Origin of the sequence: Priestia koreensis (assembly GCF_001274935.1) — a bacterium.
GTDB classification, from domain to species: Bacteria; Bacillota; Bacilli; order Bacillales; family Bacillaceae_H; genus Bacillus_AG; species Bacillus_AG koreensis.
Map to the genome: position 1 here is coordinate 1 of NZ_LILC01000016.1, position 55,545 is coordinate 55,545.

The 55,545-nt window shown below is 41.2% G+C and carries 68 protein-coding genes, 1 pseudogene and 1 other annotated feature; of the genes and pseudogenes, 20 read left to right on the top strand and 49 right to left on the bottom strand.

What is annotated here, in order from left to right:
- The 6 genes from AMD01_RS12975 to AMD01_RS13000 all read right to left on the bottom strand — a co-directional run.
- Positions 1-275 (bottom strand): helix-turn-helix domain-containing protein (locus tag AMD01_RS12975; protein WP_169775963.1); only part of this gene is annotated, 275 nt, incomplete at its 3' end.
- 172 nt (positions 276-447) lie between these two features.
- Entirely contained in the window at positions 448-735 is a 288-nt protein-coding gene (locus AMD01_RS12980) for a hypothetical protein (RefSeq protein ID WP_157052726.1), read from the bottom strand.
- Between the two features lie 61 nt (positions 736-796).
- A complete protein-coding gene (locus tag AMD01_RS12985) occupies positions 797-1,669 on the bottom strand; it encodes a LysR family transcriptional regulator (RefSeq protein ID WP_053401858.1) in 873 nt (290 codons plus the stop codon).
- 61 nt (positions 1,670-1,730) lie between these two features.
- Entirely contained in the window at positions 1,731-2,018 is a 288-nt protein-coding gene (locus AMD01_RS12990) for a putative quinol monooxygenase (RefSeq protein WP_053401859.1), read from the bottom strand.
- A gap of 110 nt (positions 2,019-2,128) precedes the next feature.
- Positions 2,129-2,791, bottom strand: coding sequence for a type 1 glutamine amidotransferase domain-containing protein (locus tag AMD01_RS12995; protein ID WP_053401860.1), 663 nt, complete (start codon positions 2,789-2,791; stop codon positions 2,129-2,131).
- A gap of 161 nt (positions 2,792-2,952) precedes the next feature.
- Positions 2,953-3,372 (bottom strand): organic hydroperoxide resistance protein, encoded by a 420-nt coding sequence (locus AMD01_RS13000; RefSeq protein WP_053401861.1) that lies wholly within the window; start codon positions 3,370-3,372, stop codon positions 2,953-2,955.
- A gap of 261 nt (positions 3,373-3,633) precedes the next feature.
- On the opposite strand from AMD01_RS13000, the gene AMD01_RS13005 reads away from it, so the two are divergent.
- On the top strand, positions 3,634-4,044 hold the full coding sequence (locus AMD01_RS13005) for a YjdF family protein (RefSeq protein WP_053401862.1): 411 nt from the start codon (positions 3,634-3,636) through the stop codon (positions 4,042-4,044).
- A 123-nt stretch (positions 4,045-4,167) separates the two neighbouring features.
- On the opposite strand, the gene pdxR is transcribed toward AMD01_RS13005, so the two are convergent.
- Positions 4,168-5,595, bottom strand: a complete 1,428-nt coding sequence (gene pdxR / locus AMD01_RS13010; RefSeq protein WP_053401863.1) for a MocR-like pyridoxine biosynthesis transcription factor PdxR — start codon at positions 5,593-5,595, stop codon at positions 4,168-4,170.
- Positions 5,596-5,736: 141 nt separating this feature from the next.
- Between pdxR and AMD01_RS13015 the strand changes: the two genes are divergently transcribed.
- Positions 5,737-6,651 (top strand): DMT family transporter, encoded by a 915-nt coding sequence (locus AMD01_RS13015; protein ID WP_053401864.1) that lies wholly within the window; start codon positions 5,737-5,739, stop codon positions 6,649-6,651.
- A 60-nt stretch (positions 6,652-6,711) separates the two neighbouring features.
- Positions 6,712-6,909: a hypothetical protein gene (locus AMD01_RS13020; RefSeq protein WP_053401865.1), complete on the top strand. Its 198-nt coding sequence runs from the start codon at positions 6,712-6,714 to the stop codon at positions 6,907-6,909.
- A 46-nt stretch (positions 6,910-6,955) separates the two neighbouring features.
- On the opposite strand, the gene AMD01_RS13025 is transcribed toward AMD01_RS13020, so the two are convergent.
- A complete protein-coding gene (locus tag AMD01_RS13025; protein ID WP_053401866.1) occupies positions 6,956-7,684 on the bottom strand; it encodes a DsbA family oxidoreductase in 729 nt (242 codons plus the stop codon).
- Between the two features lie 191 nt (positions 7,685-7,875).
- Here AMD01_RS13025 and AMD01_RS13030 point away from each other — a divergent pair, with 191 nt between their 5' ends.
- Positions 7,876-8,433: a sugar O-acetyltransferase gene (locus AMD01_RS13030; protein WP_053401867.1), complete on the top strand. Its 558-nt coding sequence runs from the start codon at positions 7,876-7,878 to the stop codon at positions 8,431-8,433.
- Positions 8,434-8,464: 31 nt separating this feature from the next.
- Positions 8,465-9,007 (top strand): GNAT family N-acetyltransferase, encoded by a 543-nt coding sequence (locus AMD01_RS13035; protein WP_053401868.1) that lies wholly within the window; start codon positions 8,465-8,467, stop codon positions 9,005-9,007.
- 39 nt (positions 9,008-9,046) lie between these two features.
- On the opposite strand, the gene AMD01_RS13040 is transcribed toward AMD01_RS13035, so the two are convergent.
- Positions 9,047-9,868, bottom strand: coding sequence for an SDR family oxidoreductase (locus AMD01_RS13040; protein WP_053401869.1), 822 nt, complete (start codon positions 9,866-9,868; stop codon positions 9,047-9,049).
- Positions 9,869-9,999: 131 nt separating this feature from the next.
- On the opposite strand from AMD01_RS13040, the gene AMD01_RS13045 reads away from it, so the two are divergent.
- The gene (locus AMD01_RS13045) at positions 10,000-10,566 is read left to right on the top strand and encodes an SGNH/GDSL hydrolase family protein (protein WP_053401870.1); all 567 of its coding nucleotides are present in this window, start codon (positions 10,000-10,002) and stop codon (positions 10,564-10,566) included.
- 34 nt (positions 10,567-10,600) lie between these two features.
- On the opposite strand, the gene AMD01_RS13050 is transcribed toward AMD01_RS13045, so the two are convergent.
- From AMD01_RS13050 to AMD01_RS13060, 3 genes are all read right to left on the bottom strand, one after another.
- The gene (locus AMD01_RS13050; protein WP_053401871.1) at positions 10,601-11,158 is read right to left on the bottom strand and encodes a GNAT family N-acetyltransferase; all 558 of its coding nucleotides are present in this window, start codon (positions 11,156-11,158) and stop codon (positions 10,601-10,603) included.
- A gap of 190 nt (positions 11,159-11,348) precedes the next feature.
- Positions 11,349-11,816 carry a hypothetical protein gene (locus AMD01_RS13055; protein ID WP_053401872.1) on the bottom strand — a complete coding sequence of 156 codons (468 nt, stop codon included), beginning with the start codon at positions 11,814-11,816 and terminating at the stop codon, positions 11,349-11,351.
- Positions 11,817-11,881: 65 nt separating this feature from the next.
- On the bottom strand, positions 11,882-12,106 hold the full coding sequence (locus tag AMD01_RS13060; protein WP_053401873.1) for a YczF family membrane protein: 225 nt from the start codon (positions 12,104-12,106) through the stop codon (positions 11,882-11,884).
- A 137-nt stretch (positions 12,107-12,243) separates the two neighbouring features.
- Between AMD01_RS13060 and AMD01_RS13065 the strand changes: the two genes are divergently transcribed.
- The 3 genes from AMD01_RS13065 to AMD01_RS13075 are packed head-to-tail and all read left to right on the top strand — an operon-like array spanning position 12,244 to position 16,220.
- Positions 12,244-13,872 (top strand): spore germination protein, encoded by a 1,629-nt coding sequence (locus AMD01_RS13065; protein WP_053401874.1) that lies wholly within the window; start codon positions 12,244-12,246, stop codon positions 13,870-13,872.
- Positions 13,862-15,073 carry a Ger(x)C family spore germination protein gene (locus AMD01_RS13070; RefSeq protein ID WP_053402013.1) on the top strand — a complete coding sequence of 404 codons (1,212 nt, stop codon included), beginning with the start codon at positions 13,862-13,864 and terminating at the stop codon, positions 15,071-15,073. The genes AMD01_RS13065 and AMD01_RS13070 overlap by 11 nt, the downstream gene beginning before the upstream one ends.
- 49 nt (positions 15,074-15,122) lie before the next feature.
- Entirely contained in the window at positions 15,123-16,220 is a 1,098-nt protein-coding gene (locus AMD01_RS13075) for a GerAB/ArcD/ProY family transporter (RefSeq protein WP_053401875.1), read from the top strand.
- Positions 16,221-16,403: 183 nt separating this feature from the next.
- On the opposite strand, the gene AMD01_RS24945 is transcribed toward AMD01_RS13075, so the two are convergent.
- The 13 genes from AMD01_RS24945 to AMD01_RS13135 all read right to left on the bottom strand — a co-directional run bounded on the left by AMD01_RS24945 (position 16,404) and on the right by AMD01_RS13135 (position 26,546).
- On the bottom strand, positions 16,404-16,529 hold the full coding sequence (locus AMD01_RS24945) for a hypothetical protein (RefSeq protein WP_281176878.1): 126 nt from the start codon (positions 16,527-16,529) through the stop codon (positions 16,404-16,406).
- Between the two features lie 70 nt (positions 16,530-16,599).
- Positions 16,600-16,893 (bottom strand): hypothetical protein, encoded by a 294-nt coding sequence (locus tag AMD01_RS13080; RefSeq protein WP_157052728.1) that lies wholly within the window; start codon positions 16,891-16,893, stop codon positions 16,600-16,602.
- A gap of 8 nt (positions 16,894-16,901) precedes the next feature.
- Positions 16,902-17,282: an SHOCT-like domain-containing protein gene (locus tag AMD01_RS13085; RefSeq protein WP_053401877.1), complete on the bottom strand. Its 381-nt coding sequence runs from the start codon at positions 17,280-17,282 to the stop codon at positions 16,902-16,904.
- 14 nt (positions 17,283-17,296) lie between these two features.
- Positions 17,297-17,665, bottom strand: coding sequence for a DUF2089 domain-containing protein (locus AMD01_RS13090; RefSeq protein WP_053401878.1), 369 nt, complete (start codon positions 17,663-17,665; stop codon positions 17,297-17,299).
- 177 nt (positions 17,666-17,842) lie between these two features.
- Positions 17,843-18,382 carry a chromate efflux transporter ChrA gene (chrA, locus tag AMD01_RS13095; protein ID WP_053401879.1) on the bottom strand — a complete coding sequence of 180 codons (540 nt, stop codon included), beginning with the start codon at positions 18,380-18,382 and terminating at the stop codon, positions 17,843-17,845.
- The gene (gene chrB / locus AMD01_RS13100) at positions 18,379-18,981 is read right to left on the bottom strand and encodes a chromate efflux transporter ChrB (protein ID WP_053401880.1); all 603 of its coding nucleotides are present in this window, start codon (positions 18,979-18,981) and stop codon (positions 18,379-18,381) included. Before chrB ends, chrA begins: the two co-directional genes overlap by 4 nt.
- Before the next feature lie 20 nt (positions 18,982-19,001).
- Positions 19,002-19,478, bottom strand: coding sequence for a chromate efflux transcriptional regulator ChrS (chrS, locus tag AMD01_RS13105; protein WP_053401881.1), 477 nt, complete (start codon positions 19,476-19,478; stop codon positions 19,002-19,004).
- Between the two features lie 141 nt (positions 19,479-19,619).
- Positions 19,620-20,963, bottom strand: coding sequence for a 5'-deoxyadenosine deaminase (locus tag AMD01_RS13110; protein WP_053401882.1), 1,344 nt, complete (start codon positions 20,961-20,963; stop codon positions 19,620-19,622).
- A 158-nt stretch (positions 20,964-21,121) separates the two neighbouring features.
- Complete coding sequence (locus AMD01_RS13115; protein WP_053401883.1) at positions 21,122-22,012, bottom strand: HAD family hydrolase; 891 nt, start codon at positions 22,010-22,012, stop codon at positions 21,122-21,124.
- A 212-nt stretch (positions 22,013-22,224) separates the two neighbouring features.
- Positions 22,225-23,112: a UTP--glucose-1-phosphate uridylyltransferase GalU gene (gene galU / locus AMD01_RS13120; RefSeq protein ID WP_053401884.1), complete on the bottom strand. Its 888-nt coding sequence runs from the start codon at positions 23,110-23,112 to the stop codon at positions 22,225-22,227.
- On the bottom strand, positions 23,109-23,510 hold the full coding sequence (locus AMD01_RS13125; RefSeq protein WP_053401885.1) for a GtrA family protein: 402 nt from the start codon (positions 23,508-23,510) through the stop codon (positions 23,109-23,111). Before AMD01_RS13125 ends, galU begins: the two co-directional genes overlap by 4 nt.
- The gene (locus tag AMD01_RS13130) at positions 23,503-24,480 is read right to left on the bottom strand and encodes a glycosyltransferase family 2 protein (RefSeq protein WP_053401886.1); all 978 of its coding nucleotides are present in this window, start codon (positions 24,478-24,480) and stop codon (positions 23,503-23,505) included. Before AMD01_RS13130 ends, AMD01_RS13125 begins: the two co-directional genes overlap by 8 nt.
- Positions 24,481-24,497: 17 nt before the next feature.
- A complete protein-coding gene (locus AMD01_RS13135; RefSeq protein ID WP_053401887.1) occupies positions 24,498-26,546 on the bottom strand; it encodes a glycosyltransferase family 39 protein in 2,049 nt (682 codons plus the stop codon).
- Between the two features lie 807 nt (positions 26,547-27,353).
- Between AMD01_RS13135 and AMD01_RS13140 the strand changes: the two genes are divergently transcribed.
- A complete protein-coding gene (locus tag AMD01_RS13140) occupies positions 27,354-27,824 on the top strand; it encodes a hypothetical protein (RefSeq protein WP_053401888.1) in 471 nt (156 codons plus the stop codon).
- A 69-nt stretch (positions 27,825-27,893) separates the two neighbouring features.
- On the opposite strand, the gene AMD01_RS13145 is transcribed toward AMD01_RS13140, so the two are convergent.
- Positions 27,894-29,210, bottom strand: a complete 1,317-nt coding sequence (locus AMD01_RS13145; RefSeq protein ID WP_053401889.1) for a hemolysin family protein — start codon at positions 29,208-29,210, stop codon at positions 27,894-27,896.
- A 346-nt stretch (positions 29,211-29,556) separates the two neighbouring features.
- Here AMD01_RS13145 and AMD01_RS13150 point away from each other — a divergent pair, with 346 nt between their 5' ends.
- Positions 29,557-29,745 carry a hypothetical protein gene (locus AMD01_RS13150; RefSeq protein WP_053401890.1) on the top strand — a complete coding sequence of 63 codons (189 nt, stop codon included), beginning with the start codon at positions 29,557-29,559 and terminating at the stop codon, positions 29,743-29,745.
- Between the two features lie 230 nt (positions 29,746-29,975).
- Here the strand turns inward: AMD01_RS13150 and AMD01_RS13155 are convergent.
- From AMD01_RS13155 to AMD01_RS13170, 5 genes and pseudogenes are all read right to left on the bottom strand, one after another.
- Positions 29,976-30,464 (bottom strand): annotated as a pseudogene (locus AMD01_RS13155) (GyrI-like domain-containing protein); the annotation flags it as partial.
- Positions 30,465-30,467: 3 nt separating this feature from the next.
- Positions 30,468-30,614, bottom strand: a complete 147-nt coding sequence (locus AMD01_RS24150) for a hypothetical protein (protein ID WP_157052729.1) — start codon at positions 30,612-30,614, stop codon at positions 30,468-30,470.
- 59 nt (positions 30,615-30,673) lie between these two features.
- Positions 30,674-32,299, bottom strand: a complete 1,626-nt coding sequence (gene metG, locus AMD01_RS13160) for a methionine--tRNA ligase (RefSeq protein WP_053401892.1) — start codon at positions 32,297-32,299, stop codon at positions 30,674-30,676.
- A gap of 58 nt (positions 32,300-32,357) precedes the next feature.
- Positions 32,358-32,623: a binding site (T-box leader), on the bottom strand.
- Positions 32,624-32,741: 118 nt separating this feature from the next.
- On the bottom strand, positions 32,742-33,299 hold the full coding sequence (locus AMD01_RS13165) for a GNAT family N-acetyltransferase (protein ID WP_053401893.1): 558 nt from the start codon (positions 33,297-33,299) through the stop codon (positions 32,742-32,744).
- Positions 33,300-33,301: 2 nt separating this feature from the next.
- Positions 33,302-34,069 carry a Nif3-like dinuclear metal center hexameric protein gene (locus AMD01_RS13170; protein ID WP_053401894.1) on the bottom strand — a complete coding sequence of 256 codons (768 nt, stop codon included), beginning with the start codon at positions 34,067-34,069 and terminating at the stop codon, positions 33,302-33,304.
- A 202-nt stretch (positions 34,070-34,271) separates the two neighbouring features.
- Here AMD01_RS13170 and AMD01_RS13175 point away from each other — a divergent pair, with 202 nt between their 5' ends.
- Together AMD01_RS13175 and AMD01_RS13180 are read left to right on the top strand one after the other, a co-directional pair.
- Positions 34,272-34,595 carry a PadR family transcriptional regulator gene (locus AMD01_RS13175; protein WP_053401895.1) on the top strand — a complete coding sequence of 108 codons (324 nt, stop codon included), beginning with the start codon at positions 34,272-34,274 and terminating at the stop codon, positions 34,593-34,595.
- Positions 34,596-34,608: 13 nt separating this feature from the next.
- Positions 34,609-35,370 carry an HAAS domain-containing protein gene (locus AMD01_RS13180; protein ID WP_053401896.1) on the top strand — a complete coding sequence of 254 codons (762 nt, stop codon included), beginning with the start codon at positions 34,609-34,611 and terminating at the stop codon, positions 35,368-35,370.
- Positions 35,371-35,401: 31 nt separating this feature from the next.
- On the opposite strand, the gene AMD01_RS13185 is transcribed toward AMD01_RS13180, so the two are convergent.
- Positions 35,402-35,995 carry a hypothetical protein gene (locus tag AMD01_RS13185; protein ID WP_053401897.1) on the bottom strand — a complete coding sequence of 198 codons (594 nt, stop codon included), beginning with the start codon at positions 35,993-35,995 and terminating at the stop codon, positions 35,402-35,404.
- Positions 35,996-36,230: 235 nt separating this feature from the next.
- On the bottom strand, positions 36,231-37,016 hold the full coding sequence (locus tag AMD01_RS13190) for a GNAT family N-acetyltransferase (protein ID WP_053402014.1): 786 nt from the start codon (positions 37,014-37,016) through the stop codon (positions 36,231-36,233).
- A 240-nt stretch (positions 37,017-37,256) separates the two neighbouring features.
- Here AMD01_RS13190 and AMD01_RS13195 point away from each other — a divergent pair, with 240 nt between their 5' ends.
- Positions 37,257-38,465: an MFS transporter gene (locus tag AMD01_RS13195; protein WP_053401898.1), complete on the top strand. Its 1,209-nt coding sequence runs from the start codon at positions 37,257-37,259 to the stop codon at positions 38,463-38,465.
- Between the two features lie 151 nt (positions 38,466-38,616).
- Here AMD01_RS13195 and AMD01_RS13200 read toward each other — a convergent pair whose 3' ends face one another.
- The 6 genes from AMD01_RS13200 to AMD01_RS13220 all read right to left on the bottom strand — a co-directional run bounded on the left by AMD01_RS13200 (position 38,617) and on the right by AMD01_RS13220 (position 42,133).
- A complete protein-coding gene (locus AMD01_RS13200; RefSeq protein ID WP_053401899.1) occupies positions 38,617-39,063 on the bottom strand; it encodes a hypothetical protein in 447 nt (148 codons plus the stop codon).
- Between the two features lie 11 nt (positions 39,064-39,074).
- The gene (locus tag AMD01_RS13205; RefSeq protein WP_053401900.1) at positions 39,075-39,959 is read right to left on the bottom strand and encodes a phosphotransferase enzyme family protein; all 885 of its coding nucleotides are present in this window, start codon (positions 39,957-39,959) and stop codon (positions 39,075-39,077) included.
- Positions 39,960-40,193: 234 nt separating this feature from the next.
- Positions 40,194-40,364, bottom strand: a complete 171-nt coding sequence (locus tag AMD01_RS24500; protein ID WP_169775964.1) for a DUF8096 family protein — start codon at positions 40,362-40,364, stop codon at positions 40,194-40,196.
- A 69-nt stretch (positions 40,365-40,433) separates the two neighbouring features.
- On the bottom strand, positions 40,434-41,267 hold the full coding sequence (locus tag AMD01_RS13210; RefSeq protein ID WP_053401901.1) for a GH25 family lysozyme: 834 nt from the start codon (positions 41,265-41,267) through the stop codon (positions 40,434-40,436).
- A gap of 126 nt (positions 41,268-41,393) precedes the next feature.
- On the bottom strand, positions 41,394-41,915 hold the full coding sequence (locus AMD01_RS13215) for a cysteine hydrolase family protein (protein WP_053401902.1): 522 nt from the start codon (positions 41,913-41,915) through the stop codon (positions 41,394-41,396).
- Positions 41,916-41,938: 23 nt separating this feature from the next.
- Positions 41,939-42,133 carry a hypothetical protein gene (locus AMD01_RS13220; protein WP_053401903.1) on the bottom strand — a complete coding sequence of 65 codons (195 nt, stop codon included), beginning with the start codon at positions 42,131-42,133 and terminating at the stop codon, positions 41,939-41,941.
- Positions 42,134-42,306: 173 nt separating this feature from the next.
- Here AMD01_RS13220 and AMD01_RS13225 point away from each other — a divergent pair, with 173 nt between their 5' ends.
- Complete coding sequence (locus AMD01_RS13225) at positions 42,307-43,254, top strand: alpha/beta hydrolase (RefSeq protein ID WP_053401904.1); 948 nt, start codon at positions 42,307-42,309, stop codon at positions 43,252-43,254.
- A 59-nt stretch (positions 43,255-43,313) separates the two neighbouring features.
- Here AMD01_RS13225 and AMD01_RS13230 read toward each other — a convergent pair whose 3' ends face one another.
- Complete coding sequence (locus tag AMD01_RS13230) at positions 43,314-44,696, bottom strand: HD domain-containing protein (RefSeq protein WP_169775965.1); 1,383 nt, start codon at positions 44,694-44,696, stop codon at positions 43,314-43,316.
- Positions 44,697-44,859: 163 nt separating this feature from the next.
- Between AMD01_RS13230 and AMD01_RS13235 the strand changes: the two genes are divergently transcribed.
- The 5 genes from AMD01_RS13235 (at position 44,860) to AMD01_RS13255 (ending at position 47,593) form a co-directional block, all read left to right on the top strand.
- The gene (locus tag AMD01_RS13235; protein WP_053401906.1) at positions 44,860-45,174 is read left to right on the top strand and encodes an ArsR/SmtB family transcription factor; all 315 of its coding nucleotides are present in this window, start codon (positions 44,860-44,862) and stop codon (positions 45,172-45,174) included.
- A gap of 78 nt (positions 45,175-45,252) precedes the next feature.
- Positions 45,253-45,684 (top strand): DMT family transporter, encoded by a 432-nt coding sequence (locus AMD01_RS13240; RefSeq protein ID WP_281176879.1) that lies wholly within the window; start codon positions 45,253-45,255, stop codon positions 45,682-45,684.
- A 13-nt stretch (positions 45,685-45,697) separates the two neighbouring features.
- A complete protein-coding gene (locus AMD01_RS13245) occupies positions 45,698-46,153 on the top strand; it encodes a DMT family transporter (RefSeq protein WP_053401907.1) in 456 nt (151 codons plus the stop codon).
- 144 nt (positions 46,154-46,297) lie between these two features.
- A complete protein-coding gene (locus tag AMD01_RS13250) occupies positions 46,298-46,789 on the top strand; it encodes a GNAT family N-acetyltransferase (protein WP_053401908.1) in 492 nt (163 codons plus the stop codon).
- Between the two features lie 180 nt (positions 46,790-46,969).
- A complete protein-coding gene (locus tag AMD01_RS13255) occupies positions 46,970-47,593 on the top strand; it encodes a MarC family protein (RefSeq protein WP_053401909.1) in 624 nt (207 codons plus the stop codon).
- Here AMD01_RS13255 and AMD01_RS13260 read toward each other — a convergent pair.
- From AMD01_RS13260 to AMD01_RS13300, 9 genes are all read right to left on the bottom strand, one after another.
- Positions 47,584-48,054 (bottom strand): NUDIX domain-containing protein, encoded by a 471-nt coding sequence (locus AMD01_RS13260; protein WP_053401910.1) that lies wholly within the window; start codon positions 48,052-48,054, stop codon positions 47,584-47,586. The genes AMD01_RS13255 and AMD01_RS13260 overlap by 10 nt on opposite strands.
- Positions 48,055-48,076: 22 nt before the next feature.
- Positions 48,077-48,538, bottom strand: coding sequence for a hypothetical protein (locus tag AMD01_RS13265; RefSeq protein ID WP_053401911.1), 462 nt, complete (start codon positions 48,536-48,538; stop codon positions 48,077-48,079).
- A gap of 428 nt (positions 48,539-48,966) precedes the next feature.
- On the bottom strand, positions 48,967-49,854 hold the full coding sequence (locus AMD01_RS13270; protein ID WP_053401912.1) for an alpha/beta hydrolase family protein: 888 nt from the start codon (positions 49,852-49,854) through the stop codon (positions 48,967-48,969).
- A 36-nt stretch (positions 49,855-49,890) separates the two neighbouring features.
- Complete coding sequence (locus AMD01_RS13275) at positions 49,891-50,184, bottom strand: hypothetical protein (protein WP_169775966.1); 294 nt, start codon at positions 50,182-50,184, stop codon at positions 49,891-49,893.
- A 113-nt stretch (positions 50,185-50,297) separates the two neighbouring features.
- Entirely contained in the window at positions 50,298-50,714 is a 417-nt protein-coding gene (locus tag AMD01_RS13280; protein ID WP_053401914.1) for a GNAT family N-acetyltransferase, read from the bottom strand.
- A 111-nt stretch (positions 50,715-50,825) separates the two neighbouring features.
- Positions 50,826-51,749, bottom strand: coding sequence for an alpha/beta hydrolase (locus tag AMD01_RS13285; RefSeq protein WP_053401915.1), 924 nt, complete (start codon positions 51,747-51,749; stop codon positions 50,826-50,828).
- Positions 51,750-51,873: 124 nt separating this feature from the next.
- Entirely contained in the window at positions 51,874-52,746 is an 873-nt protein-coding gene (locus tag AMD01_RS13290) for a GNAT family N-acetyltransferase (protein WP_083446544.1), read from the bottom strand.
- Positions 52,719-53,228, bottom strand: coding sequence for a GNAT family N-acetyltransferase (locus AMD01_RS13295; RefSeq protein WP_053401917.1), 510 nt, complete (start codon positions 53,226-53,228; stop codon positions 52,719-52,721). The genes AMD01_RS13290 and AMD01_RS13295 overlap by 28 nt, the downstream gene beginning before the upstream one ends.
- 55 nt (positions 53,229-53,283) lie before the next feature.
- Positions 53,284-55,221 carry an acyltransferase family protein gene (locus AMD01_RS13300; RefSeq protein WP_053401918.1) on the bottom strand — a complete coding sequence of 646 codons (1,938 nt, stop codon included), beginning with the start codon at positions 55,219-55,221 and terminating at the stop codon, positions 53,284-53,286.
- Positions 55,222-55,545 lie beyond the last annotated feature (324 nt).

The window sequence follows — 55,545 nt, forward strand, 5'->3', positions numbered from 1 at the left end:
GAACGATCTAAAAAGGCAAAACGACGCGTAAATTCTGTGTAATTTGGAACCTTATGGCGAATGAATCCACCTGCAAATCCGGAGGCTTCCAATTCGGTGTAGAGATGGGCAACATATTCATTGTAGACTTTACGTTCACACCCAAACGCGCGGTTTAAGCGTTCTTTCTGCTCGTCTGTAGGGAAAATCGCATATTGATACCCAAACGTCACCCATCCTTCGGGTAATGTTTTTTTGGTTCCTTTTCGGTGTAGTGTTTCCAATTGAACCTTCACGTCATTCACTCCTTTCTGTCAGGACTATTTTCCTGTCTTACCAAAAAAAGAAAAAGAAAACAAGTACATATGTTCGCTTTAGACTTACGCCTACCCACCATTCATCCCCCACCTACTCACTGGGCTTCGCCCTTATCGTTCCTTGAGGAAGGGGACTTCTGGTGGAAATCTGTTAAAAGCGAAGCACTTTTTTGTAGTGGCTTGGTACTGTACTCACCAGTCTGGCAACCTTTTTTCTTTTACTAAACTTCACATTGTTCAGCCAATTCACAAAGGCTTCACCGCTGAAAGACACGCCGTAGCCTTCGTTTCCCTCTTCATCGATATACGCAATTTCCCAGTAAGGATGGTCATTCCCCCGGTCGTATATCCACTGATCAAACTCACGTTGAAGTTGATGAATATTGCGACCACCTTTTGCAGCACAGCTCATGTACTCGTCTTCGTATCTGAATTCCATTTTTATGACCATGTTTCCCGCCTAGACCTTTTGCAGTCATTCTACTCCCCTATTGCAAACATCAATCGTCTCCACTCAGCAAATGTCGCACCTGCTGAATGGGCGGATAATCTTTGACATCATTTTTATACGCCATGTAAAGCGTATTGTTCACTGCTAGATGAGGAAAGAGAATTTTCGTTTTGTTCGCTTCAAGCGAATCCGCAATTAAATACGTAGGAAGGACGCTAATTCCCATTCCTTCTTCGATTGCTTTTAACACAACGCGCAGGTCAGGGATAATATGATAAGGCTGAATGGGCGGTCGCTTTCCGAAATGCTCTCGCCAAAAGCGGCGTACGATGGGCAGCTCTAAACCATAGCTTAGCCATCTCTGTTCGTCTAACCATGATTCAATCTCACCAATTTCGGTAAGCGTTGAGTCAACGTCATAAGGAGCGGTTACAACAAACTGCTCCTCCTCTATTTTCACACTTTCAATACCTGGTACTTGAAGCTTTTGAGTGGTAATGATGAGATCCACTTCATCACCTTGCAGCAGCTCTAGTAATTTCGTCGCAACGCCAAATTGAATGGAAAGGCGACTGTCTACGCGTTTAAGACTAGGGAGTGCCTTTTTCGTAAAATACTCCCCAGGTGAACCGATTCGAACAATAGGGGTCTGTGGCTCAGAGGCTACGTGGCGAATTTCAAGCGTGGTGCTTTCTAGTTTTTCAATGAGCGGCACTAACGTTGTATACAGCTCTTTTCCTTTATCCGTTGGAATCATTTTTCGAGTAGCACGAATAAACAAAGGCTCTCCTACCTCTGCCTCTAATGCCGCTAAGTGCTGACTCATCGCAGGCTGTGTTAAAATGCGAGCCTTTGCAGCAGCGGATACCGAACGATGCTTGTAGATGGAGATAAAACTTCGATACCATTCAAAATCAATCATGTTTCTTTTTTCTCTCCTTTGATATGTTAAAAGCATCGTCATAGAGACGATGCTTCTTTTATTATATCTGACGCAAGCGGAAAACTTGGCGTTCCGCTACGAGATCTGCCGTCTTTTCACGATAATTTTTATAGTGATCAGCCTCAACGTGAGCCTTTAGCGCTTCTTCATCTTTCCAAATTTCATAAAAAACGAATACCCCTTGTTTTTCCATTGATTCATGGAGCACATATTGAACACAGCCTGCTTCTGCACGGGACGGCTCTAGTACAGCTTGGAGCTCTTTAAGAAGCAGGTCCTCTTTTCCAGGCTTAGCTGTTAAAATCGCATTAATCGTAATGGCACTCATTCGATCTCCTCCTCGTCTTTTTAATCACCAGTATTTCCAGCTTACTTTTTACCATACAAGAAAAGAGCCACATATGCATGAAAAAAGCTCGGCATATGTGGCCCCGTGTTTTATGCTAACGTTTTGACAACCGCTTTTGCTACGCTGATCGTTGATTGTGGATTTTGACCTGTAATTAAGTTTCCATCTACTTGAAGGTGATCCGTCCAGTTTGCTGCCGCAACGAATTTTCCTCCTAATTCACGTAAGCGTGTTTCAAGTAAAAACGGCATGTATTGATCTAGCGTTGTTTCACGCTCTTCGTCATCTGTGAATCCCGTAACCGCTTTTCCTGCAACAAGAGGTGTACCGTCTGAAAGTTTTACTCCCACAAGACCTGCTGGTCCGTGACATACAGTTGCTACAACGTTATTTGCTTCATATGCTTCGCGAAGAAGCGCGTGCAGTTTTTCGTTATCTGGTAAATCAAACATTGTTCCGTGTCCACCTGGTAAGAAAATAGCATCGTATGCAGACGCGTCTTTAATATTTTCTAATTTCAACGTATTTTCAAGATATACCGCTGTGTCTAAAATTTCTTGTGGCGTTTCGCCTTCTAAGCTGCGATCATCGACCGGTGCTTTTCCACCTTTTGGACTTGCTACTGTGATCTCATAGCCTGCTTTTGCAAACTCAACGTACGCTTCGCCGAATTCTGACAGCCAAAGACCTGTCTCATGTCCTCCGTTCATTTTGTCAGCTGTTGTTACAACCATTAATATATGTTTACTCATTATAAGTTCCTCCTAAAAATAACGTAGTGTATGTGAAATACAAGACTAATTGTAAGCCCATTTCCACTATAATACAAATTAGAAAATAAACATCTATCTATAAATATATTTATAGATAAATCATTATAAAAACCCTCGATTTCTCGAGGGTTTTATGATCATTAAATGACTTTTACATCAACTTCAACGTTTCCGCTGATGGCTTTTGAATATGGGCAATATGCATGTGCAAGTTCCACGTATTTTTTAGCTGTTTCAAGGTCTAATCCTTCAATGTGCGCTTCTAATGATACGCCAATTTTCACACCTTGATCTTTTGTATCTGCAAGAAGGCGAACCGTTGCCGTTACTTGGCTGCTTTCGATCTCAACTTTATGCTTTTTCAATTGAAATTCTAACGCGCTGTTAAAGCACGCGCTATATCCAGCTGCGAATAGCTGTTCAGGGTTTGTTGCTGTTGTTGCTTCTCCCCCTAATGCTGGTGGTGTTGCTACATCCAAATTAAAAATATTGTCTGGAGAAAATACCTCTCCGTTACGTCCACCTGTATTTGTTACCGTTGTTTCATATAATGTTTTCATTGCTGTATCTCTCCCTTTTTATCTGTTTTTGTTTATTATCTTATCTACAATTTAATTGTACACAATTTAATTGTGTAACACAATACTTTTGTTTATTATTTTTTCATCCCATGACAATTTACACGATCCATGAAAATCTATATACTAACAAATAGAGTGTAAAATCACAGTCTGGTTGGTAGTCCAGACGCATTTTTAATGTCAGTAGCCTTCCCCCCTCGGGATGTCCATCACTCTGATTCAATTAGAGGGGGCTATAACATGATGTTAACCATTTATTTTGAAAAAACGTTTTGGGTGGGCGTGGTCGAATTTGAAGAAAGTGATTGTTTAAAGGCAGTTCGCTACGTGTTTGGTTCAGAGCCGAAGGATGAAGAAATACTTACCTTCATTCATACCAAACTGCCGACACTCATTCAGACCGTTCATTCGTCAGTCTCACCTTTTGCAAAGGCGAAAAAATGCGTGAATCCAAAACGCTTAGCAAGACAAGCAGCAAACGCAACGAAGCAAACGGGTATTTCAACAAAAGCACAAGCAGCTCTCAAAGAAGATTTGGAATGCCGAAAGATCCTTCGAAAAAAAGTTTCTCGAAAACAACGCGAAGAAGAGACCGCCCGCAAGCGATCGTTAAAAGTCGTTAAGCGTAAGAAAAAGCACAGAGGAAAATAAACGCGGTGCAATAAAAAAAAGGGTGTAGCATTAGATTAAATGCTGCACCCCTTTTTTTGATGTTCTACTATGTTTTATTCACACTATACAAATAGCGAAAATGAATTTAACTGTCTAGTGTGATCAAACTGGGTTTTTCATCAGGCTTTTCATGACCTCTGCTAAGCATTGGATACCACTTTCTAATTCCTCAACCGTTGCATAAGCGTATGATAGGCGAATGCACGAGGTATCTTCACCATACATTTGTCCTGGATTTAAAACAATCCCGTTTGCTAGCATTTTTCGATACAGATCGTTCATGGAAATAATCCCATTTATTTTTAACCAAAGAAATAGCCCCCCATGTGGAATTTCATACGTTACCATGTTGTTTAAATATTGATTGACAAGATGAACTACAAAGTCTCGACGTTTTTTCAACTCCTTTCTCACCTCTGCTACATGTCTGTAATACAATCCGCTTGAAAGCCACTCTGCAGCTACTCGCTGTGACAAGGAGCTTGACCCATAATCCATTTGCATTTTAATATCTGCAAGGCGTTCGATAACTGCTTCTGGTCCAATGACCCATCCGATGCGTAGCCCTGGACTTAACGTTTTTGATAAGCTCCCAACATATAGCACGTGTCCATGACGATCCATTGACTTTAATGGCTTCGGACAATGCTCGCCTAGCCACAGTTCTCGATAAATATCATCTTCAATGACGGGAAGCTGTTTTTTCTCACAAAGATCTAAAAGACCACGGCGACGATCGCTCGTCATTAAAGTACCTGTTGGATTGTGAAAAGAAGGATTGGTATACAAAATACGCGCCTCTCTTTCCGATCGCTCCACCGCGTCTAAACATATCCCCTCTTTATCCATCTTTACCCCTTTTAAGCGCATTCCCGACGATTGAAATACACGAAGGGAATACAAATAAGATGGTTTTTCAAGCAGTACCGTGGATGATTTCTCTAAAATTCCAACCGAAATTAACTGTAATGCCTGAAGAGCACCTGATACGATAAGAACCGAATCTGCAGACACATGAATGTCCGCTTCTTTCACATACTCTACTACTGCTTCACGAAGCGGCAAATAGCCTTTTGGCTCTTCATATCCAAACGCCGTAATCGATTCGGTTACTTCATTCATGACTTGTTTCATTTTATTGAGTGGAAATAATTGTGGGGACAGCTCGCCTTTACTGAGCTGGATGAGTGTACCATCCGTTTCTTTATCATTAATTTCCTGAACCATTTTTTGACTGGGCTTATGTACACCGGACTTGACACGTGAATCCCAATTAGGCGTTGAGTTGGTTGCTAGTAGTGTCCACGTGTTATTTATGACGACCGTACCCTTTCCTATTTGCCCTTCAATTAAACCGTCTGCCATTAGCTCCTCTAAGGCGGTGATAACTGTACTTCTATTCACGTCGAATTGTTTTGCAAGAACTCGCTGACTGGGGATTTTTGTACCGATCGGCCACTCCCCATTTGCTATTTTCTCTTTAAGATAGAGAATAATTTGCTGGTATTTAGGCGTCTTTGTAGTATTCATTTCTTCTCTCCTCTTTGCAAAGTGGTTGGGTTTATTTCTTCCTAACTGGTTGAAGACATTTTACCAAACCTTTATTACGATAGGAACGATTACAGATCATTTTTTAAAATGGTTGGCTATTTAAAAATGGAGGGAATTCAATTGAGGAATCAACGTTGGCAGATCATCAGCGCGCAAGTATTCATAAATTTAATATGGGCCTCAGCCTTTCCAGGGATTCGCGTTTCCCTAGAAGCGTTCAGCCCTCAGCATCTTGTTCTACTACGCTTGATCATTGGATCGCTCCTACTTCTAGGTGTTGCGCTACTAAAAGGTATAAAGTTGCCAGATGCAAAAGACATTCCAGCTCTTATAGGACTCGGGGGGCTCGGATTCACCAGCTACCATCTTTTGTTGAGCATCGGCGAAAAAACGGTAAGTGCAGGCATTGCAAGTCTACTCGTTTCCACCACGCCTATTCTCTCAGCCTTACTTGCATTCATTTTAGTACGTGAGCGTATTGGTAAAATGAAATGGCTTGGCTCGTGCATTAGCATAATTGGTATTTCTCTTATCTCCTTTACATCTGGATCTGTGTCAGCATCCATGATCGGTATTTCACTCATTCTACTTGCTGCTTTATCAGAAAGCATGTATTTCGTTTTTCAAGTGAAGCTGCTCAAAAAATATGGATTTTTGTCTTTTGTTACGTATACCGTATGGGGAGGAGCGTTACTTATGCTTTTCTTCTCACCTGGTATAGGGAGTGACCTGCAACACGCCCCAAAAGATTCTCTCCTAAGTGTTCTTTACTTAGGTATCATTCCAACTATTATTCCGTACCTCATTCTTGCCTATATTACGGCCAAAATGGGAGCTTCTGAAGCAACATCCTCCCTTTACATGACTCCTGTTTTCACTTTCGTCATTTCTTGGTTATGGATCTATGAAGTCCCCACTTTTCTTTCGATTGTAGGAGGTATCATTACGCTGTTAGGTATTGCTTGCACACACCTTCCTCAAAAAACACGTTCCATACGGGATGGTGAATATATTATATCCAAAAGGAATATTTGACTAATTTTTCAGAATTGTGTTAACATTAAAGAAAGAAACCTCAGAAGGAGGAAACTATTTATGCCTATCTGGATTTTTTTAGTCGCAATCGTCGGAGGATTACTTGGTGTTGGAGCAGTTGCAGATCGAGTAGCTAAAAAGAAAAAATTAACGTTTGAACCTGAAGAAGGAATAAAAAATGCTTCTACTAGTCAGCAGGTGTACGGGGAAGATTTTTTAAGACAAGTGAATGATTCGTTTAAGCAACCAAACGGATAATGATAAAAAAAGGACGCTACTAGCAATTCGTAGCGTCCTTTTTTACTTATTTTTTTGGTGGCACTGCGCAGTTACCGTCCGCACATAACGCATCCTCTGCTCCGCTACCTGATAAATCCTGTAGCTTTGGGGCTGGGTTTTCTTCTTCCCATACTTGTTTCAGTGCACTCTCAAACGTTTCTTTTGGCTGTGCCCCTGAAATGGCATACTTTTGATTAATAACAAAATACGGAACGCCCGTGATGCCATATTGCTGTGCAATGCTTTCGTCCTGGCGTACATCCGTAGCAAACGCATTTTTGTCGTTTAAGACGACTAATGCCTCATCGCGATCTAATCCAGATGCTTCTGCAAGATCAGCAAGCGTATCTACCTCTCCTACGTGCTTTGATTCAGTAAAATAAGCGTGCAGCAGATTTTCCGTCATCGCTTTTTCTTGTCCCTTTGTTTCTGCAAATTTAGCTAAACGATGCGCATCAAACGTATTTGTTGGCTTCATGTCATCGAAATTGAACGTTAGCCCAACGCTTTCTGCCTGTTGACCAACGCCAACGTTCGCTTGTTTCGCTTGTTCAACGCTCATGCCATATTTTTTCGCGAGCATTTCGTGAATGTTTTGACCTGTATTGAACGCTGAATTAGGATCTAGTTCAAAGCTTTTAAATTCAACTTCAACATCTTCTTTATGAGGAAATGCCTCAAGCGCTTGCTCTAGGCGACGCTTTCCAATATAACAAAATGGACACACAAAATCTGACCATACTTCGATTTTCATATCGACACCTCTTTAATTCAAGATATTTCCCATCATAACACACCTTGTAGAAAAACAAACGAAAAATGCTTTAGGCGTATTTCATCATAAAATGATAGCATTTTAGCTCACTGTTCGCTAAAATTAAAGGATGTAAGCGTTATATTTTAGTGCAAACGATTGCGCATTTTAAGAAAAGTGGAGGAATAAAAATGATGACCGAAAAAGAAAAAATGCTAGAAGGCGAAATGTATGATCCAGCAGATCCTACGCTAATGGCCGAACGTACCAACGCACGTCGTCTCGTTCGTTTGTTTAACGAAACAACTGAAACAGAGCATGAAAAACGCATCGGCCTTATTAAAGAATTGTTTGGTTCTACGGGCGAACACGTTTATATGGAGCCAAACTTCCGCTGTGATTATGGGTATAACATCCGCGTTGGTAACGGATTTTTTGCTAACTTCGACTGCGTTATTTTAGACGTGTGTTCCGTTACATTCGGGGAAAACTGCATGCTCGCACCTGGCGTTCATATTTACACTGCTACTCATCCGCTAAATGCCGCAGAACGAAACAGCGGTCGTGAATTCGCCAAGCCGATTACAATCGGCAATAACGTATGGCTTGGAGGCGGATGTATCGTTAATCCTGGTGTCAACATTGGAGACAACGTCGTCGTTGCGTCCGGTGCTGTTGTTACAAAAGACGTCCCAAACAATGTGGTGGTTGCTGGAAATCCTGCACGAGTGATAAAAGAAAATATCTAACGACAACGCGAATGGAAGTGGAATTTACACTATGGAATTAACATTAATACCGAGCATGTGGGAGACAAATCAGCTTATTGTTCGAGATTTACAGGAAGCAGAAATAGGAGACGTTCAAGCTCTCTACTTTCAAGGCAGCTATCTTGGAGAATGGGACGGACGCACCTATGACTCTGACTATATTACACAGTGCTTTACGACCGGTGACATCCCTCCTGGTGGAACAAAACATCATTTTAAAATTCAAGTGCTTCGGATGAAAGAAAGCCATAAAATCATCGGACTTCTCGCAACGTATCATGGCCATCCATCATCTGACGTCTTTTACATTACATATTTTTATGTTGATCAACGCTTGCAAAGTCAAGGATTAGGTCGTGAAGCGATGGAACAATTGCTTCAGTGTGTAAAAGAGGCAAACTATACTGAGATTAGAGCAAATGTTGCGATTAAAAATTGGCCTGCGCTCCGTTTTTGGACGAGTCTAGGACTTGATCGCATTCAAGGCGTATTTGGTGACCGTACTCATAGCTCCCAGTCATTCGCTGATGTTGAACTAGTAAAGAAACTATGATCACATCAAAAAAGCACCCCCGTATGAGGTGCTTTTTTCTTATTCCGTCGTCTTTTTCCACTTCTCTTCAATTAACATCTTACCAGGCCATGTATACGCCATAATTCCACCGTCTACCGTAATGTCTTCACCCGTGACGTATGAGCTGTCATCACTTGCAAGAAATAAGGCCACAGTGGCAATTTCCTTTGGTTCTCCAAGACGTCCAAGCGGCGTAATCCACTTGTTTGCTTCACGGAATTTCTGGCCCATATCGTCTTGTTTCGTTCCTGCGAGTGTGTCAATGAGCGGTGTTTCGATAGTGCCGGGTGCAATGGAGTTTACGCGAATACCGTCACGTGCATAATCAATCGCCATTGCTTTCGTGAAGTTTCTGATTCCACCTTTTGCTGCATTGTAACCAGAGCGATCTAGATCCGCTGCTTGCCCTGACATGGAAGACGTGTTGATAATTGAACCGCCGTTCTCCATCATAAGTGGAAGTAGATATTTACTGCATAAAAACGTCCCGCGAAGATCTACCGAAATAATGCGATCAAACAATTCAACCGGATATTCGTGAACTTTTCCGCCCTCTTCGTCAATCCCTGCGTTGTTGAATAATACATCAATTTTTCCGTACTTTTCTTTTACTTGATTCGCAAATGATATGGCGCTATCTTCACTTGATACATCTAGTTCATAGGCTTCTGCCTTTCCGCCGTTTTGTTGCACTGATTCGACTGTCTTTTGAAGCTCATCTGTGTTGACGTCCGCACAAAGAACGGTAGCTCCTTCCGATGCAAACAGCTCGACCGTTGCTTGCCCAATCCCTGTTGCTGAACCCGTAATAACTGCAATTTTATTATCTAATTTTCCCATGATTATAGCCTCCTATAAAGTGAATCTGTCGTTAATAGAAGTAAATTACCCTTTATGTGAAATAGTAAACACACTCAAATTGGCAGACAATATATGGTATAATATGGATTCAAAAAAGGAGGAGAACTGCTATGAAGACACTCGTTTGTTTTGGGGATAGTCTGACAGCAAGACATGAAGGCTTTACGGAGCCGTTGCTAACATCAAAAATTGCTGAGCGATTGCCGACGATTAACGTTATCAATGCAGGCGTTCCCGGCCATAACACAAATGATGCTCTCTCTCGCATCGAACAGGACGTGTTATCTCATCAACCTCACTTTGTGACCGTACTGTTCGGAGCAAATGATGCAGGGAAAAAAAGACCTGTTGATCTTTCTACCTTTACGGAAAATATGCGTACGATCGTGCGTTTCATTGGACCTCATAAAACGATTTTGATCACGCCTTCTCCTGTTGATGAGCAAAAGCAAGCGGATCGAACAAATAACTTATTGGGTCAGTACGCACAGGCTGTGAAAAACGTAGCGCTTGAATTAAATTGTCACCTCATTGATTTTTATCGTCATTTCCTGTCACAGTCTGATTATCAAACAAAGCTAAAAGGTATAGAAGACGACGGACTTCATTTCGGCGAAGCAGGCTATGATTTGTTATCAGAGCTTATCGTGAAAAAGTGGCAGCAGCTTCAAACATAAAAGGAAAAAGCTCTACGCTTTTTCCTTTCTTTTCTTATTTCGCAAGTGAATAAATACACGTGTCTCGCAGATCACCTTCGACGCTTAAGCTGTCGCTATGTAAGATACCGTCTAGATTAAAGCCCGCGCGTTCTGCTACTCCGCGACTTTTTGTATTACGAGAATCGCATCGAATCTCCACTCGGCGCGCCCCTAGCTTCTGAAAGGCAAATTGTTGAATCCCCTCCACAGCTTCCGTCATGTAACCTTTTCCGCTATGTCGTGTATCAATCCAGTAACCTATTTCAAACTTCGGAACGTCCCAATCAATTCGGTGTAAACCTGATGACGCAACAAGTTCCCCCGTTTCTTTTAAAAACACCAGCAGACGCAGATCTGTGCGCTTCAAATAATTGATATATGATTCTCGAATGTTAATTTCCGTTTCTTCAAGCGTCTGTTCGCGCTGTGCAAACGGCATCCACGGTTTAAATTCGTTAAGCGATGCCTGAATGGCCTCATATACTACCGCCCCGTCTCCCGGTTTCGGCATCCGAATAAGCAATCGATCAGTTGAAAACTCTGTTGGAATGTCTCGTAAAATTGGATTCATCTTCTTCTCCCCCTATGTAGCATTTCGTCTATCTATTCGTATTTCTACGATCTGACGCATCAAATCACTATTATATGTAATCATACCAATTTATTCTAAATAGCAATAGACTGAAAATACTAATTTTACTTACGAACACAAAAAAAGAAGCGCTCAAAGACAGTGAGCGTGCTTCTTCTAGCCGAATCATTTATTTTGGAGATTTTGAACGCATCATATCATTTAGAAACCATTGATAACCATAGTTCAGCACTGATGTTCCAACCGATAGGAGAAACAACTGTAGCCTTGTCATGTTGACCATACGATAAACCTTCAGCTTCTCTGCTAGAGAAGTGAGCGGATAAGCAAACAGATAATCCAGCACGATATTGCTTGATAAATAAAGCCAAAAGCGGCCGAACGTAAATTTAAAGATCCACAAATTAATCACGAAAAACGGACCAAACAAAAAAGAAATATCACTTGCTAGACTAGGAAAGAGCGGGGTCTTCACCTTCCACCATGTAAATTTATGAGAGAGCTCACTAATTAGTGCAATGACAAGCGAGCTGAACGTTAACACAGGTAAATAGCGCTTAAACGTATGGCGGTCCATTTTCACTAACGTAAGCCATGGAACAACGAGCAAGATAAGAAGCAACCATTTTCCTTTCATATGTACAGAAACCCTCCTTCATTCGTTCATTTCTCATTTCTAGAAGGACTATCTAAAGCATCCAGCTAATTCATATTTTTTCTTTTTTTGATTAAAACGTAGGCTGATTCAGCCACGAACAATAGAATGAACACAATTAAGACAACAATTTCTGCTAGCTCCATGACGCGAAAAGGACTTAACGTGCTCCGAAGTGATTCATACAGCGTAAATCCTTCAAACATATTCAGCACCGTCGCAAATCCTACTAAACAGACAAACATCGAGACAGTAATCAGCAAAATCTTCATCGTAAGCCTCCTCTGCTTTTATCGTCCCGCGATTCCATTTTTCTATACAAACGAGAGGAGCATTTTTTACATAAAATTCCCTACCTTGTCGAACACTAGAATCATACTACTTGTCTAATCAAAGGAGGTTTTAACGCATGCCTTCCTTTTTCAAGCATTCAAAGCCGAAAAAAGAACGTGTTAGTGAGCAAGCGGAAGAAACTTCTTCCTCGTCTGATGACCACCTATTTTCGTCTCTTTCGGAGAACGTTGACTACATTCAACAGAAAACAGGAAACAGCCCAGACATTGTCATCAGACAGCTCAGCATCGGGGACACGACGCCGATTCAAACTGCGGTTGTATACGTAGATGGAATGGTCGATGAAAAAGCCATTCAAGATTTTTTATTGGAATCGATGATGAAAGATGATGACTTGAACCAAAAGGTTACAAATGCGAATGTCTTATCACTGATTAAAAAAGATATTTTGGCATTCGGTGACGTGTCAATGGCCACTTCATGGGAAGACTTTTTTTTATCGCTTATGAGTGGTGAAACGATAATTTTAGTAGACGGACATTCAGAGTGTATAGTTGTTGATACAAGAGGCGGTGAACGCCGCGCAATTTCAGAGCCTAGTTCACAGATGGTCGTACGAGGATCAAAGGAAGGATTTAACGAAACTCTTGCCACCAATATTTCACTCGTTCGTCGTATCATTAAAAACCCTAGTCTATGGGTGGAGTCAATGAAAATCGGGAACGTCACCAAAACGGATGTGTCGATTATGTATATTGATGGAATTGCAAATGAGAAGATTGTGAAGGAAGTAAAAGATCGGCTAAAACGCATTAACATTGATAGCATTTTAGAGTCGGGATATATCGAACAGCTCATTGAGGATAAAACCTTTACGACCTTCCCTACAATCTATCACACGGAGCGGCCTGATACAGTAGCGGGCAATTTACTAGAAGGCCGTATTGCGATTTTCGTGGACGGAACGCCGTTTGTTTTATTGGCGCCTGCTGTATTTATTCAGTTCTTTCAATCAGCAGAAGATTATTATGCACGGTTTGATATTGCATCGTCTCTTCGCTTTTTGCGCGTCATGATTTTTTTTATTTCGCTGATCGCTCCTGCTACGTATGTGGCCATCACAACCTTTCACCAAGAGATGGTTCCGACGAAGCTTATTGTTGCGATTGCCGCTCAGCGAGAAGCCATTCCATTTCCAGCCTTCGTTGAAGCGATACTCATGGAGGTAACCTTTGAAATTTTACGTGAAGCAGGACTACGCTTACCAAAAACGATTGGCTCCGCTGTTTCCATCGTTGGAGCGCTCGTTATTGGTCAATCGGCGGTGCAAGCAGGGATCGTTTCCCCTGCGATGGTTATCGTGGTCGCCATCACAGCCATCGCAAGCTTTGCGACGCCATCTTTTGCGATCGCCATTTCGGCCCGACTTCTTCGCTTTTTATTCATGGTAAGCGCTGCAACGTTTGGCTTTTATGGCATTATTCTATCGCTCTTAATTATGGTCGTTCACCTTTCAAGCCTTCGTTCTTTTGGTGTCCCTTATATGGCCCCACTTGCTCCTTTCATTATGAGTGATATAGGAGATACGGGAATTCGTCTGCCGTGGTGGTCATTGCGAAAGCGACCACGCTTAATTGCTGATAAAAACATTACGAGAGAAGCGGTAGATCAAGGGCCAAATGTTCCAGCATCGCGCGGAATTGTAAATCAAAAGGCAGAAGATGGTGATCATCGTGAAACGTAAATGGCTTATCTTCTTTCTAATCGTTTTGCTTACTCCCCTCTTAACTAGTTGTTGGAGTAAAAAGGAGCTCACAGATCTCGCTCTTGTATCAGCACTTGGGATCGATAAAACAAAGGACGGAAAATACCTGCTGTCCTTTCAAATTTTGAATCCTGGTACCGTAGCGGGAAGTTTACAAGGAGGCGGAGGCGGAACAGAAAGCCCTCCCGTTACCGTTTATCAAGCAACGGGAGATAACTTAACGGAAGCAAGCCGCCGTGCCTCTGGTCATGTATCGCGCCGACTTTATTATGCACATACAAACTTAGTGGTGATTGGAGAAAAGATGGCGAGAGAAGAAGGAGTAGAGAAACTGATTGATGGGCTTGATCGTGACCCTGAGTTTCGGACTACCGCTACCTTTGTTATTGCGAATGGCTCAAGCGCTGCCGATTTAGTAGAAACCCTGACTCCAGTGGATAAAATACCTTCCGATAAAATTAATAAAACATTAGAAATAACCGAAAAACGCTGGGGACACAATATCAAATCATCACTTAAAGACGTGATGGTGAACTTAAAAGCACCAGGGAAAGGAACACTTGTGTCAGGGTTCAAGCTGGTCGGCAATGTTGAAAATTCAAAACAACTGATGAATCTCCAACAAAGTGCACCAAAGTCCACCCTTCGCTCAGATGGGATCGCCGTATTGAAGGATGGCAAATTAATTGATTGGCTATACGGAGATAAAGCACGAGGTACTGTCTGGGTCATTGATAGAATACACGGCACTGACTTCAATATCGACTGGAACGGAAAAAAGGAAGTGATTGCCTATCAAACGGTTAGACAAAAAACAAAGATTTCAACCCACATTAAAAACGGAATGCCTACTTTATTTGTTCACAGTCGCGTAGAAGGAGATATTAGTGAATTGGACGTCCCGGTGGAACTCTCAAATCCGACTGAGGTTGTGAAAATACAACATGCTCTGGCAAAGCAAATTGAAAGTGATATTGGTGAAGCTATACGAAATGGTCAAAAGCACGGCGTCGACTATTTTGGCTTCGGTTCTGACATGTATCGCAACCACCCTCAAGAATGGAAGGAAATCGGAGACAGATGGAATAGTGAATACTTTCCTAAGGCAGCTGTGAAAGTCTCAGTAGAAGCGTATATTCGTCGTACAGGGCTTCGTAATAGGTCATTTCTTTCTAAGTAACGAATTTTACTCCGAATTTGCAGGATCATTTGAAAGGAGGTTTTTCTCCATGGAAAAGGCGAAGATAAGTGCCAGTCAGCTGTTTATTTTAATGGTGCTCTTTCAGCTTGGAAGTGCCCTACTCGTTCCACTAGGAATGCGAGCTAAGCAAGACGTTTGGCTAGCCATTTTTTTAGGGAGCGTCTGTAGCTTCGCGCTCATGATTATTTATTATCAGCTGTATCGCCATTACCCTGACGTACTACCTACTACGTATGTTCAAAAAATATTAGGAAAACACGTTGGCAAAACCGTGGCGTTCATTTATCTTCTCTATTTCATGTACAATTCTTCTCGGGTGCTGCGTGACTTCGGCGAAATGCTTTTAACGTTCGCCTATCCTGATACGCCGCTGTTCATTATGAATGCGTTGCTAATGCTTGTCATTATTTATACCATCCGTAAAGGCATTGAAGTACTTGCACGATCTGGTGAGCTCCTATTCATGTTTCTTTATATTCTCGCTGTAATTGGCTTTATCTTAATTATTTTTTCAGGTCTCATTAACTTATCAAATTTACAGCCGACTCTCGGGGATGGACTAGGACCTGTTCTGAATACCACTTTTACTGAAACACTGTATTTCCCGTTCGGAGAATCAATTGTTTTCACCATGATTCTTCCGTACTTAAAACATCCGAAAAAAGCAAAATTCACGATGATTTGTGCAACCGGACTTACTGGAATTAACTTAACGATTACATCGCTTATTAATGTGACCGTTCTTGGAGTGGATCTTGCTTCTCGCTCTCAGTTCCCCCTTCTATCAACAGTTCAAAGTATTCAAGTAGCGGATTTTTTGGAGCGATTAGACGTATTTTTTATGCTTGCGCTTGTGATTGGAATCTTCTTCAAAATAGGCATCTTATTTTATGCATCAATGATGGGGACAGCAGATTTATTTAACATCAAATCTCCCTCTCGGCTTTCATACCCGCTCGGTCTCGTAATTTTATTTACATCAATGATTATTGCGAGTAACTTTCCTGAGCATCTATATGAAGGACTACGCGTTACGCCGTTAAAATTACATATGCCGTTTTTAGTCTTGTTTCCAAGTTTTTTACTTCTCGTTGTCTATATTAAACGGCGTCTCAAACTGAACTGAGGTGGCAATGGATGTACGCATGGATTTACGATCACTTTATTAATACCGTTTTGTTTCCATTAACATGTCTCATAGGCCTTGGAGGCTTTTTAATTCTCTATGGCTATAAAAGCATAAAAAAAGCAAACGCCAACTCTTAATCCATCAAAGCAGCTTGTGATGAACAAGCTGCTTTAGATTTATTCATGTACGAATTCTTCTTTTAAAATAAAATACAAACGTAGATCCCGTCATTCCTTTACGAATAGTACCTTCTAGCGTCATTCCGACTTTTTGCATCACTCGCTCTGAGCCAATTTTTTCACTCATTGCCTTTGCTTCAATTGTTAAAATAAAATAGCCCTCATTAAAAATAAGGACTATTTTACACCTCTATGGCTTATAGCTGAACCTTCACCTTTGTTCCATCTTCAAGCGCAACGTCAACGAGAACTAACCCTTTGTGCTGCTTCAATTCAGCTAAAAAGGAGCGAACAACCTGCCGAATCATCGTGGCATCCATCGCAAGCAGCCATTTTTCGTATTCTTTGTTTTTGGAGTGATTCACCCAACGATTAGCCTGCTTCCAAACGAATTTTGACGAAACGACTGCCCCTAAAAGTCGCAGAACTGCAAAAGGAAGCGGAACCGTAATTTGTCGACGATTTTCTACTTGCACACGCACCTTCATCATCGACTTCCCTACTCGATATACACAGCGACAGTATCACCGTCAGCAGATTTCACATCAACAATTTGCCCTACTAATTCTTGCTCAATCGCAGTAATCAACAGATCAATATCCAAATCTTTCACGTACTTTTCCGCTTGAGGGATATTTTTCGCAATGCCATGACCTGCATTTAAAACGGCTTTTACGAGTTTAATCGGTAAATTAACGCTCACATTATCCTTATCGCTTGAGATGACCCGAATCCGAAGCGTACGATCTGAGTAAGGAGATACCGCTACTGCTGTTTCTTTTTCTTTTTCTTTCAATACGCTAATAAGTTCGGCCGCTTTATCTGAATCAATTCGTCCCTCTTGCACCATTGTTAATACTTTTGCGATTTCCTCTTTCATCGTTCATCCCCCTATTATTTTTTTAACATTTTAAGTGCTTCTTCTGCTGAAATTTCGCCTTTTTCAAGCATTGATACGATGTTTTTCTCGTCTCGCTCTGGTTTTTTTGGTACTTCTGCTTGATGACCGAGTGCTTGAATAATTTCGGACAGTTTTCCACGAACCGTTGGATACGAAATACCGAGCTCCTTTTCCACTTCTTTAATATTTCCGCGACAAACAAGGAACGTCTCCACAAACTGCAGATGCTCTGCCGATAAAGAAGCAAGCTTTGAAAGCTGAAAATTATTTTCAATCGTCGTCTGACAGTGACCGCAGTGCAGCTTTGTTACATTTAAGGAATGACTGCACACCGGACAACTTGTTAAAACTGTATAACTCATAACAAGCTCCTTTCCTTAATATGGTATCATTATATAATGCCTTAATGAAATAAATCAATATATAAATTAATTTTTTAACTTTTTATTTTATATAAATTAATAAAATTAATATTTGTTTTAAATATATAAAAACAAACATACAAAAAAGCATCCTTCATATGAAGAATGCTTTTTAACTTAAATATGCGGAACGACTAGACCACCGTATGCAAAGGCAATTAAGATGAGAATGGCTGGATGCACCTTGAATTTTGTCATCGCTACGAGCGAAATAAGACCAATAACGACAGTTTGAATCACTCCAAGTGACACAACGGAATCTCTTCCCATCTCCCACGTTAAAATCACCATCATAATTGCGATAACGGGCTGTACGAGTAGCGTCATTCCTTTTACGACTTTTGATTGGCGGTGACGCTGCAGTAATTTTAATAATAAAATCAATGCAACGGCTGATGGAACGACGGTCGCAAACATCGCTACAAGTAGACCGACCCAGCCTCCTATATCATAGCCAACATAAGCGGCAATTTTCGTTGCGATCGGTCCCGGCAGTGCATTACCGAGCGCTAGCATTTTTGAAAACTCTGTATTAGTCAGCCAGTGATATCGTTCCACTACTTCCTGATACATAAGCGGAATGGATGCCGGGCCCCCTCCGTATCCCAAAAGATTTGCGATAAAAAACGCTGCAAGCAGGGCAATCAGTATATTCATGCTGATGCACCTCCTTTGTTTTCTTTTTCATTTTTATCCCCGTCGCCTTTTTTGAACTTATCCCGTAGTTTAAAGTGAACGGATCCATATGCAAGAAAAATGATAATGACAATACCAGGATGGACGTTCAAGGTTTGCAGGAGTACAAAGCTAATCACAAATAAAATAACTCCTAATACTTTTCCAAGACCCTTCACCGCTTTCGCAGCAAACTCATAGGCCATAATACCAAGCATCACACCAACGACTGGCGTAATTGCCGCAATCATTCCTGCGACCACTTCTGATCCGCTTAACGCATCTGCTAGTGCAAACAGTACGATCATCGCTAAACTTGACGGCAAAATATGGGCCAGTGTCGCAACAATCGCTCCTACCGTTCCTTTTAGCTTATACCCTAGATACGCAGCCATCTTCGTGGCGATCGGCCCCGGCAGGGCGTTAGCAATGGCATACGTTTCCCCAAATTCTTCATCCTCTAGCCATTTAAATCGCTTCACCGCTTCATGGCGAATAAGCGGAATTACGGACGGACCTCCGCCAAACCCTAAAATCCCGCTTCGCACCATAGCGATTATCAGCTCTTTGTAGATTCTCATCGCTGTCTCCTCCTCTATCTCTACAACTTCATCCCCATGCGACTTTTATAGCGTTTGATTAAGATCTGGCAGTCCACACTTACGACTCCTTCAACGCTATAAAGCTTCTCTGTTAAAAATCGTTCCATTTCTTGATTATCTGCAAATATCCCGTGCATATGTAGCTTGCTCGGTCCCGTCATATGATACAAACTCGTAACCGCATCTTCTTGTTCAAGCTGTTCTGCTACGCTTTCTAGAAATTTCGGCTCCACGTCTACATTAAAAAAAGCCGACACATGAATGCCGATTTTCGCTGGATTGATCACGGTCGTAAACTTTTCAATCACGCCTTGTTCGACAAGGTTATTAATGCGCGTTTGTACTGCTACGCGCGATAAGCCAATTTCTTTTCCAATATCCGTATAAGAAGCGCGGCTATTTTCGTGCAGCTTTGATAAAATTTCTCGATCGACGTCATCAATTTTAAGATCCGGAATGCGATAGTCTGAATTCATTTTCGGTCATCTCCCATCTCTTTCATGAACTTTTTTATTCTAACATACGAAACGAAATATAAAAATAGATTTTGGTTACGTTTTGAAGTGAAAATATTTTTTTAGCAGACAAAAAGAAAACCTCCCGTTTTGAGGAGGTATTTAACGTGAAACGGATAGATGCGGAATTTTTCGTAAAAGGCGTTTGATTGATTTGTTGGCTTCGTGTAGAATAATTTCCTTATCGAGCGTTCTCATAAGGCGGTTTTCCATTAAAATCTGACCGTTTACAATGGTCGTTTCGACGTCTGCACGAGTAGCGGAATACACAATCCGTGAAATAGGGTCCACGTCAAACGATGGATACGTGTGAAAATCACGTAGATTAAGAATTGCTATATCTGCCTTTTTGCCAATCTCAATGCTGCCTATTTCATGTTCCATCCCTACCGCTCGTGCTCCGCCAATCGTAGCCATTTTAAACACTGCCCTTGCATTCATCGCCGTCGGACCGTGAACAGGCTTTTGGATGAGTGCTGCAAGTCTCATTTCGTTGAACATATCTAGGTTGTTATTGCAAGGAGCTCCGTCTGCTCCTAGGCTAACGGACACGTGATGATCTAAAAGTGTGGGAATATCAGCAATTCCAGATGCTAATTTTAAGTTTGAACCGGGACAGTGACTCACATGAACACCGTTTTCCTTAATGATCTTCCTCTCCTCATCATCAAGCCATACGCAGTGAGCGAGAATTAATCGATCTGTCGCGAGTCCAAGATGATGGAGATATGTCACGTTCCGCATCCCAGTTTCACGCTCGACTAGGGCAATTTCACCTTGATTCTCAGAGGCATGCGTATGAACATGAATGTTATGTGTGCGGGATAATTCGCTTACTTCCCGCAGGAGTACCTCTGTGCACGAAACGACAAAACGAGGCGAAAAGGCATATTTAATTCGACCTTCATACATGTGCCATTTCTCCATTAAATCCACGCTGTTCTGAATCGAGTCGTATGTATTTTCTTGTAACGGAAGCGGGACTTCATCTCCTTTATCCATCATGACCTTTCCAGACAAAGCGCGAATGCCGCTTTCGGCAATTGCTTGAAAAGCTGAATCCGTGTAGTGAACGGTTTCCATGTCTACGATGGTTGTCGTTCCACTTTGAATTAATTCACCAATCCCAAGCATCGCAGAATAATAAATCGATTCCTGATCATGTGAGGCCTCTAACGGCCAAATACGCTGCTTCAACCAGTCCATGAGCTCCAAATCATCGCCTTTTCCACGAAAAAGCGTTTGACATAAGTGAATATGGGTTTGCACAAACCCTGGAATAACCGTGCGATTTGTCCCGTCGATCAGTTGATCAACCCGATCGACGTTTAAGTTGGGACCTACTGCTTTAATGATATCGTCCTCAATATAAATATCTCCCGTTATAATCTCCTCATTCGCATTCATCGTCACAATTTCAGCATTTCGGATTAAAATCGTCTTCATCTCTATGTTCTCCTCCCCGTGTATGCTTCACTGATGTAAAGTACTCACTATTATACTGAGTTCAGAGAATCTTTTTACATTTTATGTAATGAAACCTCACATGAAATTTCCAAATAAAAAAACACCGATTTTGTTAGATCGGTGTTTCATTCATTTCCTTATTTGGTTGCTGCTTCGCTTTCACGCTCAGCGGACGCTTGTTTTATAAATTGAGATAAATAACGAGCAACGCCGTTGTCATCGCACGTATATTCTGTCACCTCATCGACAACGTCTTTAATATGATCGCCCGCATTTTTCATCGCCACTGCGTAGCTTACAAACTGAAACATTGGCAAATCATTGTTGCTGTCACCAATCGCTAAAATTCCGTCAGAAGACAAACCAAAGTGCTTCAGCATCTGCTGAATACCCGTTGCTTTATTCACGTTTGCGACCATAACCTCTACGTTATGATGTGAGGACGTAGACGTTGAAAAATCGGTGTCTTGCTTTAATTTTTCAAGCTCGTCTTTAAATGCATTAATATGTGTGGTTGTTCGTGCAAAGAAATAAAACTTTGAAAACTCACTGCCTTCCACACGATCCTTCCAGTCGATTTCTTCTTGGATCGCTTTTTTACGTGAAAGCCATTCATTAATTTCAACATCTTCAGGCTTTGGATCTTTAATTTCGTTCAGAACGTATTCTTGATCCTGTTTCAACGTTACGCGCGCGCTGTTGTATGGAAATAATTCATAATAGACACGGTGCTCTCGTGCTTTTTCAATAATTGTGTGTACGAGTTCAAGGGAAAGGGAATGCTTAAATACCATTTCTTTGCCTACATACCCTGCCATACCGTTTGATGTGATAAATCCATCTACTTCAAAGCCATCAGGCACTAATTCAGCAATTTCATCAAACGCTCTTCCCGTTGCGATAAACACATAAATTCCCTGCTTACGCAAACGGTCGATTGTTTCCTTTGTTTCCATGCTTACACGATTTTGACGGTTTAAAATAGTGCCATCCATATCTAAGAAAATGGCTTTCGGTGTTGTAACCATAACGATTTTCCCCCTCTTTGTAAAAAAGAATGCACTTTGAAGTATATACCTTTGACGTAACAAACTCAACGCATGTGTGTTATTGAACAGCTTCCATTTCCCGTCACAAAGCACTCTTTGCGTTATTATTAAACGTTTGTAAATCCCTCATTGCAACTCTCAGCTTATTTCATCGTCACTATCTACAACACGATTTTAATGCGTATCTCTCTCTAGATCCCCTTCCCCTGAACCTCTTTACAAAACAACGCTTCAAAATAAGACACCAAATGTGGACGAAGCTCTGTACGTTTCAGACCTATTTCCATGATCGCTTTTATGTACCCAAGCTTGTCACCGATGTCATAGCGGCTCCCTTCTAGCTCTAGAGCAAATAGCCCCTCATGCTTGCACATTTTTGCAAGTGCATCTGTTAGCTGAATTTCATTTCCTGCCCCTCGTTCAATCGTTTCAAGGATCGCAAAGATGGAAGGCGGAAGAATGTATCGTCCCATAACCGCTAAGTTCGACGGAGCCTGCTGTTGCGTTGGTTTTTCAATGATAGTACGCACTTCATATACCCCGTTATGTGAAAATCCTGGTTGAATGATTCCATATTTGCTTACTTCCTCTTTTGCCACGGCCTGAACCCCTACAACAGGTGCTGACGCTTGTTCATATACTTTCATCATCTGTTGCAGTGCAGGTGGATCAGAAACCATAATATCATCACCTAAAAGGACCGCAAACGGTTCGTCACCGATAAATTGTTTGGCACAAAGGACCGCATGGCCAAGTCCGAGCGGCTCCTTTTGACGAATATAATGAATCGTAGCCATCGAGGAAATTCCCTGTACTTCTTTGAGCTGATCATACTTCCCTTTCTCTTCTAACAGCTGCTCAAGCTCAATCGATTTATCAAAATGGTCCTCAATGGATTTTTTATTTTTTCCCGTTACAAAAATAATGCTTTCGATTCCGGACTGAACCGCTTCTTCTACGATGTATTGAACAGCCGGCTTATCCACAATCGGAAGCATCTCCTTTGGCTGTGCTTTTGTTGCAGGCAAAAAGCGCGTGCCTAGTCCTGCCACTGGAATAACCGCTTTTTTTATTTTCATTTTTTCTCTCCTCCAAATTCAACGTCACGCACAAACACCAAGCGCGTGCCAACATAATTAATGCCAACTCCTACAATCGTCGCGACCAACTTACTCACGATGAGTGACCAATCAAGCTGCTGATGAAGCTCTGATAGTAAGACTGACGTCACAGCAAGCGTGATCAGATTTACGCTTATAAAAGCGATAACCTCTTTTTTTGAAGTCGCTCCTTTTTGCTGAAACGTCCATGAGCGGTTTAGCATATAGCTGTTCGCTAAACCACCGCTGTACGAAATGATTTGAGCAAGTATATACGGAAATCCCCCTAGAGTCAGCAATGTAAAAAGAAGAAAATCGATGCCGGTGTTTACGATACCGACAAGACCAAACTTCAAAAATGAATACCACCTACTCATGTACAACACTACTTACTACTTGGCGCTCTTTTCGCTCCATTCCGTAACACTCACGAACGATATAAAGCGGACGATTTTTCGTTTCGTCATAAATACGCCCGATATATTCACCCACAATACCAAGTAAAATCAGCACGATACCGCTGAAAAACAGCTGTATAACAATCAATGAAGCCCATCCTTCCACGGTGCTATCTGTGAAGAGCTTTTGATACAGAACAATAAACATATAGATAAATCCAGCAAGTGATAGAAGGCTTCCTGTATACGTCGCAAGCTTTAGTGGCTTATAGGAAAACGTCGTCAATCCGTCTAGGGAAAGCTTTAGCATTTTTTTAAGCGGATACTTTGTTTCACCCGCTAATCGCTCATCCCGCACATACTCTACGGCCGTCTGCTTAAAGCCTACCCAGCTAACAAGCCCACGAACAAAGCGGTTTTTCTCCTGAATGCCTTTCATTTCTTCACAAACACGGCGATCAATTAAACGAAAGTCCCCCGTATCAACGGGGATATCGACATCCGTTGACGCACGTAAAATACGGTAAAAGAGAGAGGCCGTTTGCTTTTTGAAAAACGTTTCGCCTTTTCGCTGCACGCGCTTTGCGTACACCACGTCATAGCCTTCCTTCCATTTCTCAATCATCTCTAAAATCAGCTCTGGTGGATCTTGTAGATCAGCATCAATTACGACAATCGCTTCTCCTCTTGCATAATCCATCCCAGCCGTAATCGCAATCTGATGACCGAAGTTTCGTGAGAAGTCGATCAGTTTGACCGAATCGTCCCCGTCGCTATATCCCTTTAAAATAGCGGCGGTTTGATCTCGGCTACCGTCATTGACAAAGAGAAGCTCGTAAGCTTCCTTTGTCGAATTCATCACTGATTTTAAACGACGATAGGTTTCATGAATAACGGCCTCTTCATTGTAGACAGGGATCACAATGGAATAGCGCACATGTTTTTTCATTTAAACTCCTCCCTTTATTATTGAATTTCGTATAATTTTAATGATCCACCCATTGGGGATGACGTTTTTGTTGATTGCCATTTACTTGATGATATTTCTTTTCCGTTTTTCGTAATCCAGTTCAGTACATCTGAATTTCCTGCTTTACCTCGTCCGCCTGATGATAGTAAGAAGTATTTCACCTCGCCGTTTGCGACCATTTTTTTCAGTTTAGACACGGTCATAATCGGATCCGATCCTGAAAATCCTCCCATTGCCATGACCGCTTTTCCTGTTTCAATGATGTATGGTGATGCGGTATTTGAATCCGTTGTCGCAAACAGGTATTTTTCTCCTGTATTGTGTTCGGTTAGATACGTAATCGTTTTCGCATCTGTTTGACCACCCAGCATGCCTCTTCCCATTCCACCTGCAGTACTTGATGTAGGACCTGCTTCTGGAAGCATGCTGTTGCCGCCATAAATAATCGGTGTTGCCGCCCAAAACAGTGGCGCTACAAGAAGCACAAACAGCGCGGCAAGCGAAACAAAAAACGATGCTCGGTTTTTGCGTTCTTTTTTGAATAGAAGTACGGCTGATAACAGAATGCCTGCTACGCCCACTCCGATGATCAACCCTTTTCCAATCGTATCAACCGTCGGCATCAGCATGTACAGCTGAAAAATCGTTGTTCCAAGAAGTCCAGCTGGCAATAACCAAGCTCGCCAGCCTTCACGATTTCGGTACATTTGCATCAATGTTGTCCATCCCGCACCCACTAGGACTGAGATCGCTGGGGCAAGCATAATAAGATAATATTGATGAAAGAATCCTGCTACGCTGAAAAAGCCCGCGATCGGAACTAACCATGCCATCCAGAACAAGCTTTCTTTTTGTTTTCTCTTAAGCTTTTGTTTTCGTCTAAATGTAGAGAGGAACCCAATTGCAGCCATAATCGCAAATGGCAGAACCCAGCTAATTTGCTCGGAAAGACCTGTTTTAAATAAGCGAAGTGCTCCAGGTGTTCCTGTTCCAAACATTCCACCGCTTTGTTTTCCCATTTGAGGAGGCGTTCCCTTTCCATTCTCACCAGACATCTGCGGTGGATTTCCTGCTTGATTATTATTTCCTCCAGGCATTTGTGGTGGCGTCATGCCTTGCTTTTCCATTTGCTTCTGCATTTCCTTCTGCTGCGCTTTCGTTAAATTCCCCGGCATGCCTTGAGGTGCATTACCGTTTTCCATCATCTTTTGCATTTGCTTTGCATTCGGCATGTTTCCGCCACCACCAGGACCGTTTTGCCCAGTTAGACGAGAGACGCCGTTATAGCCAAACGCAAGCTCTAGAACAGAATTTGTTTGACTGCTCCCCATGTATGGGCGTTTGTCAGCTGGAATAGCATCCACAACGAGTGCCCACGAAATAGATACAGCAAGTAGTACGGCTGTAGCTGTCGTTAAAAAACCAAGCTTCTTCTTCCAATTGATCTTCGTAGCTAGTACGTAAAATAGATAAAAAGCTGGTAAAATCATGTACGCTTGTAGCATTTTCATATTAAAGCCGATTCCCACAACCGCAAACGATGCAAGCAGCCACATCAGCTTTCCTTTTTTCGTTGCCTTAAACAATAACCACGTAGCGACTAAAAGCGTACACACTAGCATGCTATCAATATTGTTTGTTCGACTCACAGCGGCCACGATCGGCGTACAAGCCATAACTAAGCTTGATAATCGAGCAGCTGTTTTACCAAAGCTTGGTTTTACAAGAAGATAAATGAGTAAGACAGAACCAACTCCTGCTAGCGCCTGTGGTAAAATAACGCTCCATCCGTGGAAGCCAAAAATATATGCGCTAACCGTTTGAATCCAAAACACAACGGGCGGTTTATCGACCGTGACGTATCCCGCGGGATCAAAGGATGCAAAGAAGAAATTATGAAAGCTTTGAAGCATACTTTTCACCGCTGCCGTATAATACGGATTCACATAGTCATCCTTCCATATATTAAAAATGTTTAAAAAAGCGGCGATCAACATAATAAGGATGAGTACAAAATCAAACCGCCTTGTTTTTGCTTGTTTCATTATTTTCACTCCTTTTTCTTATCTACGAGTACTATAAAACGACTCTGTGAACTGAATATGAACGTTGGAATGTTTTTTCAAAGTTTCTTCGATAAGGACATTCTTGCGCTTTATCTTCACGTAACAGGTAAATAAAAAGAAGAGCATCCATTGGATACTCTTCTTTTGTATGACTTCAGTAAATATTACGCAATAACATAATACATTCGCTAAAGATTCTCTTGTTTGGTGATCTGCATGATGAAAGAATTTCTAACGCCTTTCTATTTACTCTGTATAGTTAATTTAGGATACACGAGGTTTGCCTTATTCTTATTTCATTTACTAATGAATACACTCCCGTCTTTCATATGAAGAAGTTAAAGAGGCATATGAAGAAACCTTCTAATACGTGCCGAAATTGGTAACATATTATACTGACGATATTTCCATAAACATGAATATCAGGAAACTCTTTCTCCTACTTTGAAAAAAATGATCTACCTGCATTGAGGCTACTGAAAAAGGCCTTAAAGGATTGCGTTCTTTTCAACAGTAGACGGTGCTTAAAGGAAATTCGTTACGTTTTTGATCGTTCGTATCATGTCGAAACAAAGTAACCATTTATATATAGGAAATTTTCAGTAATAGAAGAAGGACGTGATTGCATGATGAAAGACCAATTGCTCAGATTAAACTTCCCTTACTATCCTTTTCGCAGTGACATTTAAGGTGGATTTGGATATATTTAGAAGGAGAATCTCATTTTACTTAAGAGAAAAGCTTACTTAAAATGGCCGTGTAGACGGCAGAAAGGAACAGAAACAGTTGTTAGATCATGTATTAATTCGTAAAACGAACGCAAGTCTCATTTCCACATTGCTTGTTTCAATCCTAACAGCTTTTTATTTAGAAATTCGCGGGATAAATGTAGAACGAACAATGACAGATTATATACTTATCACAGCAGGAATCAGCTTTTTTGTAGGACTGTGGACGATTGTCTATATGAATCTATTATCTTTACTTGCTGGCAGATTAGGAACATACAGCTCATTACGTCTTAACGGTCTATACATTGGAATTTTGAGCGTATTAGGATTGCTAGGAGGATCTTATTTTGGAAGTCACCAGGGAATTTCATTTTGGGTCGTCGGCTTCTTCATCGGTTTTTTGTATGGATTCGTTGACGTTTTAACCGTTCGTTTGTTAGAAAAATTTTACCCTACCTATCCTCTTTATTTTATTCCTATTTTGCTGTTTGTCGTATGCTCGTTAGCAATCCTAATTATATTTTAGTTTTTAGTGGAGGACGCCCTTTTTTATTGTAAGCAGAAAGAAAGCCCGGAAAAAATCCCGGACTTTCTTTTATTCGGCGCTGTGCTCTTCTTCGACTTTCACTACTTCGATGGCCTTAATCTGATGACCGTCTAAATCTTTAACTGTAAATTGATATCCTTCGTAAACAATTGAATCGTCCACCTGCACATCAATTTTTTGCGTTAAAATCCAGCCTCCGATTGTATCAATCGTCGAATTATCAATATCAAGATGTAGCAAGCGGTTTACGTCCGCAATGAGTGCTTTTGCTTGAAGTTTGTAGTGGTGATCACCGACTTTTTGAATTTCAAGCTGCTCCTCTTCGTCAAACTCATCTCGTATTTCTCCGACGATCTCTTCTAAAATATCTTCCGTCGTAACAAGACCCGCCGTTCCACCATATTCGTCAATTAATACCGCCATGTGAATACGCTTCTTCTGCATAGCTAGTAGCAAATCGTGAATGGCAATGGACTCAATGACTTGAATAATCGGCTTCATGTACAAATCAATTGGCTTTTTCTTAATCGAGTCATCGATGACCACGTCATTTAAAATTTCTTTCACGTTCACAAGACCTAGCACCTGGTCTTTGTCACTGTCACTTACAACCGGATAGCGCGTGTAGCGCTCCTTAACGGCAAGATGCAGAAACTCTTCAACCGTTTGATTGCTTGAGATAACCATCATTTCTGTCCGAGGCACCATAATCTCTCGTGCCACACGGTTATCAAACTCAAAAATATTGTTCACGTATTTAAATTCAGACTGATTAATCTCCCCGCCTTCATAGCTTTCAGACAAGATAATGCGCAGCTCTTCTTCACTATGTGCAAGCTCATGCTCTGATGCAGGCTTTAGTCCGAATAACCCCACTAACACACGCGCAGATCCGTTTAAAATCCAAATAAACGGAAACATGATGCGATAAAACCAAATAAGCGGTGTAGCAAATAATAATGTTACGGTTTCAGCTTTTTGAATAGCAGCCGTTTTTGGCGCAAGCTCTCCCACTACAACGTGCAAAAATGTCATGACTGCAAACGCGATACCAAAGGATAAAAAATAAGAAGCTGTAGCAGACAGCTCTAAGCTATCAAAAACCGGATGAAGAATCTTTTCAACCGTCGGCTCCCCAAGGGCCCCGATTCCAAGAGCTGTAATGGTAATCCCTAGCTGACAGGCTGATAAATATTCATCCAAATGCGACGTTACCTTTTTAGCGGCAAGCGCCCCTTTTCTTCCCTCTGCTACTAGCTGATCCACCTTCGAGCTTCTCATTTTCACAATCGCAAACTCGGCTGCCACGAAAAAAGCCGTTAATAAAATTAAAACCGCAACTAATATTAAATTAATGGTTATCAAATATGATTCTTATCCTATCCATGTAGGATAAGAGTCCACCTCCTGTTAAATAGAAAAATAGATTAATAGTTGTATAGGCATTCCATGTTGCACTACCGTCTATTCTTACATATGCCATACTTGAACAACTGCTAAATTGATACGTCTCTGCCCCATGAAATCACCCCCTTAAAGAAATCGTTTCATTTTTCTTACTCATTCATACGAAGACAGGATTCAAAAGTTTCATTTTTTCGTTCATTTTAAAAAAAACATACATCTAGCTGTCACAATAAACAAGTGACCCCTCCATAAAATGTATGCTATGGTGCATATACACATTATTTTTAGCAAAAAGGAGAGTAAGATGAACACCCAAAGCTTTATCACCATTTTTATCATTTACGTAACCTTGGACATTTTAAAAGGCGTTCACCTTACCAACAGCTGGATCATTAATCACCTCGTTGAATTTGCGGTATGCATGCTCGTCTTTTATATCTTCTCAAGCGTTTGGCACTTTTTTATGAAAAAACAGCCTCATAAAAACGGTTAAAAACGCTATGAATGTATGAAGAAAAAGAAGGCTCCACAAGCATGTAAAAAAGAAACCATAGGCTCTTTTTTATAGCTTTCCTTTTCATGTGTAAAATAATGAATCACATATCCATTCACCGGATATTTATAATCTAAAAAAGGCCTAGAGAAATTTTTATACTCAGGCCCTTTTCCGTAATATTTTGACGTTCTCTTTTTGCGCGATTGATTTCCAAGTAATTTATCTATTTATTTAGTCATGATCGGAACCCAGAGTTCATTTCTAGGCTTATGTTTTTGGGGATAATAACATTCGATACAAGGTATATCCGCAAGTTCATATCCAGAAGTTGGAACCCACTCTACATATAATCGTTTCCAGGCATTCGTGATACCTGGAAAAACAGCCCAAGTTCTGTGATGAATCGTGTGCGTTTCCAAACCAATTGGAGCTTTTCCATCATACCGGACACCCATAAAGTATGTAAATTCCTCATCCGTAATGGCGGCCTCTTTTCCACAAACACCCAAAAGGCTTTCAAGGGTGCATTTTGGCTCTTCCCAAGACATGTCAATTAACTGCTGCATAAATCCGTCTTTTTTGGCGCCATTCCAAAGCGTAGGAATTGTTTTAAAGGCTCTACTTGTTTTAACCACCTTACCTTTCCCTACAACTTGCAAGTTAAAATCAAGCGTCTCAATTCGATAGTCCATTTTGATATCCCCCTCTATTAAAATAATTTAAATCATCATACTATTTGTCACGTTTGAAATATCCCACCCGCTTATACGACTAATCCGATAAACGTTTAGCATACATTCAACAATGACCCATGCACCGATTCCGTACAGAACGCTTGCTATATTTAAATTTGCTACGTAGTTCATATGCTCACCTTTCATTTTAGTATTTTTCAATATTTTACCATAAAATTAACATTAAAGGCTCACAGTGATTGCTTCGCTAAACGATCTAACTCTTCTTCAATCTCCTTGACGTCGATTCGTTCGAAGAGCGGTTCTACACCTTGAATTGTTGTTTCACTTATAGAAATGGGCAACCACTGCCATTCTTCTATTCCTAAGAGAGTTTGTATTTTGGTGCTTGAAAACGGTAGAAAGGGCGCCAAAAGCTGTGCAAAATTAACGATGCTGTACACACATGTTCGAATTGTTTTGTATCCTGCTTGTGGGTCCTCTTGTCGCTGTAGCCACGGTTTTTGCTCATCAAAGTATTTATTGACCGCGCGAATCCCCTGAAAAATCTCCTCTAACGATCGTTTAAAGGCTGTTTTTTCAATTCGTTCTCCAACCGTCTGATACAGCGTGGAGACAAGTTGTGAAATAGAAAGATCAAGCTCACCGTTTGGAAGAAATCCCTCATAATACTTCTCAACAAATTTCAGCGTCCGGTTTACAAGATTTCCATAAGCACCTAATAGTTCACCGTTGTGACTTAAAATAAATTCGCGCCATGAAAAATCCGTATCGCGATTTTCTGGTGCATTAATCGTTAAAAAGTAACGAATGGAGTCAGGATCGTAGCGCTCGATCATATCAGGAACCCAAACAGCCCAATTTTTACTCGTCGATAGCTTCTTTTTCTCAAGAGTCAAATACTCGTTGGAAACAATATGCGTCGGAAGCGCATCGCTGTTCATTCCGACTAAGAGAGCGGGCCAAATAATCGTATGAAACGGAATATTATCCTTTCCATGAACGTAATAAGACGTGACATCCTTTTTCCAAAATGTTTCGTATGATTTTCCGTGCTTTGTCCCCCACTCTACGCTCGCAGAATAATAGCCAACTACCGCCTCAATCCATACATACACTTTCTTTTCCTCGTAGCTCTTCACCGGAACAGGTACGCCAATTGGCAGATCTCTAGAAGCTGCTCGATCTTGCAGTCCTTCTCGAAGATAACGTTTCGTCAGCTGAACCGCATTGTCACGCCACCCGGTGCTCTCCTTTACATACTTCTCAATCTGCTCCTGCAGCTGACTAAGCGCAAAATAAAAGTGATCCGTTTCTCTAACAGTCGGATGATCGCCACAGACTTTACACGTCTTTTCTAGCAAATCAACGGGATCTAAAATCGCGGAGCATTCCTCACACTGATCGCCTCTTGCTTCCTGACCACAGTGAGGACAGATGCCTTCTACATAGCGGTCAGGTAAAAACTGCTCGCACGTATAACAATACGCCTGCTCGGTTTCCTTTTTATAGATCCAGCCGTTTTGAATAAGCTCGTTAAAAATACGTTGTACAACATGATGATGATTTGGTGTATCGGTTCGCGTATAGCAGTCGTAAGAAAACCCTAGCTTTGAAAAACATTTATAAAACTCCTGGTGATAACGATCGGCAATTTCTTTCGGTGCGACCCCCTCTTGTTTGGCACGAATTGCAATGGGCGTTCCGTTACAGTCACTTCCTGATACATATAAAACTTTCTCACCCTTCATTCGATAATACCGTGCCAAAATGTCTCCTGATAATAAACTAGCAATATGCCCTAAATGCAAGGAACCGTTCGCATAAGGCCAAGCTCCTCCGATAAATACCGTCATATTTTGTTTCCTCCTTTAGTAAAATGAACGCAAAAAAGCCCCGTCCCTATCTGCATTAGATAAGGACGAGGCTATAGTCTCGTGGTACCACCTTAATTTATAAAAGGCTCACACCTTTCATCTCAACAAGTACGGAGCATTCAGCTCTTATACTGTGACTATGGTAACGAGCGCCAACTCTCGTGGTAGCCTACTCATGTACAAACACGTTCAGCTACACAGGCTCAGGGACCATTGTTCAAATGATAATTTTTGCTTCTTTTCAGCATCCGAAGCTCTCTGTGAAAAATCTTTTCATCCTACTTTTCCCGTCTTCGCCTTTTAATCATAAGGTTAAGATTATTATAATCATCTTTACCTCAATAATCCAACTGTTTTTTCAATTTTTTTACATCCATCACTATATCAAGCATCTTTGCCGTTGCGGATCTCATTCAACTTTTCATTTCTCTTCCCCGCTAAAAAAATGTGCCATCATGACCGTATTGTAGTATTTTCCGTCTGATAAGCGCTTGTCTGCTTTTAATACGCCTTCTACTTCAAAACCAAGTCTTTTGTATAGATCCATTGCATGCTTGTTCGTTTCAAGTACACGGAGCGTCATTTTTTTCATTTGCTGCTGATCGGCCCATTTTAGCGATTTCTTTAGCAAATTGCTTCCAATCCCGAAGCCCCAGTGTGTCTTTTTCACCCCTACTCCAAATTCAACGTGATGTGAAAGGCGCTTTAATTCACTTCCCGAACAGCGCGAAAACCCTACTAGATTTCCCTCGGCCTCTGCCACAAGAAAAAGGCAGTGTCGACTACGTGTATCTTGCCCAATGAGCTCTTGAAATCCTTGCTCATCAATAAAACCCTCACCGGGCTCACGATCAAAATGCTCGGTTTCGCCGTCCACTTGAAGACGTAAGGCGGACAGTTCCTTTGCGTCGTCTTCTGTAGCGGAACGAATGATGTAAAACAGATCGTTTCGTTGAAAAACTCGTGGAGACATCTTCATCGCTACACCCCTTTTCCATGATTAAGTTCAAAGTGCGCTTCTCTAATTTCGACTAGCTCAACCATCGGGTTCAATTCTTTAATACGTTCTGCCAGGGTTCGCACGCCAAATATTTCGGTAAACGTGTGACTTCCTGCGATGAGATTCATCCTTACAAACGACGCATATTGAATGCCGTATAGCGTTGCTTCTCCGGTTATGTACGTATCGCATCCTTGTTCTAGCGCCCATTTTAGATGGTCAGTTGTATGACCTGCACCTGTTAAAATACCCACTCTTTTCACGGGTTGATCGTGATTCTTCCATCCACGGACAGGCTCTTGAAGAGATGTACGCATACTTTGTAAAAGTGATTCAAATGAAATAGGCGGATTACATAATCCTATCCCCGGAAGATCACCCCCGTCATAGATGGAATAGCGTTCAACGTTTACTCCAATCACGTTCATAAGAGACGTAGATGTGCCAAACTCTACAAAGTCAAGCGGTGCGTGAATATAGAAACTGCTAATCTTATATTCTCTCAGCTTGTCAACACATGCCTCTCTTAATCCGTAAAGGAAATCCCATGCGTCGTGATGCGTTACAATTAGATCCACACCTGACTTATGTGCATCTTCAATAACCTCTAACGATAGATTGGTTGCATACCCAATTCGTTGAATGCTGCGGTTGGCTTCATATATGAAACCATAATCATCATCAAATTCTTGAAGAAGCTTCTCAGGAAAAAGTTTCGTGATGATCTCCTTAAATTGCCTCGTATCCATTCGTTTTCTCCCCTATCTTCTGAAATTGTACCGTGCAGAAAATTATTCCATTTTTTCACACATTCGTCACTATCTTGTTTTACAAAATAGTTGACTTCCAATATTTTCTGTTCTATCATGTATTACAAGATACTTATTTCCTAACAAAAGGAAATCTTATCAGTTTAGATTAACTATCTTGCATTACAAGGGAGCTGGGTAATTGGCAACAAGCACACAAATGTTAAAGGGAATTTTGGATGGCTGTCTGCTCGCCGTCATTGCACGCGGCGAAACGTACGGCTATGAAATGATTGAAAAACTTGAGCAGTATGGCTTTCACATGATTAGTGAAGGCAGCATTTATCCCGTTCTAATGCGTATGCAAAAAGACGGACTCGTTACAACGGTCACAAAAGCTTCACCTAGCGGGCCAAAGCGAAAATATTATTCCATTACGGAGCTGGGAACAGAGCGCCTAGAGGATTTTGAAGAAAAATGGAATGACTTATCAAAGGCGGTAAACACGCTGTTTCATAAACAATAAAGGAGTGATGTTCATGTTATCTAAAAAAGCCGAACAGTTTTTAACGGACTTACATCTCTATTTAACAACGTATGGAAAAAATGAACAGGAAATTAAAGACATTGTAGAGGAATTACGAGATCATCTTATAGAGGCCGAACAGCGCGGGAAAAATATTGATGATATTACCGGGGGTTCTCCAAAATCCTATATGAAACAAGTAAAAAATGAAATGCAAACGGATAAAAAGGAAATCTTGTCCCTTCTCATGCTTTTCTTCCCACTTTCCATTGCTTACATTATTTTACCAGACGCCGTACAAGGAGAAGCAGCGTATACGCTATTAGAAATGATTGGTTACCTGTCTATTTTCGCGATTGGGCTCATTTTATTCATTGTCATTGCGCGTTTAGATAGCTTAAAAGTATTGTCTTCTTCCGCCCAAATGGTGCTCTATGGCATCGGTGGAGGATTACCGCTTGTCTTGTTCATCGCTATTAAACTACTAAATAAGTGGCTAGAACTGACACCTGTCTGGACCGCAACACCTTTACAAAATAACCTAATTATCATCGTCTGCTCACTCTATTTTATCGTATGCTCCATCATGATGAAAACGTGGTCGACGATTGTCGTTCCGCTTCTTATTATCGTACCAACACCTATTGCCTCTTACTTCACGGATTCCGAAAAATCACAAGCTATTATTAGCGCTTCTATTTTAATGGGAGGAAGCTTACTTATTTCACTTTATCTATTTTTTCAAATGAAGCGCGATATGAAAGAGACTCAATAGAAAAAAACGGCAGTGATGTTACTGCCGTTTTTTAGTATGAACTAACAAAATACCAATTTTGATCCATCTTCGTAATCTCTCTAAAATGAGCATCAAAGGCTTTTCCAGACGGTTTTTTATGAATAGGTACATAAACGAAACCAGAAAAGTTATCCATTGCTCCTAAATACGTAAAAAAGAGAATACTGTACCCACCGCTCGTTTTTGCAACGACTACTTCACCACCGCCGCTTGAAAGATTCTTAAATTTCGATGGTAAAGTGATCAATGTAGGCTGATCCGATACGTTTTTGCTGAGCTCGCCGCTTTCAATCTTTTTTACTACTTCTTCTCTTTTGGATTGATGCAGCTCAAAATCAACTCTTAAATTAATTTGATTAAATGGAACCAAAAATAAAACAGCAATCGTAATGACTTGAACGGTGAACGGCTTCCAGTCTTTGTGCTTAACGAGTTCAATGACCGCTTTGATCGTGACCACAATAAAAAAGCCAAACAGAACGAAAGCAAGGGGAAGCAGCATAAATTCGGTGATTACATCAACGATTTCCCACTTGAAAAATTCATACAAAATAACCAACACACTACTGATGATGGCCAGTAGAAACCATTTATTTTGTTTCACTGTTGTTCAACTCCTGATGAAGGAAATCTCGTGTACGTACCCTCACAAATGACCTCAAATATTGTAAGTACTATGTATTCATTCAAAATGGACAGCTTATTTTAGCACACCCCCTTTTCCTTGAATAGCTTTCTTTTTAGCTTATATTTCCTTACAAAACAAAAAAACAGAAAAACCACCGTCGTTTTCCTCTGACACATAGTTAAATAGAATAAAAATCTGGTTTTATTCCCCCTTACGTACCCTGAATTTCGATAATACTTCGGCCACTCAAATAAGCATGACCCGTTGTCAGCTGTTTAACGGTTTCAAATCCGTACTTTTCGTATACGCGCTGAATACTCTCATTAATAGGAAAAATCCATAGCGTTTTGATGTTTTGTTGCAGCGATTCCTTTTTGATCTTATGGAGGAGTGGCCCAACTAATCCCTCGCCTCTATACGCCTTTAAAACGGCCACACTTTCTATTCTTCCTTGATCACGATGACGATACAAGCAGGCAGTTCCACAGGCCATTCCGTTGTAGCGTAGTATGTAGTGTACAAAGGCCGGATGCGCGAACTCTTTTTCGAAGGCTTCTCTTCGTATACTCCCACCAAACTCCTCAATGCTGCACTCAATCTCAATTGCCGCTTCTTTATTATGTTTCGTTACGCGTTCAATCGTAATTTCTTCCTGCTTCCGTTCAGTTTCCAAAGAATGATTCCACACTTGAACAGGCGTTTTCAGTTCTTCATACTGAAAGCCTTTTTTAATAAGAGCTGCTTTAAAATCCCCTAGTTCCTCTGTGTTATGTAGGTAAAAGCGCGGTACAATCCCCCTTGACTCATAAAAAGTAGTCACTTCATGAATTACTTCCTCTGAATTTTCCGGCTGGGAAGCGAGATGCGCATGATTAGCATCATAATAACGCGGGTTATCTTCATCTACAAAAACCGCTCCCCAATTCGTTTGAATTCTTTTCGTAAACGTTTCTAAATATGCAAAATCTAAGTCCATAATTTGTTGGAATGTTGCCATCGTTTCTGTCCTTTCATATGATGTTCTAGTTGAAATTACCGTTTCTTTATGCAAAAATAATTGTAAGTATTTTCTAAAATTATAAGATTGATAGGAGAAATTGTCCAATGTGATTTCTTTTTGTGAAACGATTATGACAACCATATAAGTGTTGAAAAAATCAAGGTTTCTAGGTCATGCCCCTACCTTCTAGCCTTGTAAGGGCATGTACAAGGTAGCCTCACAAAAGGGGATTTAACAATGACAAAATCTTTTTACTCACTTGCTTACGGGCAATCTTTTGCTAATCTCGGTGATGTGTTTTACATTGTAGCGCTTATTTCCACCGTCTATAACGTAACAAACTCGATGTTTTTCGTCGCGCTCGTTCCGTTTTGCAATACGATGGCTGGCTTTTTAAGCAGCTTTCTAGCACCGTTATTTATTGATCGGTATCGTCTAAAGCATCTACTAGTCTATTCGCAGCTCTCGAAAACCATCTTAATTCTTGTCCTATCCATCTATAGTACGTTACATGGATACAACCACTTGTTTCCCGTACTGTTTATACTTATTTTTTTGATTGCGTCACTAGATGGAGTCGCAAACCCTGCAAGCAGCGCATTGCTTCCGCAGCTCGTGAAAGAAGAACACCTCGTAAAGGCAAACAGCATTCTCTCGTCTCTTTATCAAGGTATTCAGCTAGGCGGATGGGCCATTGGGGGAGTAGCAGCCGGCGTTTTACACGCCAACGGACTTTTATGGTTTACGCTCATCTTATATGGCATTTCCACGATTGTCATGAGCGGCATTCGCAATTTTCAAGAACATGAAATGACACCCGCTCCGAGCCGACAGTCCATGTGGGAAGGATGGCGTGTCATTCTTCATCAAAAACAAATGCGTACCTTCCACCTTCTGATCTTTTTTAACAGTATCGCCAATACCGTTTGGGTCTCAGCCATTCTCTACCCTTTTCTACAGGAACGATTACACGTTGGATCACAGTGGTGGAGCTATTTGAATGTTTCGATGCTAATGGGACTCACGCTCGCTGGCTTCATAGGCATGAAATATAGTGAATTTATTGAAACGAAGCACACCCTTCTTCTCATAGGAACAACCGGTATTATTGTTGTAACAACGCTCTCCTTTGGGCTGAATCAGCTTCCGATTATTGCGGTGATCATCATCGGGCTAAACGGAGTGGCGCAAGAGCTACAAAGTCTTTGTATTCACACGACGATTCAGCGGCTTGTAAAAGAAAAACTGCTGGCTAAAGTTTATGCCGCACAAGGTTCACTCGTTATGCTGACGTTTGGATTATCAACCGTTCTAATGGGACTCATCGGTGATCATATTCATATTGTCGCCGTTTATTTACTCGCTGGTGTGTCCGTTGGTAGCTCACTTGTTGTGCTGCTTCTATCGCAGCGTTCAGCAAACAAAATCATAGATCTTGAATTATAAGAACCTAACCTATTACAAAAAAACGCTGTTGAATGTAACCATCAACAGCGTTTTTATTTGATTTAGATCCATGCATCAAAGTGAATTTCTGCTTGAATTATGCTCTACTTTTATTTCAATCAGAATGACTTGTCCTTTTTCGTTCTACCCTTTATTCAAACAGCTGAGAATAAGGTTTGATGACATCTTCAAACCTTGCATCATGACGAATTTGCCTCTTAAATGCCTCTATGACTAGCTTTCCATCCTGCACGTTTCTGGTTTCTTTATAGGAAGGCAATACCCATTGAAGTTGTTCCGTGTACATAAACGTCTCGTCCTCATACAAAAAAACGTCATTAAAATGGACCGTAGCTTCCTTATATTGCTTTAGCTGCGCATATTTCACGCCGAGCATAAAATCAATCTCGCGCTCATATTTTCGGTACTTTCTCTTAACAGTATGAAGAAACGTTAGCTGAAGCTGATGCAGACGACAGACTCTTAATAACGAGTTAACAAGTTCTAAAGCAATGCGCCGATCAACGACCCACATCATCATTACATAGATCACAACCATGATTACTGTGATTACGATCACATTAAACACAAAATTCACCTTTCGTCACCTCATTGCATCTTGACGTTCACATACTCCATTAAAATTTCTTTGTTTTCTTCAATGAACCTCTGATGATTCTTACTTCCTCTTGCTCCTCCCCATCCAACAGAGCAAAAGGCATCGTAAAAGCGGTAAAAAGGGAGAATTTTTGTTAAATCCATCATCGGGCGAATGGTTTCATAGCCTTTTATGTACGCTTCTTTCGTCTTCGGATCTTTCATCCATAGATCGCGGTTCACTTTCGTAAAATCATTTTCCGTTGAGCCAATACGGGCACTCTCAAAATCAATGATCCCGGTTACTTTCTGATCCTGCGTCAAGATATTTCCCGGTCGAAAGTCCATATGAATAAAACACGGACCATCTGGAGAAGGCAAGGTGTCAAAAGCCTCCTCAAAATACGCCACGCTCTTTTTGAAAACTGACGGATTTAAAAGCTCCTTAGCATACGGACAAAAATCGTTAAATTTTCCTTTTATAAAAGCGCGAAATGTACTCGGCTCATAACGTTCAATCGCTTCACTGCCGTCAAATAAAGAGATGGGGACATTATGAAGGCGTCCGTGGCAAACGCCAATATCATGCGCAAGCTCCTCGGTTATCGTATTCGTACACGGAACCCCCTGCACTGCGCTTAATAAAAGTGCTCCTACGTTCTCTCCATCGCCTTCCCAATGATTTAACAGCGATGGTAGCGGAATTTGATCCTGTAGAAGTCGAAGTACCTCATACTCTCGCTGAAGCTTAACCTTGGAATACGGAATTTTCAAAAATACGCGTTCATCACTTTCGAGCGTTAGCTCATATACCGTTGAACTATACGATTCTGGCACGCTGTTAATCTCCGTTACGTGTAGCCCGAAGTGATCAATAAGTTGGTTTACGTCTTTCATTATATCCCCCCGCTAATGTCAGTTTAGCTCTCTCTCATCTGTACGGATTCAACTGTATGCGAAACAAATAAACGTCTTCTGAGCGAACACCATCCCTCGCGTCGTTACCTACTCATTTCTCTCGATAAGCGGAACAATGCCCATCCGCGATGCGGTAGCTTTCTCGAAATCATTCCATTATGTATAAAATAGCTGATAAAGAAGAGCCTTTCTCACATGAAAGGCTCTTTTCTATTAAATCTTCTTTTTCATTCCACAGTTTCGACATTCACGAAGAAAGACGAAATCTTTTACCGTACTTTTAAACAGTGCATTTCCACAATGATCGCAGCGCCCTGACGTTTTATCGGGCATTTCCTTGTAGTCATACACCTTCGTTAAATCGATGTTCTCATAGACGTCCATATTTAAACCTCTCTCTACACAGTCTCTTGTTCTATCATACCAAAAATACTGCAAGAGAAAAGCGATTTTTTATAGCGTTCTTCCGGCTAGCACCGTGTTCAGAAAGATGGCTTCATCGACCGTTAGCTTTTTCGTTTGTGCTTTTTTGACCCATTGATCGCTTGATAAAATCTTTTTATCGTACGCTGTTTTATAAATCGTCGCAAGTTCTTTCCATTGACTATCCGTTAATTTCATCACTCTTCCCCCCGGTGTCTTTGTTGTATTGGACGGTGCACTTGATTGTTCTGTTTTAATGGGCTGTCCTTTTGTCGTAAACCACGATAAAGGGAGCGGGCCGTTCAGTACATTTAAATCAACGTTTCCGTCAATACCAGCTACTCTTCCTGCTTGGGTATACTGCCATAAATCACACGGCATGTCCGGGCGATTACTATGTGGAATACCGCGGTCACTTCCGGAATAGCGCGGAATCCAGAGAAAGTCTGCCTCAATTTGCCCCATGTTGTACTCTTTATAAAAAGAATGACCGGTATACAACCCTACCTTCCATCCCTTTTGCTTACAGGCGAGGATAAATGCCTGTGTGGCAGGAATAATCTCAGAAGATCTTGTTAAGGTCATCTCTTCCACGTCTACAACTAAAAACTTTGCCCCTGCATCTGCGCGCTCCATAAATAAACGCGCCTCTTGAATTGCAGCCCCAATCGTTTTATACCTGGCATATGCGTAGTGTCCAAACGGAATGTTGTATTTTTTGCAGCCTTGTACATATTCTTTGTATCGCTTATCAACCGTTTGAGCCCCATACTGTACACGGATGATCGCCAAATCAATTTCTTTACTTGCCCTCGCAAAATCAATCGCTCCTTGGTAATAAGAGAGATCTACAATCTTCCCCATTCAAGCGACTCCTCTCTACTCTTTTCTCTACTGTAATCACTTATAGTAGTATATGTGCATTTGATAGAGTAGGTTTGGGTACAATCAAAAAAATAGAGCCCCTTTTTGAAAAAGGAACTCTACTTATTAAAAAGATAGTTTCTCCGCTTCTATCAAGCGCGCAAACCATGTTAAAGTCTGGTTGTGATGATGAATAATTTGAGAGGCGCTGAGACCATTTGCATCCCACGTGCTGTGCCCATCAGAAACGAGCGTTACGTCATATCCAAGGCTAAAAGCGCTTCGACATGTGGTATCCACACATACCTCAGACTGAATCCCTGTTAAAATTACGTGCTGAATGTTTCGCTGTTTTAATTCCTCATGGAGTGTCGTCTCGTAAAAGGCATCTGGCGTTCGTTTATGTATGATAACCTCTTCGTCTGTTGGTGCGATGCGAGGGTGAATGCGCCAATTCTCCGTTCCCCTTTCTAACAGTCTTCCTGTACCTGCATTGTGCTGAACATAGAAGATAGGCATTCCCACCGCTCTTGCCTGCTCGATCAGATGTTCAATTTTAGTCAAAAGCGCTTCCCCTTCAAACACGGGGTTTTCTTCTAAAAACATCCCTACTTGCACGTCAATAATAAGAAGAGCTGAATGATCCATTTAACATACACCACCTGTTTCTTTTAATGTCTACCCCAGAAAAAAGAGACGGCGATTAAAACGACTAGTGAGAACGCCGTCTGTAATCCGGTAAGAATTAAATCCTTCTTCCACGTATTTACTTTCGGAGAACGATGAAGCACTCGATGAAAGATGAGAAAAAGAACCCACCAGAATAAAAAGACGTACACGCCCTCTAAAAAGGTACCAATAACCAATCCCCCAATCCCCCCTTATCTTGCCACTCTCGTATACCTTATTTTACCATAAATAAACGAAAAAGGCTGATTATTCAACAACCGACTTCATGAGCATTTTTTAGGTTTGTTTATTTACAGATGTGGTATCCTAATCAATACATTCGATCCTTAAAACAAGGAGTATGATAAAAATGAAGAAATCAGTAAAAGTTGGCATTGGACTCGCAGGAGCTAGTCTTGTCGGATTAGGCTATTATTTATATGATTTTGCTATTTCAAATAAGGAAAAGAAGTTCCTTGCACATGAAGAAGATCTTGAGGAATCAGTCGCAAAACTCGTCCAAGAAGGCGAAGATTGGGTGGCGACAAATCCAGGTGAAGAGCTTCATGCACGCTCGGTTGATGGATTACGTTTGAGCGCTACATACGTAGCACCAAACGCCCCCTCAAATCAGCTTGTCATCCTCGTTCACGGCTACGGCGCAACAGGAAAAGACATGAGCAGCTTTGGTTATGCTTATCATCAAAAAGGATTTCACGTGCTTTCACCAGACAACCGCGGTCATGGAAACAGCGAAGGAAACTACATTGGCTTTGGTTGGCATGATCGTCAGGACATTATGAAATGGATCGATGTCATGAAGGAGAAACTCGGTGACCACATCAACATTATTCTGCACGGTATTTCAATGGGTGGTGCTACCGTCCTGATGACAAGCGGTGAGTCGTTACCGCCACAGGTAAAATGTATAATCGCAGACTGCTCGTATACGTCAGTAAATGATATTTTATCGTATCAGCTGAAGCAAATGTTCAAGCTGCCGAAATTCCCGATTTTACCGATTACAAGCGTCATCACAAAACTAAAAGCGGGATACACATTCGGTGAAGTATCCGCGATTCGCCAAGTGCAAAAAGCAACCGTCCCCATTTTATTTATCCACGGCGATGCGGATACGTTTGTCCCAACGGAGATGGTTTACACACTATACGATGCGTGCCCAACAAAGAAAAAACTTCTTATTGTGCCAAACGCCGAACACGCAATGGGCTATTTCCGAGATCCGAAAACCTATGGTGATACAATCGAGGGCTTCATTAAAGAAGCAACGGAAAAATCCGAGCTTCTTCACGCCTAATTCAACTGACCCGAGACATAACCGTCTCGGGTTTTAAGTTTACCATAATATTATTATTGTTAATTTATTTGGAAATGGGCGTGAATGTGTTGTAACGCCTGAGACGTTTGAGAGTAAGTGAGCCACTTCTCATGAATTGTTTCGTGTTCTTCACTAATAACTTCAACTACATCCATGTCTTGAAGCACCGTATAAATTGGTTTCTTCACTTCATTTATTAAAACACCCGTCATTTTTTTCGCATGATCAGGTTGCAGATAAAACGCATAGTCTATTGCCGTTGCTCCCTTAGGAAGGGAAATAGGTGTGAGGCTTTTGGTAAACACAATGACTTGAGTCTGAAACAATTCAAACGCTAAAACATCCTGTAATTCTGTTTGAATAGGATACAATGAAACAGCTGGAATGATGGCATTTGTCAGTTGCTGAATTCCAAGGTCAGCTTTCCCCTTTTCAAAATAAGCAAACGCGCCCTTTTCTTCTCGTTTCTTTTCGTCTTTTGTTTTAATGCAGATGGTTACGAGTACTTCACCAACTAAAACAGTTGTCATTAGCTGTGAACAAAACAGCGATGTAGGGTTAGCTATTTCATCTTTGAACATCCCTTCAACGGGAGCATGAAGACGATGAAATTTGCCAAGCACTTGATAGCATTCCAATATGGTATGGGTAATCACTTCAATCTCGTATACATTTCTTAAGCATACATGTTCCTGCAAAAGTGAATAAGCTTCATAAATAGGCCGCTTTCTAACCGTCCATTCAGAAATTCCTTCATCATCCAATACCTTTTCCTCTACTAGTACACCTACTACTCGTTTCATTATTACTCCGTACTGATCAACGATTGTCTGCAAGACCTCGTATTTTTTCTGATTTATATAGTAAAAACCAAGCTCCTCTAGTTCCTTTTGCCACTTGATTAAGCCTAACCGCTTAGCAAGCGGCGCAAAAAACAAAAGCGTTTCATTCGCATACGGAATTCTTTTTTCTATTTTTTTAATACCCAGCGTACGCATGTTGTGGAGACGATCAGCTATTTTAACGAGCAGCACTCGAATATCTTCCGTTGCAGTACACAAGAGCTTGTTGGCATTTACTGCTGCTCGTTCTTCCTTAGAAAATGTCCCTTTCGTTATTTTTGTAACGCCTTCTACAACAAGCGAAACATCATCGCCAAACAATTGACGAATGTCAGAAAGCGTATAATCTGTATCTTCTACTACGTCATGTAGAAGTGCTGCACAAACAGTGATGGCGTCTGCCCCATACTCCATTACAATTTCACACACATGATACGGGTGCATCACATATGCTTCCCCTGTCATCCTCTTCTGCCCATGATGAGCTCTTTCTGCAAATACGATCGCTTTTTTCACGAGAAGGCGATCTTCTTCGTCTAGATAAACAGATCGCTCTCTCAATGAGCGTTTCATATCCATCAACATGTGTCTCTCATCCTTTTTTATTTTTGGTTAATATTACCATAAAGTTGTGCTGTTTACACCTGCTTTTTCTCCTGTTATAGTATGACTTTGTGAAGTTTTGAGCGTTAATGTGTGCACATGCATTGACATATCGAAAAAAGTAGATATAATGTGACACATGATGAATAAAAAAATTTTTAAAGCACTGTCCAATGATACGCGGTTAGAAATCCTTGACTGGTTGAAAAATCCTCATGAGCATTTCGATAAACCAGAAGCATTGTTATCGAAAAATTTGAGTGATAAGGGTGGCGTATGTGTAGGAGATATTCAAGAGAAATCAGGATTATCTCAGTCAACGATTTCATCATACTTGTTCATGCTTCAAGAAGCAGGCTTATTAGAGTCAGAGCGTCATGGGAAATGGACGTATTATCGCCGAAACGAAGAGGCGATTAAACGTTTAGCTGATGACATAAAGGAACGGCTTTAGGCTGTCCCTTACAGGCTTTCATATCTATTTATTTCGATATATAGATTTATAAACCAACAAAAGAAGGAGGATCACCCTGTGAACAAAATTATTTTTTACGTACTTGCACTCGTTGCCGGAATGCTGCTTAGTACAGAAGGAGCCATTTACGGTGAGCTAGGAAAGATTATCGGTAAGTTTGAAAGCAGCTTTTATAATTTCTTTGTCGGTAGTATTATTTTATTCCTAATTATTATGTTCTTCGGAAAAGGAGAACTTAGTCAAACCTTTAAAGTACCACGCTGGTACCTATTGGGCGGTATATTTGGCGTCGGGTATTTAAGTATTCTTGTATTTGGAATTCCAAAGGTTGGCGTCGGGATCTCAATGATTGCGGTTGTCGTTGGACAAATGATCGCAAGTATTCTGATTGAACACTTTGGTTGGATGGGCAGTAAAAAGCGTAAAATTACGCCAAAACGTGGGTTAGCCATTCTCTTTATGCTTGTTGCATTATTCTTTATTTACTAGGAGGCGAATCGAGTTGACAATTATACCTGTACTTCTCACTTTCTTAGGCGGTGTCCTACTAAGTGGGCAATCTTCTGTGAACGGAAAACTGAGTAATCGTATTGGAACACTAGAAACTGCTTTTATTACCTTTATGAGTGGTTCTCTATTTTTAGCCCTATGGCTTATTTTCTTCGGAGACGGAAATTTACTAAACATCGCGCACGCACCGAAATGGCAGCTTATTGCCGTATTCTTCGGCGTCGGCTATTTATTTTTAACCATTCTAGCTGTCCCAAAAATTGGCGTTACCGCTGCGAACATTACGGCGATCGTCGGACAAATTGGCGCTGGGTTTATCATTGACCAATTCGGCTTATTTGGCGGCGAAGTCATTCACTTTGACTGGTCTCGCCTAGTCGGCCTGATCTTCATGCTACTAGCACTCGTACTCATCTTTAGTGATAACGAGGGCTCAAAATCATCATGATTGAAAAAGAAACGATCCGATAAGATGGATCGTTTCTTTTTTATGACTAAAAAATGTATTGATCTTCTCTCCTCTACCATTTAGTCTGAAGATATACATATTATTCTATCTGCTAGGACGACTACTTCTAAAAGGAGACTTGCTATGATTATTCGAGAAATGGAACCAAAAGACAATGCCGTCGTAAAAGAAATTATTCAACACTCTCTCAAATCACTTGGCTTAGACATCCCTGGCACCGCCTACTTTGATCCTCAGCTAGACGATCTGCATCATTACTATACTCATTTATCAAACGCTCACTATTGGGTTGTCGAAGTAGCAGGCACTGTTGTAGGTGGGGTTGGGATTGCTCCGTTTGATGAAGCAGACGGCGTTTGTGAACTTCAAAAGCTTTACTTAACGCCAGACGTTCAAGGTCTCGGCTTAGCAAAAAAGCTAATGGAGACAGCGCTCGATTTTGCAAGCAAGCACTATGATAAATGCTACTTAGAAACACAGCACGCCCTAGCACCCGCATGTCGTTTATACGAAAAATATGGCTTCTCTCTGCTCGAAACACCACTACAAGGATCTGAACATTCAGCCATGGATGCATGGTATTTAAAAGATCTTCGTAAAAAAGCCGTGCAATAAGTTTATTGACTAGCCAATATGTGAACGAATAGAAAAGAGCTCATCGCAGAAAGCGATGAGCTTTTTCATTTATTCAAATAAAGTTTAAAGCACTATGCCGCATCATCACAGACTGCCCTAATGAAAGCCCTATAATCGGACATACTAACCATAGCCTATCATTGAAAGGAGTTTGACTCGTTGATTGCTCTCATTTTGAAATTAACACTTTCCTTTTTTGCCGTGATGAATCCGCTCGGAAATATTCCAATTTTTATTACTTTAACGAACGGTTATTCCGTAGAAGAAAAACGACGTAATGCGCGAAAAGCGGCCGTGATCTCGTTCATTATTTTGACCGTCTTTTTAGTGCTCGGAAAATACATTTTTTCAATGTTTGGCATTACGATCCATGCTTTTCGAGTCGCAGGCGGTATTTTAATTTTCGGCATCGCCTATAACCTGCTACAGGCAAAGCACTCTAGTGCCCAAAGCCCTCATCCTCATGAACAAAAAGAAGCGGAGAATCAAAATGATATTTCAATTACCCCCCTTGCAATTCCAATTATGGCTGGACCAGGGACGATTGCCACCGTTATGTCACACAGCACATCCTATCACCTTGAAAAAATGATCAGCGTTTTTATTAGCTACACGCTCATTCTTGCGATTACATTTGTGCTGTTTTATTATTCAACGGCCATTATTTCAAAGCTTGGCCAAAATGGACTGAACGTCATTTCTCGTCTAATGGGGTTAATTTTAGCCGTCATGGCCATTCAAATGATTGCTGGTGGGATACACGGTCTGTTTCCTCATCTGTAAACAGGCAGCTTTTCCTCCTCAATAAATGAAAGAGGAGCAGATAAGCGTACATAGCTTTTGATGTGTTCATGAATGTTGGGATATAGCACCACTTGATCAAGCTGATCGAGTGGAATCCACTTCACATCGGTTTGGTTAGGATCTGGAGACGGGGACATTTTCGGCGTGCCCCCTCCCTTTCTTTTACAATCAAAAAAGAGTGTAAGAGAATGTGTTTCTCCGTAACGCGCCTCCGCGTGTTGAGGCGCGTATTCATATACAAACGCAAGAGAGGTTACGTCCACATCAATGGATGCCTCCTCTTTTGCTTCTCGTTTTGCGGCTTCCATTACCGTTTCAAATGGTTCAACTCCCCCACCAGGAAGGTTGTAGTGAAGGCCATTTTCATCATGAAATTCGACTAATAAAATGGACTCATTTTCAATAATGAGCGCGCTTGATCTGACACGAATGGGATACATGAACATCATCCTTTACGAGATATTATAAGTGATTATTTACCGTTCTTCTTTCTTTGATGGTGGTATTAAGAATGTCTGAGGGAAGGTGGAAACGTAAAAACAGAGGCTCTTTCTTTTGAAGCTCGGATAGATAAACGCTTGCGTATGAACCGATAATAACAAAGGTAGGATTTTCTTTGAGGTCTTTTCGTTCACTGATACTCGCTAAAAAACGAATATATTCTTTTGATCCTACCCTGTAATTCAGATGATGACGGTTAAAATACTGAATAAGTAAAAACTTGCCTTGTCCAATAGTAAAACGATCAATGTCGTCAGTAGACAACCCATGTTTAGATACTTTCGCTTCGTCCAAAATGGCTGTTTGATGAGAGCTAAGTGGATATAGAGACGCATTATTTGCTTGTTGTTCATTGCGAATCACAATAAACGCAACACTTCCCAATAAAACAACGAATATGAGAGCTAGCCTACCCTTTGTCACATTTCCTCTCTCCTTTATCACTTTTTTATCATTCAAAAGATGGACTACCTTACTCCGGCTTAGGCAATCGTTTGAATACCTTCGAAATTAAGTAGCTTGCGAGGTAGAAACCAACCAACAGTGATGTTAAGCGAATAAGAAATTGCAGAAATCCATTATCCACCAACTGAGCACCCTTATTCCCTCCCTAATAAACAATCGCAAAACAAAGTAGTGTAGCAAATACCAATCCGCTTGCCATTTGAACCTTTTGAATCCATGAAAGCTGCCTTAAAAATTCGCGTTCACGATAGCCTCTATAACACAAAGCCACAATCAATATAAGTACCAAGAACAAATCTGACATATAGATCTCTCCTTTAAACGACGAACAACCTGTTTTTTATGTAAAAACCTCGTATCAATAAGAAATGATGAGAGCCTGTTCGTTAAGGTGTTAAAAAATTTAAAACATCCGCGGTTAATTGTTTCTGAAATTGCTCTCGATCAAATTCTTTAGGGTCTTGAGAAGGTGGAAATGAAGGCGATCTCATCTCTAATGGAAACGGACTTAAAAACGAAAAGTGCCCTGCATTTTTGATGACCTTATGTTCAATCTGCTCACGATTTGTGATTCCTTTTAAGAGAAATTCAGCGTGAAAAGAAGGCGTAATGTCATCACTTTCACCTGTCATCATTAAGATGGGGATACGAACTTTTTTAAGCGCTCCTTCACTTCTAAACCACCCCAAAGCAGGTGCAAGTAAAATGACTTTTTTGATGCGTTCATCTGCTTCTACGTCTATCATTTGAGGCATTTGATTCTCCGTTTCCCAAGGAAGAGTCGTTGGGATTCCACCGACTAACGCAATTGCTGTATACCCACCCATAGAATGTCCGATGATCGAAATATCATCAAAATGAACGTGGTGTTTAAACAAATCGCTATTATAAAACCAGTCAATAACACGAGTGATATTTCGGGGTCTACTTTCTAAAATACTGGCGGAGTTTGCTGAATGATTGTCATGGATATTATTAAATGGATGCTCTGGCATCGCCACAATAAATCCATTCTGAGCTAAGCTTCTAGCTAAATCTCTGTAGACGAGCGGCGTTCCCCCACTGCCATGAGAGATGATGACGAGTGGGTGCGCGCCACCTATTACCTCTGCATGCATTGAAACGTTTAATTTATAAGGCCCTATGTTCTCTTCTTTTTCAAGTGCGTCCGTCGGATACAAGACGAGCATAGGAAACGTCACCCCTAAATGCTCATCGCTAACATCCACTTTCCGGAAACCGGCAAACTTTGTATGTTCCTTGCTATTTTTCAATACATAACCTCCGCAAAATAGATATTCGTAGCTACTTCATGCTTTAATAAAAAACAGCAGCACACGTAGTAACAAACGAGCGAGTACAACGACTACGACAATCCAGATAAACTGAACAATCACTTGCACCGCATTAAATCGGCATAAGCTCGCAAGCCATACGCCTCCGTAATGAATTGCCGCTACAGATAAACCGAGTACAATCAAAAAAGCTACACTAATAAACGCCTTTTTCATGAAGGTTAACGTCTTTAAAAATTCTTTGTTTTGATACACTTTATTTCCGAGCGCCATTAAAAATAGCGCCACCATAATTAGATCTTTCATCATTCATTCCCTTTATTTATATTCTAAGTTGTCTTTTTACTAGATAACTATCTACCCTCTACCTTAACATAAGAAGTGACTGCTACGTAAACGAGCAGTCACTTTTTTTAAAAAAATTATCCTTCAAATACCGTAAACATCCCTGTCATATGTGGAGCGTGATTTTGAAAACCTAGTTTTTCATAAAACCCGTCTTTTCCTTCAGCTGAGAAAAGCCCAACAAAGGCGACTCCACCGTTTCGTCTTTGCTTAATATAGGCAAGCAACCGCTCCATAATTTCTTTACCGAGTCCTGTTCCTTGATACGTCGGATGAATGGCGACGTCCTGAACATAAAAATACATATGGTTGTCGCCTACAATTCTTCCCATTCCGACCGGCTCTCCGTCAACCGTTGCCACAACACCGTATAACGAATGAGCAAGCGATTGGCTCGATGTTTCCGTATGGATATTTCCCCAGCCAACTGACTCCCACAAAATTTGGTGCTCGTCAACAGTTGGCATACGCTCATGAATTTTAAAATTAGCCATCCTAACCTCTCCTTCTCTTTTTAAAGAATAAGCGGTTAACGACTACGTCACCGCTTTTAATTCATTCCGATTTTCTTCATGACACACACCACCTTTAAATGTTGATTATTTTCACCTAAGATATCCTTCTTTTAAGTACTTCGTCACCACTTCTTCAAACAGTTCCTCTTCCTCATAATGTGGCGTATGAGCGCTGTTTAAAAAGGTATAAACAGCTCCTTCTTTTGCACCTGCCACAAACACGTTTACTTGCTCTTCACACGTGACAACATCATATTTCCCGAGCAGAAGCAGCATCGGTACAGTAACATCAGCAAGAAGTGGAAGAAGCGATTGAAAAATTCGCCCTTCATCGCGCAGAAGATTGTAATGAATTTCTGATCGGTCATAGAAGATCTCCCACTCGTCATCGGTATAAACCGAAAAATCGGTTGAAACAGAGTTATGCCGTCTGTAAATTTCCATTCTCTTGTCGCCTAAACCTTGACTAAGATCCATATACCCCTCGACAAGCTCACGAGTCGAGGGATTCGTTTTCATAAAAGCGACGCATTTTTTCAATTCTTCTGTCTGACCGTATTGACTATAAAGACTAGCCGTTCGTTTCAGCAACGCTTTAGCTGTCAATGCAAAATCAAACGTTGGCCCTTCTAGGATAAGATGGTCAATCGATTGTGGGTATTTCAAAGCATATCGTACGCTTAAATACCCACCGAATGAATGACCAATGACGGACCATTTTTTAATTCCGAGCTGCTTACGAATACATTCACAATCCTCAATTAAATCCTCTAATCGTAGCGATTCGCCCGGGTTTATGCCTTCCGATCGGCACACACCGCGCTGCTCGATAATAATTACTTCAAAGGACCGACTCAAACGATATGCTTGATGATAGGAGAAATCATAACTTCCTTCACCAGGTCCCCCGTGTAAATACAAAATCGCCTGCTCATTTTCTTGACCGTAATGCTCGACAAATATCTTTTTACCATCACATTCGATATATTTCCCTTGAATCATACCTCGTTCCATTAAAATGCCTCCCTTTTCGTTTTGAATGATAAATGATGGCTTCATTTATAAGGAGGCGAACGGGCAGTGGCAATAACCGTGCGTTAATGATGATGCTCCAATGATTTCATATGTATCTTCCCTTCTATCCAAAAATTTGGGCGGCGATGCTGTACAGATCTCCATTTCTCTTGTCTAAAGAATTCACACCGTATATCATAATGGGTGGCTCGTTCACAAATACAAAGCCGCTTTGTTCAAGCAACTGTTGAAAGGACTTCTGTTCAGTAGGCACATCTATGCGTAGCTTTCCTCTATAACCTTGTACTAGATCACGAACGAGGGCCACGGCATCTTCTGCTGTAGGTGCAACAATCGGTCCTAAGATTAAATTCTGTGAGGTTTCGACAGCCAGCCCAAACCCGCAAATTTCTTCACTCTTTCTAAGCACTCTTCTCTTAGTAGCTTGTTCAATCCGTTTTCTCAAAAAGCTTTGCCGCTCGTCACCGAAAGCCTCGGCATCCAGCCTTAAAACGGATGACAAGTCTAATGAGTCATAAGGCTTTATAAAATCGTGTTTTGAATTCCTAACCGGCGCCACGCAAAAGTATTTACGAACCGCACTCACCGTTAAAAAGCCTAACTTTTCATACATCGGCTTTCCCTCTTCAGTAGCAATGAGCATCGCGCTTTGGTTTCCTAAAAGAGACAGACAATGCCGCATAATTTCTGTTCCAAGTCCCACCCCCTGATAATTTGGATGAACGATTACCATGCCAATGCATGTCATCTTTCCACCGTATGTGACGAGCGCTCCGCTTGATACAATCTCACCTTGCTCTGTTTGATGAGCAAATATTCTACCAGTACTCATAATCGTTTCAAGGTCTTCTCTATTATAATCCCAATCTATGGAGGATGATAATTGCACTAATGGTTTAATATGTATTTCATTACATTCAATGAGCTGAAGAACTGAAGCCTGACTAATCATAAAATACGTTGCAAATCCTTCCATCCATACGATAGTTCTACCATTGAGTTTCTGCCGATTTCAACCTCATCAGAACCGATCTTCTCTCCTCCAAGAGCCTCATAAAAGTAGCGTGCGCGATTATTTTCAACTACCAACGTTAACATGGCGTGAAGGCCAGCCTTCTTTAAATCACCCGCTAGCTGATACACGAGCTTTTTTCCTGTTCCACTTCCCTGGTAATCTTCTAGTATATATAAAGCATACATCTCTCCGTCATAAAGAGGAAACTTACCGGTGCGCTCCTTACCACCTGATGCAAAACCCACTACTCTTCCATCTGGTGATTCTGCAACGAAAACGTGTCCCTTTGGTATAGCACCTTCCCACATTTCCTGGCGCTTCCTATAAGACAGCTTATTTAAATAGTCCTCCGACACAATTCCTTTATACGTTGTGCGCCAGCTATCTACATGTACACGGGCAATAGACGCGGCATCCTCAGGAACGGCTCTTCTAATTTTCATAAAAAAACCCCCTCTTTTGTTATATATTACCACAAAAGAGGAGGGGGTTGACTCGTTATTTAAATGAACTTAGTATTAAGTTCGCGAGGGCCCGAGAGCCTGTTGGCTTTAGATGTACGCCGTCTTTTGCAAAATACTCTGGATGCTTAAGACCAAGAGAATGCCAATCAACTATTTTCACGTTTTTGAATTGCTGTCCTTTTTTTGTGATCATTTGGTTGACGACATTTTCCCATGAACGAGGTACACGTGTATTCACTAGGTAAATATCGGTATTCGAAAAGGCTTGTAGTAACCGATCAATTTGTTTATCAGTAAAGTATCCATTCGTTCCAAGCTCGATGATGACCGCATTCCCTTTTTGATTAAATTTCTTATATTGCAGAATGAGGGAAAGAGCTTGTGACATTTGGCGACCTACCTTTCCATCAATCGTCATATTCGGATAGGTACGACGAAGATCTTTTGCAATATCAAGCATCACCGAATCGCCAATCGCTAATACATTCCGGTACATTTTCTTTTTTGTTCCGGCTGTTTGGACTGGTTGCTTTACAACCGGCGCTTGCTGAGCAGGCTGTTTCGGTGGTGCTTCATTTGGTTGCTTCGTTGGCTTTTGATTTTCTTGTGCTGATGGTGGTTGCTCACTTGATCCTGTAGAAGAATCTGGTTTTGATTGTTTTCCTTCCTCTCGTGGATCGTTTAGACCATCCTGTACACCACTTACACCTTGTGTCACACTGCTTACTTTTATGGTGTGTTCATGAGCGGGAGTTACCCCTTGTGCAAGGCCAATAATCCCGGTTGTACAAATGACGAGAATAAGAGATAACACACCTGTCGAAACTTTTCGAATCATGATTAAGTTTCTCCACTTCATAATATTTTGCACGTACTGACGCAGAAATGCTCGAATTCCGTAAGTGCGAATTGGTACCTCAACAAAACGATAGGACCATTCTGCTAGCACGAATACAATTAATAATTGCAGCACAATATGCCAATAAACAGGATTTCCGATCTCTTGAATTGGGGTACCGAGCACGATGACCGGATAATGCCAAAGATAAATCCCGTACGACCTCGTTCCGATCCAGCGAAGCGGCTTCCATGATAACACCTTGCCAATGAAACTGCTTGGATGAACCACACATGCAATAAGCACAGCAGCATTCAAACAGAATAAAAACATACCGCCCTGGTAGACAAAGGATTGATATTCATTGACAACATAAAAACTCGCAAGCGTCACTAAAAGCGTTACACATCCTATTATATTCATAAATGCTTGTGGCACTTTCGGAAGCTTTTTAGTAGATAAACGCTTCATTGGCCAAATGAGTGCTAAAAAGCAACCAATAAGTAGCTCGAAAGAACGCGTGTCCGTTCCGTAATAAATACGACTCGGGTCCATCCCTGGTTCATACATCATCCCCATCGCCACAGCAGACCCAACCGCTCCAATAAGCACAACAGTGGCAAATTGCAAGCGACTTTTAAATAACGTTAATCCTGCGATTAATAACAGTGGCCAAAGAAGATAGAACTGTTCTTCAATCGCAAGGGACCACAAATTTTTTAACGGTGACGGTGAACCAAAGCTATCAAAATAGGAAACTTTATGAAAAATAAACCACCAGTTACTGCTATAAACTAAAGACGCAATCGCATCTCCGCGCACTTTAGATAATAAATCTCCCTTAAACAGTACCACCCATGCCATCGTCGTCATAATCATCACGTACGCGGCTGGCAGTAAGCGTCGAATTCGGCTGATCCAAAAATCCTTTAATGTAAAGGAGAGCTCTTCTCCCTTCGCTGGCAAGATAATAGACGTTATTAAGTACCCAGAGAGCACGAAGAAAATATCGACCCCTAAAAATCCACCCGTTGCCCATGTTAGATTTAAGTGATAGACAATAACTGCTAGAACTGCGAGTGCCCGCAGCCCATCCAATCCATAAATGTACCGATGCCCTTTTCCTTGTGACATATGTAAGTCCCCCATTCTTCTGCGCGATCTTCATGTTGTTCATTACCCGTTCAATGCTTTCTCTATAGATATTCATTAAACCGTTCGTTTTTGACATGCATCACCTAATAGACGTTATGGACTTACCATTTAGTTTCACAATTAGCGCAACTTTTTCAAAAAAGGAAAAATGAACTATGATGGAAGAATTAATCAGAGATGGAAATCCAAATGATGGTTCTAAAGAGAGCAGATGGGATGTCGCAGAAAATATGTCTATATGCCCATATTATCACACAAAACAGGGTGAATACCCAATTTTTACAAAGGAAATAAAAAGCCCCC

What these genes read in the sequence shown, in the direction of transcription:
- AMD01_RS12980 (WP_157052726.1), bottom strand. Translation starts at nt 735, where the DNA reads ATGGAATTCAGATACGAAGACGAGTACATGAGCTGTGCTGCAAAAGGT.
- AMD01_RS12985 (WP_053401858.1), bottom strand. Translation starts at nt 1,669, where the DNA reads ATGATTGATTTTGAATGGTATCGAAGTTTTATCTCCATCTACAAGCAT.
- AMD01_RS12990 (WP_053401859.1), bottom strand. Translation starts at nt 2,018, where the DNA reads ATGAGTGCCATTACGATTAATGCGATTTTAACAGCTAAGCCTGGAAAA.
- AMD01_RS12995 (WP_053401860.1), bottom strand. Translation starts at nt 2,791, where the DNA reads ATGAGTAAACATATATTAATGGTTGTAACAACAGCTGACAAAATGAAC.
- AMD01_RS13000 (WP_053401861.1), bottom strand. Translation starts at nt 3,372, where the DNA reads ATGAAAACATTATATGAAACAACGGTAACAAATACAGGTGGACGTAAC.
- AMD01_RS13005 (WP_053401862.1), top strand. Translation starts at nt 3,634, where the DNA reads ATGATGTTAACCATTTATTTTGAAAAAACGTTTTGGGTGGGCGTGGTC.
- pdxR (WP_053401863.1), bottom strand. Translation starts at nt 5,595, where the DNA reads ATGAATACTACAAAGACGCCTAAATACCAGCAAATTATTCTCTATCTT.
- AMD01_RS13020 (WP_053401865.1), top strand. Translation starts at nt 6,712, where the DNA reads ATGCCTATCTGGATTTTTTTAGTCGCAATCGTCGGAGGATTACTTGGT.
- AMD01_RS13025 (WP_053401866.1), bottom strand. Translation starts at nt 7,684, where the DNA reads ATGAAAATCGAAGTATGGTCAGATTTTGTGTGTCCATTTTGTTATATT.
- AMD01_RS13030 (WP_053401867.1), top strand. Translation starts at nt 7,876, where the DNA reads ATGATGACCGAAAAAGAAAAAATGCTAGAAGGCGAAATGTATGATCCA.
- AMD01_RS13035 (WP_053401868.1), top strand. Translation starts at nt 8,465, where the DNA reads ATGGAATTAACATTAATACCGAGCATGTGGGAGACAAATCAGCTTATT.
- AMD01_RS13040 (WP_053401869.1), bottom strand. Translation starts at nt 9,868, where the DNA reads ATGGGAAAATTAGATAATAAAATTGCAGTTATTACGGGTTCAGCAACA.
- AMD01_RS13045 (WP_053401870.1), top strand. Translation starts at nt 10,000, where the DNA reads ATGAAGACACTCGTTTGTTTTGGGGATAGTCTGACAGCAAGACATGAA.
- AMD01_RS13050 (WP_053401871.1), bottom strand. Translation starts at nt 11,158, where the DNA reads ATGAATCCAATTTTACGAGACATTCCAACAGAGTTTTCAACTGATCGA.
- AMD01_RS13055 (WP_053401872.1), bottom strand. Translation starts at nt 11,816, where the DNA reads ATGAAAGGAAAATGGTTGCTTCTTATCTTGCTCGTTGTTCCATGGCTT.
- AMD01_RS13060 (WP_053401873.1), bottom strand. Translation starts at nt 12,106, where the DNA reads ATGAAGATTTTGCTGATTACTGTCTCGATGTTTGTCTGTTTAGTAGGA.
- AMD01_RS13065 (WP_053401874.1), top strand. Translation starts at nt 12,244, where the DNA reads ATGCCTTCCTTTTTCAAGCATTCAAAGCCGAAAAAAGAACGTGTTAGT.
- AMD01_RS13075 (WP_053401875.1), top strand. Translation starts at nt 15,123, where the DNA reads ATGGAAAAGGCGAAGATAAGTGCCAGTCAGCTGTTTATTTTAATGGTG.
- AMD01_RS24945 (WP_281176878.1), bottom strand. Translation starts at nt 16,529, where the DNA reads ATGAGTGAAAAAATTGGCTCAGAGCGAGTGATGCAAAAAGTCGGAATG.
- AMD01_RS13080 (WP_157052728.1), bottom strand. Translation starts at nt 16,893, where the DNA reads ATGATGAAGGTGCGTGTGCAAGTAGAAAATCGTCGACAAATTACGGTT.
- AMD01_RS13085 (WP_053401877.1), bottom strand. Translation starts at nt 17,282, where the DNA reads ATGAAAGAGGAAATCGCAAAAGTATTAACAATGGTGCAAGAGGGACGA.
- AMD01_RS13090 (WP_053401878.1), bottom strand. Translation starts at nt 17,665, where the DNA reads ATGAGTTATACAGTTTTAACAAGTTGTCCGGTGTGCAGTCATTCCTTA.
- chrA (WP_053401879.1), bottom strand. Translation starts at nt 18,382, where the DNA reads ATGAATATACTGATTGCCCTGCTTGCAGCGTTTTTTATCGCAAATCTT.
- chrB (WP_053401880.1), bottom strand. Translation starts at nt 18,981, where the DNA reads ATGAGAATCTACAAAGAGCTGATAATCGCTATGGTGCGAAGCGGGATT.
- chrS (WP_053401881.1), bottom strand. Translation starts at nt 19,478, where the DNA reads ATGAATTCAGACTATCGCATTCCGGATCTTAAAATTGATGACGTCGAT.
- AMD01_RS13110 (WP_053401882.1), bottom strand. Translation starts at nt 20,963, where the DNA reads ATGAAGACGATTTTAATCCGAAATGCTGAAATTGTGACGATGAATGCG.
- AMD01_RS13115 (WP_053401883.1), bottom strand. Translation starts at nt 22,012, where the DNA reads ATGGTTACAACACCGAAAGCCATTTTCTTAGATATGGATGGCACTATT.
- galU (WP_053401884.1), bottom strand. Translation starts at nt 23,112, where the DNA reads ATGAAAATAAAAAAAGCGGTTATTCCAGTGGCAGGACTAGGCACGCGC.
- AMD01_RS13125 (WP_053401885.1), bottom strand. Translation starts at nt 23,510, where the DNA reads ATGAGTAGGTGGTATTCATTTTTGAAGTTTGGTCTTGTCGGTATCGTA.
- AMD01_RS13130 (WP_053401886.1), bottom strand. Translation starts at nt 24,480, where the DNA reads ATGAAAAAACATGTGCGCTATTCCATTGTGATCCCTGTCTACAATGAA.
- AMD01_RS13135 (WP_053401887.1), bottom strand. Translation starts at nt 26,546, where the DNA reads ATGAAACAAGCAAAAACAAGGCGGTTTGATTTTGTACTCATCCTTATT.
- AMD01_RS13150 (WP_053401890.1), top strand. Translation starts at nt 29,557, where the DNA reads ATGAACACCCAAAGCTTTATCACCATTTTTATCATTTACGTAACCTTG.
- AMD01_RS24150 (WP_157052729.1), bottom strand. Translation starts at nt 30,614, where the DNA reads ATGAACTACGTAGCAAATTTAAATATAGCAAGCGTTCTGTACGGAATC.
- metG (WP_053401892.1), bottom strand. Translation starts at nt 32,299, where the DNA reads ATGACGGTATTTATCGGAGGAGCTTGGCCTTATGCGAACGGTTCCTTG.
- AMD01_RS13165 (WP_053401893.1), bottom strand. Translation starts at nt 33,299, where the DNA reads ATGAAGATGTCTCCACGAGTTTTTCAACGAAACGATCTGTTTTACATC.
- AMD01_RS13170 (WP_053401894.1), bottom strand. Translation starts at nt 34,069, where the DNA reads ATGGATACGAGGCAATTTAAGGAGATCATCACGAAACTTTTTCCTGAG.
- AMD01_RS13180 (WP_053401896.1), top strand. Translation starts at nt 34,609, where the DNA reads ATGTTATCTAAAAAAGCCGAACAGTTTTTAACGGACTTACATCTCTAT.
- AMD01_RS13190 (WP_053402014.1), bottom strand. Translation starts at nt 37,016, where the DNA reads ATGGCAACATTCCAACAAATTATGGACTTAGATTTTGCATATTTAGAA.
- AMD01_RS13195 (WP_053401898.1), top strand. Translation starts at nt 37,257, where the DNA reads ATGACAAAATCTTTTTACTCACTTGCTTACGGGCAATCTTTTGCTAAT.
- AMD01_RS13205 (WP_053401900.1), bottom strand. Translation starts at nt 39,959, where the DNA reads ATGAAAGACGTAAACCAACTTATTGATCACTTCGGGCTACACGTAACG.
- AMD01_RS24500 (WP_169775964.1), bottom strand. Translation starts at nt 40,364, where the DNA reads ATGGACGTCTATGAGAACATCGATTTAACGAAGGTGTATGACTACAAG.
- AMD01_RS13210 (WP_053401901.1), bottom strand. Translation starts at nt 41,267, where the DNA reads ATGGGGAAGATTGTAGATCTCTCTTATTACCAAGGAGCGATTGATTTT.
- AMD01_RS13215 (WP_053401902.1), bottom strand. Translation starts at nt 41,915, where the DNA reads ATGGATCATTCAGCTCTTCTTATTATTGACGTGCAAGTAGGGATGTTT.
- AMD01_RS13225 (WP_053401904.1), top strand. Translation starts at nt 42,307, where the DNA reads ATGAAGAAATCAGTAAAAGTTGGCATTGGACTCGCAGGAGCTAGTCTT.
- AMD01_RS13230 (WP_169775965.1), bottom strand. Translation starts at nt 44,696, where the DNA reads ATGGATATGAAACGCTCATTGAGAGAGCGATCTGTTTATCTAGACGAA.
- AMD01_RS13235 (WP_053401906.1), top strand. Translation starts at nt 44,860, where the DNA reads ATGATGAATAAAAAAATTTTTAAAGCACTGTCCAATGATACGCGGTTA.
- AMD01_RS13250 (WP_053401908.1), top strand. Translation starts at nt 46,298, where the DNA reads ATGATTATTCGAGAAATGGAACCAAAAGACAATGCCGTCGTAAAAGAA.
- AMD01_RS13260 (WP_053401910.1), bottom strand. Translation starts at nt 48,054, where the DNA reads ATGTATCCCATTCGTGTCAGATCAAGCGCGCTCATTATTGAAAATGAG.
- AMD01_RS13275 (WP_169775966.1), bottom strand. Translation starts at nt 50,184, where the DNA reads ATGATGAAAGATCTAATTATGGTGGCGCTATTTTTAATGGCGCTCGGA.
- AMD01_RS13280 (WP_053401914.1), bottom strand. Translation starts at nt 50,714, where the DNA reads ATGGCTAATTTTAAAATTCATGAGCGTATGCCAACTGTTGACGAGCAC.
- AMD01_RS13285 (WP_053401915.1), bottom strand. Translation starts at nt 51,749, where the DNA reads ATGGAACGAGGTATGATTCAAGGGAAATATATCGAATGTGATGGTAAA.
- AMD01_RS13290 (WP_083446544.1), bottom strand. Translation starts at nt 52,746, where the DNA reads ATGGAAGGATTTGCAACGTATTTTATGATTAGTCAGGCTTCAGTTCTT.
- AMD01_RS13295 (WP_053401917.1), bottom strand. Translation starts at nt 53,228, where the DNA reads ATGAAAATTAGAAGAGCCGTTCCTGAGGATGCCGCGTCTATTGCCCGT.
- AMD01_RS13300 (WP_053401918.1), bottom strand. Translation starts at nt 55,221, where the DNA reads ATGTCACAAGGAAAAGGGCATCGGTACATTTATGGATTGGATGGGCTG.